This window comes from Vibrio scophthalmi LMG 19158, assembly GCF_000222585.1.
GTDB classification, from domain to species: Bacteria; Pseudomonadota; Gammaproteobacteria; order Enterobacterales; family Vibrionaceae; genus Vibrio; species Vibrio scophthalmi.
In genome coordinates this window covers 1-46292 of sequence record NZ_AFWE01000038.1, presented here as the reverse complement: position 1 = coordinate 46292, position 46292 = coordinate 1, and the positions used below count along the sequence as shown (strand labels likewise).

General features: G+C 45.8%; 41 protein-coding genes and 1 other RNA gene. 15 read left to right on the top strand and 27 right to left on the bottom strand.

What is annotated here, in order from left to right; genetic code table 11:
• Window positions 1–278: 278 nt before the first annotated feature.
• From eno to rlmD, 5 genes are all read right to left on the bottom strand, one after another.
• Window positions 279–1580, bottom strand: a complete 1302-nt coding sequence (eno, locus tag RH88_RS01850) for a phosphopyruvate hydratase (RefSeq protein ID WP_005593069.1) — start codon at window positions 1578–1580, stop codon at window positions 279–281.
• Between the two features lie 76 nt (window positions 1581–1656).
• Window positions 1657–3297, bottom strand: a complete 1641-nt coding sequence (locus tag RH88_RS01845) for a CTP synthase (protein WP_005593068.1) — start codon at window positions 3295–3297, stop codon at window positions 1657–1659.
• Window positions 3298–3502: 205 nt separating this feature from the next.
• Window positions 3503–4300, bottom strand: coding sequence for a nucleoside triphosphate pyrophosphohydrolase (mazG, locus tag RH88_RS01840; protein WP_005593067.1), 798 nt, complete (start codon window positions 4298–4300; stop codon window positions 3503–3505).
• Window positions 4301–4376: 76 nt separating this feature from the next.
• On the bottom strand, window positions 4377–6599 hold the full coding sequence (gene relA, locus RH88_RS01835) for a GTP diphosphokinase (protein WP_005593065.1): 2223 nt from the start codon (window positions 6597–6599) through the stop codon (window positions 4377–4379).
• Between the two features lie 75 nt (window positions 6600–6674).
• On the bottom strand, window positions 6675–8003 hold the full coding sequence (rlmD, locus tag RH88_RS01830; RefSeq protein ID WP_005593064.1) for a 23S rRNA (uracil(1939)-C(5))-methyltransferase RlmD: 1329 nt from the start codon (window positions 8001–8003) through the stop codon (window positions 6675–6677).
• A 158-nt stretch (window positions 8004–8161) separates the two neighbouring features.
• On the opposite strand from rlmD, the gene barA reads away from it, so the two are divergent.
• Window positions 8162–10951 (top strand): two-component sensor histidine kinase BarA, encoded by a 2790-nt coding sequence (gene barA / locus RH88_RS01825; RefSeq protein WP_005593063.1) that lies wholly within the window; start codon window positions 8162–8164, stop codon window positions 10949–10951.
• Window positions 10952–11024: 73 nt separating this feature from the next.
• Here barA and acpS read toward each other — a convergent pair whose 3' ends face one another.
• The 11 genes from acpS to rpoE all read right to left on the bottom strand — a co-directional run bounded on the left by acpS (window position 11025) and on the right by rpoE (window position 20182).
• On the bottom strand, window positions 11025–11408 hold the full coding sequence (acpS, locus tag RH88_RS01820; protein WP_005593062.1) for a holo-ACP synthase: 384 nt from the start codon (window positions 11406–11408) through the stop codon (window positions 11025–11027).
• A gap of 3 nt (window positions 11409–11411) precedes the next feature.
• On the bottom strand, window positions 11412–12143 hold the full coding sequence (gene pdxJ, locus RH88_RS01815; protein ID WP_005593061.1) for a pyridoxine 5'-phosphate synthase: 732 nt from the start codon (window positions 12141–12143) through the stop codon (window positions 11412–11414).
• Entirely contained in the window at window positions 12140–12865 is a 726-nt protein-coding gene (gene recO, locus RH88_RS01810) for a DNA repair protein RecO (RefSeq protein WP_005593059.1), read from the bottom strand. The genes pdxJ and recO overlap by 4 nt, the downstream gene beginning before the upstream one ends.
• Window positions 12866–12955: 90 nt before the next feature.
• Complete coding sequence (gene era, locus RH88_RS01805; protein WP_005593058.1) at window positions 12956–13936, bottom strand: GTPase Era; 981 nt, start codon at window positions 13934–13936, stop codon at window positions 12956–12958.
• Window positions 13929–14606 (bottom strand): ribonuclease III, encoded by a 678-nt coding sequence (gene rnc / locus RH88_RS01800; protein ID WP_005593057.1) that lies wholly within the window; start codon window positions 14604–14606, stop codon window positions 13929–13931. Before rnc ends, era begins: the two co-directional genes overlap by 8 nt.
• A 15-nt stretch (window positions 14607–14621) precedes the next feature.
• Window positions 14622–15518: a signal peptidase I gene (lepB, locus tag RH88_RS01795; RefSeq protein ID WP_005593056.1), complete on the bottom strand. Its 897-nt coding sequence runs from the start codon at window positions 15516–15518 to the stop codon at window positions 14622–14624.
• A 90-nt stretch (window positions 15519–15608) separates the two neighbouring features.
• Window positions 15609–17402, bottom strand: a complete 1794-nt coding sequence (gene lepA, locus RH88_RS01790; protein WP_005593055.1) for a translation elongation factor 4 — start codon at window positions 17400–17402, stop codon at window positions 15609–15611.
• Window positions 17403–17516: 114 nt separating this feature from the next.
• The gene (locus RH88_RS01785) at window positions 17517–17987 is read right to left on the bottom strand and encodes a SoxR reducing system RseC family protein (RefSeq protein ID WP_005593054.1); all 471 of its coding nucleotides are present in this window, start codon (window positions 17985–17987) and stop codon (window positions 17517–17519) included.
• The gene (rseB, locus tag RH88_RS01780; protein WP_005593053.1) at window positions 17984–18964 is read right to left on the bottom strand and encodes a sigma-E factor regulatory protein RseB; all 981 of its coding nucleotides are present in this window, start codon (window positions 18962–18964) and stop codon (window positions 17984–17986) included. Before rseB ends, RH88_RS01785 begins: the two co-directional genes overlap by 4 nt.
• Complete coding sequence (locus RH88_RS01775; RefSeq protein WP_241212153.1) at window positions 18961–19593, bottom strand: sigma-E factor negative regulatory protein; 633 nt, start codon at window positions 19591–19593, stop codon at window positions 18961–18963. Before RH88_RS01775 ends, rseB begins: the two co-directional genes overlap by 4 nt.
• Window positions 19594–19603: 10 nt before the next feature.
• Window positions 19604–20182 (bottom strand): RNA polymerase sigma factor RpoE, encoded by a 579-nt coding sequence (gene rpoE, locus RH88_RS01770; protein WP_005593048.1) that lies wholly within the window; start codon window positions 20180–20182, stop codon window positions 19604–19606.
• 314 nt (window positions 20183–20496) lie between these two features.
• Between rpoE and nadB the strand changes: the two genes are divergently transcribed.
• Window positions 20497–22113 (top strand): L-aspartate oxidase, encoded by a 1617-nt coding sequence (gene nadB / locus RH88_RS01765; RefSeq protein WP_005593047.1) that lies wholly within the window; start codon window positions 20497–20499, stop codon window positions 22111–22113.
• Window positions 22114–22149: 36 nt separating this feature from the next.
• Here nadB and RH88_RS01760 read toward each other — a convergent pair whose 3' ends face one another.
• Both RH88_RS01760 and RH88_RS01755 read right to left on the bottom strand, forming a co-directional pair.
• The gene (locus RH88_RS01760) at window positions 22150–22563 is read right to left on the bottom strand and encodes a protein YgfX (RefSeq protein ID WP_231893139.1); all 414 of its coding nucleotides are present in this window, start codon (window positions 22561–22563) and stop codon (window positions 22150–22152) included.
• Window positions 22532–22792, bottom strand: a complete 261-nt coding sequence (locus RH88_RS01755; RefSeq protein ID WP_005593045.1) for an FAD assembly factor SdhE — start codon at window positions 22790–22792, stop codon at window positions 22532–22534. The genes RH88_RS01760 and RH88_RS01755 overlap by 32 nt, the downstream gene beginning before the upstream one ends.
• Window positions 22793–23038: 246 nt before the next feature.
• On the opposite strand from RH88_RS01755, the gene ygfZ reads away from it, so the two are divergent.
• From ygfZ to RH88_RS01740, 3 genes are all read left to right on the top strand, one after another.
• Window positions 23039–24019: a tRNA-modifying protein YgfZ gene (gene ygfZ, locus RH88_RS01750; RefSeq protein ID WP_005593044.1), complete on the top strand. Its 981-nt coding sequence runs from the start codon at window positions 23039–23041 to the stop codon at window positions 24017–24019.
• Window positions 24009–24485 carry an aminoacyl-tRNA deacylase gene (locus RH88_RS01745; protein ID WP_005593043.1) on the top strand — a complete coding sequence of 159 codons (477 nt, stop codon included), beginning with the start codon at window positions 24009–24011 and terminating at the stop codon, window positions 24483–24485. Before ygfZ ends, RH88_RS01745 begins: the two co-directional genes overlap by 11 nt.
• Window positions 24486–25082: 597 nt before the next feature.
• On the top strand, window positions 25083–25289 hold the full coding sequence (locus RH88_RS01740; RefSeq protein ID WP_005593042.1) for a DUF1107 domain-containing protein: 207 nt from the start codon (window positions 25083–25085) through the stop codon (window positions 25287–25289).
• Between the two features lie 79 nt (window positions 25290–25368).
• Here RH88_RS01740 and RH88_RS01735 read toward each other — a convergent pair whose 3' ends face one another.
• From RH88_RS01735 to RH88_RS01725, 3 genes are read right to left on the bottom strand one after another with little or no spacing between them, the layout of a single operon-like run.
• Complete coding sequence (locus RH88_RS01735; RefSeq protein WP_005593040.1) at window positions 25369–26595, bottom strand: FAD-dependent 2-octaprenylphenol hydroxylase; 1227 nt, start codon at window positions 26593–26595, stop codon at window positions 25369–25371.
• 21 nt (window positions 26596–26616) lie between these two features.
• Window positions 26617–27795: a 2-octaprenyl-6-methoxyphenyl hydroxylase gene (ubiH, locus tag RH88_RS01730; RefSeq protein ID WP_005593038.1), complete on the bottom strand. Its 1179-nt coding sequence runs from the start codon at window positions 27793–27795 to the stop codon at window positions 26617–26619.
• 13 nt (window positions 27796–27808) lie between these two features.
• Complete coding sequence (locus RH88_RS01725) at window positions 27809–28387, bottom strand: YecA/YgfB family protein (RefSeq protein WP_005593037.1); 579 nt, start codon at window positions 28385–28387, stop codon at window positions 27809–27811.
• A gap of 236 nt (window positions 28388–28623) precedes the next feature.
• Here RH88_RS01725 and zapA point away from each other — a divergent pair, with 236 nt between their 5' ends.
• The 5 genes from zapA to serA all read left to right on the top strand — a co-directional run bounded on the left by zapA (window position 28624) and on the right by serA (window position 32090).
• On the top strand, window positions 28624–28947 hold the full coding sequence (gene zapA / locus RH88_RS01720; RefSeq protein WP_005593035.1) for a cell division protein ZapA: 324 nt from the start codon (window positions 28624–28626) through the stop codon (window positions 28945–28947).
• A 69-nt stretch (window positions 28948–29016) separates the two neighbouring features.
• Window positions 29017–29200: non-coding RNA, 6S RNA (gene ssrS / locus RH88_RS22830), on the top strand.
• A gap of 31 nt (window positions 29201–29231) precedes the next feature.
• Entirely contained in the window at window positions 29232–29825 is a 594-nt protein-coding gene (locus tag RH88_RS01715) for a 5-formyltetrahydrofolate cyclo-ligase (protein WP_005593034.1), read from the top strand.
• Between the two features lie 53 nt (window positions 29826–29878).
• Window positions 29879–30535 (top strand): ribose-5-phosphate isomerase RpiA, encoded by a 657-nt coding sequence (gene rpiA / locus RH88_RS01710; protein ID WP_005593032.1) that lies wholly within the window; start codon window positions 29879–29881, stop codon window positions 30533–30535.
• Between the two features lie 325 nt (window positions 30536–30860).
• Entirely contained in the window at window positions 30861–32090 is a 1230-nt protein-coding gene (gene serA, locus RH88_RS01705) for a phosphoglycerate dehydrogenase (RefSeq protein WP_005593031.1), read from the top strand.
• Between the two features lie 95 nt (window positions 32091–32185).
• On the opposite strand, the gene ilvN is transcribed toward serA, so the two are convergent.
• The 6 genes from ilvN to RH88_RS01675 form a co-directional block, all read right to left on the bottom strand.
• Window positions 32186–32680 (bottom strand): acetolactate synthase small subunit, encoded by a 495-nt coding sequence (gene ilvN / locus RH88_RS01700; protein WP_005593030.1) that lies wholly within the window; start codon window positions 32678–32680, stop codon window positions 32186–32188.
• A gap of 1 nt (window position 32681) precedes the next feature.
• Entirely contained in the window at window positions 32682–34406 is a 1725-nt protein-coding gene (locus RH88_RS01695) for an acetolactate synthase 3 large subunit (RefSeq protein ID WP_005593029.1), read from the bottom strand.
• A gap of 419 nt (window positions 34407–34825) precedes the next feature.
• Complete coding sequence (locus RH88_RS01690) at window positions 34826–36634, bottom strand: AMP-dependent synthetase/ligase (protein WP_005593028.1); 1809 nt, start codon at window positions 36632–36634, stop codon at window positions 34826–34828.
• Between the two features lie 205 nt (window positions 36635–36839).
• The gene (gene leuO, locus RH88_RS01685; protein WP_005593027.1) at window positions 36840–37808 is read right to left on the bottom strand and encodes a transcriptional regulator LeuO; all 969 of its coding nucleotides are present in this window, start codon (window positions 37806–37808) and stop codon (window positions 36840–36842) included.
• 410 nt (window positions 37809–38218) lie between these two features.
• Entirely contained in the window at window positions 38219–39265 is a 1047-nt protein-coding gene (locus RH88_RS01680) for an MJ1255/VC2487 family glycosyltransferase (protein ID WP_005593026.1), read from the bottom strand.
• Between the two features lie 4 nt (window positions 39266–39269).
• Window positions 39270–39797, bottom strand: a complete 528-nt coding sequence (locus tag RH88_RS01675; RefSeq protein ID WP_005593023.1) for a phosphatase PAP2 family protein — start codon at window positions 39795–39797, stop codon at window positions 39270–39272.
• A gap of 529 nt (window positions 39798–40326) precedes the next feature.
• On the opposite strand from RH88_RS01675, the gene leuA reads away from it, so the two are divergent.
• The 5 genes from leuA (at window position 40327) to RH88_RS01650 (ending at window position 46179) form a co-directional block, all read left to right on the top strand.
• The gene (gene leuA / locus RH88_RS01670; RefSeq protein WP_005593022.1) at window positions 40327–41874 is read left to right on the top strand and encodes a 2-isopropylmalate synthase; all 1548 of its coding nucleotides are present in this window, start codon (window positions 40327–40329) and stop codon (window positions 41872–41874) included.
• A 111-nt stretch (window positions 41875–41985) separates the two neighbouring features.
• Window positions 41986–43077, top strand: a complete 1092-nt coding sequence (gene leuB, locus RH88_RS01665) for a 3-isopropylmalate dehydrogenase (protein WP_005593021.1) — start codon at window positions 41986–41988, stop codon at window positions 43075–43077.
• A 159-nt stretch (window positions 43078–43236) separates the two neighbouring features.
• Entirely contained in the window at window positions 43237–44637 is a 1401-nt protein-coding gene (gene leuC, locus RH88_RS01660; protein WP_005593019.1) for a 3-isopropylmalate dehydratase large subunit, read from the top strand.
• An 11-nt stretch (window positions 44638–44648) separates the two neighbouring features.
• Window positions 44649–45251 carry a 3-isopropylmalate dehydratase small subunit gene (gene leuD, locus RH88_RS01655; protein WP_005593018.1) on the top strand — a complete coding sequence of 201 codons (603 nt, stop codon included), beginning with the start codon at window positions 44649–44651 and terminating at the stop codon, window positions 45249–45251.
• A gap of 133 nt (window positions 45252–45384) precedes the next feature.
• Window positions 45385–46179, top strand: a complete 795-nt coding sequence (locus RH88_RS01650; RefSeq protein ID WP_005593017.1) for a DUF547 domain-containing protein — start codon at window positions 45385–45387, stop codon at window positions 46177–46179.
• The last annotated feature ends 113 nt before the right edge of the window (window positions 46180–46292 follow it).

Sequence of the window (46292 nt, the reverse complement as noted above, 5' to 3'; positions counted from 1 at the left end):
AATAGAACACGTTGGGGATCGAGTCAAGCAGTTCGAAATCAAAGAAAGATTCCCTACTCCTTCCTTCGTCAGCCTATAGGGAATGACGAAACTAACACAGACAAGACGAGTGCCGTCATCCTCAAGAGTGAGGAACGAACGAGTTGGGGATCTCGCTTATCGGAGCGAAGCGTTCTCGGCTCTCAACCCTCGATTCTCATGTCTTCAGCCCAAAAAAAACGCCCCACCGAAGTGGAGCGTTTTAAAAAGCTATCTAGCTAAGTTAACTCAATTAAGAATTAAGCTTGACCTTTAACTTCTTTAAGACCGTTGAAAGGAGCGCGCTCACCTAGAGCTTCCTCGATACGGATAAGTTGGTTGTACTTAGCAACACGGTCAGAACGGCTCATAGAACCAGTTTTGATTTGACCTGCAGCTGTACCTACCGCTAGATCAGCGATAGTTGCATCTTCAGTTTCGCCTGAACGGTGAGAGATAACTGCTGTGAAACCAGCATCTTTAGCCATCTTGATTGCAGCTAGAGTCTCTGTTAGTGAACCGATTTGGTTGAACTTGATAAGGATTGAGTTAGTGATACCTTCTTCAATACCACGAGCAAGAATCTTAGTGTTAGTAACGAATAGATCGTCACCAACTAGTTGGATTTTGCCGCCTAGAAGTTCAGTTTGGTGTTTGAAACCAGTCCAATCAGACTCGTCAAGACCATCTTCGATAGAAACGATTGGGAATTGCTCAACTAGACCAGCTAGGTAGTGGTTGAACTCTTCAGCAGTGAACGTTTTGCCTTCGCCTTTCAGGTTGTAGATACCCGCTTCTTTGTCGAAGAACTCAGATGCAGCACAGTCCATAGCAAGAGTGATGTCTTTGCCTAGCTCGTAGCCAGCAGCTGCAACAGCTTCTGCGATAACTTCTAGCGCTTCAGCGTTAGATTTTAGGTTAGGAGCGAAACCACCTTCGTCGCCAACTGCAGTGTTGTAGCCTTTAGACTTCAATACTTTAGCTAGGTTGTGGAATACTTCAGCACCCATGCGAACTGCTTCTTTAAGAGTTTTAGCGCCAACTGGTTGGATCATGAACTCTTGGATGTCAACGTTGTTATCAGCGTGCTCACCACCGTTGATGATGTTCATCATTGGTAGAGGCATAGAGAACTGACCAGCAGTACCGTTTAGCTCAGCAATGTGCTCGTATAGAGGCATGCCTTTAGCAGCTGCAGCTGCTTTAGCGTTTGCTAGAGAAACCGCTAGGATAGCGTTCGCGCCGAATTTAGATTTGTTTTCAGTGCCGTCAAGCTCGATCATTACTGCGTCGATTGCAGCTTGATCTTTAGCATCTTTACCAACTAGTGCGTCAGCGATTGCGCCGTTAACAGCTTCAAGAGCTTTAAGAACGCCTTTACCTAGGAAACGTGATTTGTCACCGTCACGTAGCTCAAGAGCTTCGCGTGAACCAGTTGATGCGCCAGATGGAGCAGCAGCCATACCTACGAAACCGCCTTCTAGGTGTACTTCAGCTTCTACAGTTGGGTTACCACGTGAATCGATGATTTCACGACCTAGAACTTTAACGATCTTAGACATTGAATGTTTCCTTCTCGTTGAATATATAATGTCAAAATTAACGGCAGCAACATATAACTGCTACTGCCTGTATTCCTTACTTCTCTAATTCGCCGCGCTGGAACTGACCAGCTGCTTTTACGAAACCGGCAAACAGTGGGTGACCATCACGCGGTGTCGATGTGAACTCTGGGTGGAATTGAGCCGCAACAAACCATGGGTGGTTCGGGTTCTCAATCACTTCTACCAGTTTCTTGTCCGCTGAAAGACCAGACACTTTTAGGCCTGCTTTTTCAATTTGTGGACGAAGATTGTTGTTCACTTCGTAACGGTGACGGTGACGCTCATGAATGGTTGCGCTGCCGTACAGTTCGTGAGCTTTAGTGCCTTTTTCAAGGTGACATAGCTGTGAACCAAGACGCATAGTACCACCTAGATCTGAAGTTTCAGTACGTTCTTCAACTTTACCTTCACCATCAACCCATTCAGTGATCAAACCAACCACTGGGTACTTCGTCTCTTTATTAAATTCTGTTGAGTGTGCACCTTCCATACCCGCGACGTTGCGCGCGTATTCAATCAGTGCCACTTGCATACCTAGACAGATGCCTAAGTAAGGTACTTTGTTCTCACGAGCGTATTGCGCCGCAAGAATCTTACCTTCTACACCACGGTCGCCAAAGCCACCAGGTACTAGGATTGCATCAAGACCTTCTAGGATTTCAACACCTTTGCTCTCAACATCTTGAGAATCAACGTATTGAATCTTAACGCTTAGACGGTTCTTAAGACCAGCGTGTTTTAGCGCTTCGTTAACTGATTTGTATGCATCTGGTAGTTCAATGTACTTACCAACCATACCAATCGTAACTTCACCCGTTGGGTTCGCTTCTTCGTAGATTACTTGTTCCCACTCAGAAAGGTTTGCTGCTGGTGCAGTGATACCAAAACGAGTACATACAAGATCATCAAGGCCTTGAGCATGAATAAGTTGAGGGATTTTGTAGATAGAATCTACGTCCTTCATTGAGATTACTGCTTTTTCTTGTACGTTACAGAATAGAGCAATCTTCTTACGCTCGTTCGCTGGGATCGCACGATCACTACGACAAACTAGAATGTCAGGCTGGATACCGATTGAAAGAAGTTCTTTAACAGAGTGTTGAGTCGGTTTTGTTTTCACTTCACCTGCCGCAGCAAGGTAAGGAACCAATGTTAGGTGCATGAACATTGCACGTTCACGACCTAGCTCAACCGCTAACTGACGAATCGCTTCCATGAACGGTAGAGATTCGATATCACCAACAGTACCACCAACTTCAACGATCGCAACGTCGTGGCCTTGAGAGCCAGCGATTACACGGTCTTTGATCGCGTTAGTGATGTGAGGGATAACCTGAATGGTGGCGCCTAGGTAGTCACCGCGACGCTCTTTTGCTAGAACGTCTGAGTAAACACGACCTGCCGTAAAGTTATTGCGTTTAGTCATCTTGGTACGAATGAAACGTTCGTAGTGACCAAGATCAAGGTCTGTTTCTGCGCCATCTTCCGTGACGAACACTTCACCGTGTTGAGTTGGGCTCATTGTGCCTGGGTCAACGTTGATGTAAGGGTCAAGCTTCATCATGGTCACTTTAAGACCACGAGCTTCTAGAATAGCCGCAAGTGATGCAGCTGCAATACCTTTACCTAGAGAGGATACAACCCCGCCAGTAACAAAAATGTAATTTGTCGTCATGTTTAACCTGAAATTGGTTGAATGAGGGAAATAGATTTCTTCTGGACGGGATAAAAATATACCAGAAGCACCTAACCGCCACAACGTGAAATCTATCACACCACTATTTTTTATTTTTTGCTTCAAATCAAACTGGGTGAATACGACTGCCCCAACCACTTATTAGATGGGTCAATCTTGCCCCAATTTATCACTGAGCGAGAGTTCACCTACGCTCGTCTTGCTTCACTTCATCCCACCAGCCATCCAATTGTGCTAAATCACACTGCTCAATTTGCAAGCCATTTTGTGCGACTTTTTGTTCAACCAATTGAAAGCGTTTAACAAACTTCAAATTTGCTTTTGCAAGTGCGACCTCAGGGTTGACCTGCAGATGGCGGGCAAAATTAACCGTCGCAAACAGCAAATCGCCCAGCTCTAATTCCACTTTGTCTTGCGCAACATTAACTTGCAGCGCTTCTTCCATTACTTCATCAATTTCTTCACGAACTTTGTCGACCACCGGACCAAGCGAATCCCAGTCAAATCCAACGCTGGCGCACTTTTTTTGGATCTTTGTAGCACGCGAAAGAGCAGGTAGAGAATTTGGTATTGAGTCTAGAATACTTTGCTCAGATTTGCCCACTCTTGCTTTTTCTTTGGCTTTTTCGGCTTCCCAATTGGCATTAATTGCTTCATCAGAATCAAACTCAACCGCTGAAAAAACATGCGGATGACGACGGGTCAATTTTTCATTGACCGTTTCCACCACCTCAGAAAAATCGAACAAACCTTGTTCTTTGGCAATCTGGCTATAAAAGATCACTTGGAACAATAAATCCCCCAATTCTTCCTTGAGATTTGGCCAGTCTTGATTATGGATTGCATCCACCACTTCATAGGTTTCTTCAATCGTATGCGGAACAATTGTTTCAAATGTTTGCTTACGATCCCAGGGACAGCCCTTCTTGGGATCACGCAATGTGGCCATAATCTGTTCTAACTGTTCAATTGGGTGACTCATTTTCATTTTTCCTTAAACAAAAAGGTGAGCAGCATAACCACTCACCTTTCATTATTTATTTTAAATATTGTCGACGCTATCCCAATCTTTTGACTGACATTACATCTTTAATTTGCTCAACTCGCTTCGATACTCGCGCTAAAACTTCGACATTATTCACTTCTAAATCAAAGTCTAATATCGATAATTGCGTGCGGTAATCAACACGGCTCTTCATGCTGTTTACTTTGACTTTTTCGTTGGCAAACAAGGTGGTAATTTCTTTAAGCAAGCCACCACGTTCCATCGCTTCAACACGCAAAGTTAATAAGTAAGAGCCGGCAAAACCACTGCCCCACACAGTATCGATAATACGCTCTGGTGCGTGGTGACGTAGCTCTTCAAGCTGTTCACAATCAGCACGGTGTACTGAAATTCCACGACCTTGAGTAATGTAGCCACAGATTTGATCGCCTGGGATCGGTTGACAACAACGTGCCAAATGATTCATCAGGTTATCGACCCCTTCTACCACCACGGCATCTTTATTCGGACGTGTTGGGGTGGACGGTTTATTTTCCGCTTCGAGGAGTTTTTCAAGCGCCTGCTTGTCTTCTTCTTCCGCGGTTGGTTTGTTCACCAAGGCGTTGATGTGATTGATGATTTGATTAATACGTAAATCACCACTACCAACACCGACATACAATTCATCAGCAGAATTAACGTTAAAACGTTTCAACGCGTATTGCTCAGCGTGTTTTAACGTTGCGCCAATTTTACCCAGTTCATGCTCAAGGATTTCACGCCCCGCTTCGAGGTTCTTCTCACGGCTTTGTTTGCGGAACCAGGCATTGATTTTCGCGCGGGCGCGACCGGATGTAACAAACCCTAGCGATGGATTTAACCAGTCGCGAGAGGGATTTGGCTCTTTCTGGGTGATGATTTCAACTTGGTCGCCCATCGATAGCTTATGGGTGAACGGGACGATACGTCCGCCCACTTTGGCACCGATACAGCGGTGACCGACCATAGAGTGAATGTGATAAGCAAAATCGAGCGGTGTGGCCCCCATCGGCAAATCGACCACATCACCACGCGGAGTAAAGGCATAGACGCGATCATCAAACACTTGGCTACGCAGCTCATCGAGCATTTCACCAGAGTCTGACATCTCTTCTTGCCAATCAATCAGCTTACGCAGCCAAGTGATCTTCTCGTCGTAGCCGCTGCGACCAGAGCTAGCACCTTCTTTATATTTCCAGTGCGCAGCCACGCCCAATTCAGAATCTTCGTGCATGTCTTTAGTACGGATCTGAATCTCGATAGTTTTGCCTTCAGGCCCTAAAACAACAGTATGAATCGATTGATAACCGTTCGGTTTTGGGTTGGCAACGTAATCGTCAAACTCACTTGGTAAGTGTTTGTATTTCGTATGAACGATACCTAATGCTGCATAGCAGTCTTGCAGTTTGTCTGCGATGATACGCACTGCGCGCACATCAAACAGCTCGTCAAACTCCAAGCTCTTTTTCTGCATTTTGCGCCAGATGCTGTAGATGTGCTTAGGACGACCACTCACCTCAGCATTAATGCCAGTGGCTTGCATTTCTTCGGTTAGGTCATCGACAAAATCTTTGATGTATTGTTCACGTACAATACGTCGCTCAGAAAGCTGCTTAGCGATCTGTTTGTAGGTTTCTGGTTGCTGGTAACGAAAAGCGTAATCTTCGATCTCCCACTTTAACTGACCAATCCCAAGACGGTTCGCCAGTGGTGCATAGATGTTGGTACATTCTTGCGCGGCGGCTCGACGGACTTCATCCGGTGCTTTTTTAACTTCAATCAGATTACAAATACGCTCGGCCAACTTAATGACCACGCAGCGGAAATCATCCACCATAGCCAATAGCATACGGCGCACGTTATCGACTTGCGATGATGCCGCGCTGCCTTCAAGGGTGACGTTCAGTTGGCCAAGAGCGGCCATCTCTTCAACGCCATCAATCAGCTTGATAATTTCTTTATTGTATTCTTCTTCAAGTTTCTCACGCTGCAACGCTCCACTAGAGACCAATGGAAACAGCTGCGCTGCCACCAGCGTTGGCTTATCCATTGATAAGGTGATGAGAATTTCAATCATCTCACGACCACGCCACAACAACAGTTGTGCGTCATCGTTGCCTTGCAAATACGTTTCGCACTGACGATACACTTCAGTTAAGCGCTGAGCAGTTTTGGCGTCTTGCTTTAAGCTAGCGATCCACTTCTCTAGCTCAAACTGTTCATCTTGATTTAAATGCGCGCTTCTTACCGCAACCATCTTTTTTCGTCCTAGTTCTTATTTTTATACCGACTAACCCTGTCTAATAGGCTATTTTACCTAGTGTTAGTTCCTTTATTTATGCTTTTGCATAACAAATAGAGCCATCGACTCTAGATGAGCTGTATGTGGGAACATATCCAACATACCCAACTTTTCCAGCTGGTAGCCTTGTTTCAGCAAGCTTTGGCTATCTCTGGCAAGCGTAGCAGGATTACATGAAACGTAAACCACGCGTTGTGCACCCAGTCGCGATAACTGGTCTACTATACCACTTGCTCCCGCTCTAGCTGGATCGAGCAGTATCTTATCAAACTTTTCTCTAGCCCACGGCTGAGATGACAAATCTTGTTCTAAATTTGCTTGGTAGAACAGAGCATTGTCTAGGTGGTTTAGCGCTGCATTGCTTTGCGCCTTTTCTACCATCGCCTCAACACCTTCAACACCGACAACAGTTTTCACTTGTTTTGCCAGTGGTAAGCTGAAATTACCCAAACCACAGAACAGATCCAATACGCGGTCATTTTCACTCAATTCAAGCCAGTTAAGCGCCTGTTCAACCATCTGCTGGTTTACTTTCTGGTTCACTTGAATGAAGTTGTTGGGTGCAAAAGGAATGGTTACGCCCGCTTCTAAATAATGCGCTTCATCACCTAACACTAGGTCAAGTTGTTCAGCCTGCGGCATCAAATACAAACTGGTGTTGTGCGCAGCGGCAAACGCTTCAAGTTGCTGCTGTTCTTTGTTGGTCAGCGGTTTTAGATGACGCAAAACCATCACGTTGGTGTTATCCCCTTTCACCAATTCAATATGGCCAATGGACTCTTGGCGTGTAAACCCTTGCAATAATTGATAAAGCTCTGGCAACATCACATTCAATTCAGGCGCTAAAACAGGACAGTTCGTCACATCAACAATTTGCTTACTCTGCTTGCGGCGGAAACCAAACTGCAACTGACGTGTTTTTTTATCCACCATCACGCTAATACGCGCTCGACGACGATAGCCTAGACCATCCCCCGAGATTGGCGATTCTAGAGCTAAGGTTTGGCCAGAGAACTTACTCATCAATTCTGACAAAGTTTGCTGCTTATATTCCAGCTGTGACTCCAAACCAAGATGCTGCATATTACAGCCGCCACACTGCTCATAAACCGGACAAAATGGCTTAACTCGCAGCTCGCTGGCCTTTTGCACTTTGATTAAGTTCGCGCGAGAAAACTTACTTTTGTCTTCTGTTAGCTGCACCAAAACCTGCTCACCCGCGAGTGCACCATCGATAAACACAGGCTTACCGTTTTGGTAGCAAATGCCAGCACCTTGGTGATCCAATTTATCCACGGTCATGGATTGATGCTTGGTGTTGAGTTGTGTTTTCTTTTTCGGTTGGAAAAAACGCGCCATGCTTTGTGCCTGCTCTCTATTGCTGCAAATAGTCCAGGCGTCACCTTTTAGAGCCTGGATCATTGTGTGAGCCGAGTGAGTTGATTATGCTTAACTCTTCGACGGCTCATTTTATGATGGCTATTTTCCCATATCCACACCACGATGTTTAGACAATAATGACCAGATATGGCTTACGCGCCCGCGTTATTACTCTCACTCTAGCGCCAACCCTAATAATTGGTTTGCTTCTGAGCGCGATTTTCTCTTTCAACCGCTATCACGACTTAGAAAGACAAGTGATCAATTCTGGTCTAAGTATTATCGAACCACTGGCTATCGCCAGTGAAGATGGGCTAAAAAACAATAGCCGTGAATCAGTGCGACGCATTATTGGCTATGCGCACCGTAAAAATTCCAAATTTGTCCGCAGTATTGCGGTGTTTGATTACAACCACGACTTATTTGTTACCTCAAACTTCCATCCGAATTTTGAATCACTGACGTTTCCGCGCAATGAACCAATCCCTTTGTTAGTCACTTCTAACTTAAATGAGAATACATTGGTTTTAAGGGCGCCGATCATCAGTGAGTCCGGCATCATTTCTAGTCCACGAGGTCAACAAAACAACCCAGCAATGGGCTATATCGCGATTGAACTCGACCTATCTTCGCTGCGTTTGCAGCAGTACCAAGAAATTTTCTCCGCGTTTTTAGTGCTGCTTACCGGCTTAGGCCTATCCGGCTTTTTCGCGATGCGCTTAATGCACGATGTCACGCGCCCAATCTCACACATGAAAAACATGGTCGACCGGATTCGTCGCGGCCATCTTGATGTGCGAATTGAAGGAAAGATGCATGGTGAATTGGATCAGTTAAAAAACGGTATCAATGCGATGGCGGTATCACTGTCTGAATACCATGTTGAAATGCAACACAGCATTGATCAGGCCACCTCCGATTTACGTGAAACGCTAGAGCAGCTCGAAATCCAAAACGTCGAGTTAGACATTGCTAAAAAACGTGCTCAAGAAGCCGCGCGAGTAAAATCCGAATTCTTAGCCAACATGTCGCACGAGTTACGCACCCCACTTAACGGTGTCATTGGCTTTACTCGTCAAATGCTCAAAACCAAGCTTTCCAATAGCCAAACCGATTATTTGCAAACCATCGAAAAGTCGGCCAACAACTTATTAACCATTATTAATGACATTCTCGACTTCTCCAAACTGGAAGCGGGCAAACTGGCGCTAGAAAATATTCCATTTGAATTCCAAGAGACCTTAGAAGAGGTGGTTAGCTTGCAAGCCACCAGCGCACATGAAAAAGGCTTGGAAATCACCTTGAAGATTGATCCTAAAGTGCCGATTGGCCTGGTGGGCGATCCACTGCGTATTCAGCAAGTCCTCACCAACCTCGTTGGCAACTCGATCAAATTTACCGAGCGCGGCAACATCGACATCAGTGTTGAACTACGTTCGCAAAAAGAAGATGTGGTCGAACTGCAATTTATGGTTCGAGACACGGGCATCGGCATTTCAGAGCGCCAACAGGCACAGCTATTCCAAGCCTTTAGCCAAGCGGATGCGAGTATTTCGCGTCGTTACGGCGGTACAGGCTTGGGCTTGGTTATCACCCAGAAGTTGGTTAGTCAGATGGGCGGTGAAATTAGTCTCACTAGCCGCCTCCACCAAGGTTCAACCTTCTGGTTCACCTTACGCTTGCATGCTACCGACATGCCGATGAGTGAGCTGATTGAATCACAAGTGCTCAATCAGCGCTCACTGCTCTTGGTGGAGCCAAACATGCAGGCCGCTTCAATTACACGCCAAACTCTGGCACAGCAAGGGCTGGTTGTTACCTACCGCTCTTCCATGCCTGATGAAGTCGAGACGTTTGACTATGTACTGCTTAACCTTGCACCAAACCGTTCTAACGAGGTAGGCAAAGTCGAGAAGCAAGTTGAGCAAGCGCTACTCTGCGCGCCACACGTGGTGGTCGGTACACCAAGTACCGCATTGGCGCTCTCTGATCATTTGATTCAGAAATATCAGATCCACTGTGTTACCAAGCCGCTATCTCGTAAGAAGCTATTGCAAACCTTGGCCGCTAACCAAGAAAGCCTACCTGAGATTGAAATTGAAATACCGATCAATACAGAAACCTTGCCATTAACCGTGATGGCGGTGGATGACAATCCAGCCAACTTAAAACTGATCAGCGCGCTACTTGATGAACGTGTTGAACATGTCATCACTTGTACCAATGGTAAAGATGCGGTCAAACAAGCCGAACAACGCCATTTCGATATCATTTTGATGGATATTCAGATGCCGCATATGGATGGTGTCACCGCTTGTAATGCCATAAAGAAAACCACTCTCAATGGCAATACTCCCGTGATTGCGGTGACCGCTCATGCGATGAGTGGCGAGCGCGATCGCCTGTTGAAAGCGGGTATGGATGACTATCTGACTAAACCAATTGAAGAGCATGTGTTGCAGCAGGTATTGATGCATTGGAGTCCGCACACTAAAGAAGACGAACTGCAAAAGCTGACGATTCCCGCCCAGACAGAAGTGATTCAGCAGCATCTGATCAGTGAGCACAGCAATATGATCATTGATTGGCAAGCAGCATTAAAGCAGTCAGCCAACAAAGAGGATCTCGCTAAAGAGATGCTGCAAATGTTGCTCGACTATATGCCAGAAGTCAGCAGCATCGTCGAACAAGCATTGGAAAATGAAAACTTTAAGGTTGAACAGTTGATTCACCACGTGCACAAGCTGCATGGCAGCTGTTCTTATTGTGGTGTGCCGCGCTTGAAGAACGTCTGCGCCACGATCGAGAAAGCTCTGCGCTCTGGCAACACAATCGAAGATATTGAGCCAGAGTTATTTGAGCTGCAAGATGAAATGGAAAAAGTCACAGCCAGCGCACAGCCTTATCTGGTGGAAAGCGAGTGCTAAACGCTGACCGCTGAACTCAAGCGAACCAAAACAAAAAAGAGCGCGGAAGCGCTCTTTTCTTTAGCCACCATATCTATATCGTTTCGTAAATCACTGTCGCCATCGCGTAATGGCGTTCATCTGAGATAGAAAGGTGGATATGAGCAACCCCTTTGGTGGTCGCAATCTCAAGCGCTTTACCGCTCAATGTTAATATTGGCTTGCCCAGTTCATCATTTGCGATGGTGAAGTCTTGAAAACTCACGCCCATCGCAATGCCGGTACCTAGCGCTTTTGATGCCGCTTCTTTGGCAGCAAAACGCTTGGCCAAATAGCGCCCTTGCTGTTTCAGTGAATCAAACACTGCAAGTTCTTGCGCAGTTAAGATCCGCTGCGCAAATGCCATACCGCTACGAGCCAATGCTTTTTCTACCCGCTCAATTTCAGCGATGTCTGTGCCTAGACCAATAATCGCCATTGCTTATTTACGCGCTTCAACCATCAAGGCTTTCATATCCGCCACCGCTTTATTCAAACCGTCAAAAGCAGCACGACCAATAATTGAGTGACCAATATTCAACTCATAAATTTCTGGAATTGCCGCAATCGCAGCCACATTATGGTAAGTCAAACCGTGTCCAGCATTGACTGTGATGCCCAGATTGTCAGCATAGCTTGCACCTGCGGCAATTTTCTTCAGCTCATCCGCTTGATCGGTTTCACTTTGCGCATCCGCATAATGACCGGTGTGCAGCTCAATAAATGGTGCGCCACACTCTTTCGCCGCATCAATTTGCTCGCGATCGGCATCAATAAACAAAGAGACTTTGATCCCTGCAGCAGAGAGCTTTTGCGTCGCCGCTTTGACTTTTTCTAGCTGACCCGCAACGTTAAGCCCACCTTCAGTGGTTAACTCTTCACGCTTTTCTGGAACCAAACAAACGTATTCAGGTTGAGTTTGCAGTGCAATCTCAATCATCTCATCCGTGACAGCCATTTCTAGGTTCATTCGAGTTTGCAGCGTCTCACGCAGAATGCGTACATCACGGTCATTAATATGACGGCGATCTTCACGTAGGTGAATAGTAATGCCATCCGCACCGGCACGCTCTGCAATCTCAGCAGCATGAACAGGATCTGGGTACTTGGTACCACGGGCATTACGTAGCGTTGCAATATGGTCGATGTTAACACCTAGGTAGATTGAGCTCATTTTTCAATACTCCGTGCTCGGGGTACTCTTGAGATAAAGAGTTCCCTACTTTTTAGTGGTTTACCGCCAAGATAAGGCTTTAACGCTATACGTGTAAAGCGCTTTGCGGCGTGTAATTGTTGTTTGGTAACAAATCGGCGCTCACTGATCGCAATCAGTTCATCGCCTTTGAAGGTGAGATTATCAAAGCGTACCGAGGCAATAAACCCCTTCTGCTCGCGGTAGCGATAGGTCATGTTAGGATCAATCGGCTCACCGGTACCGGCGCAATGGAGAAAATCAACACCGTAACCCAATGCAGAGAGCATCGCTAACTCAAAACGTCGCAGTGCTGGCTCAGGGTTATCCGCTTGGGCTAATTCCGTCAACGCATGCAAGTAATCATGAAACAACCCTGGCATTGGCACTTCTGCCATCAACACTCGCCCAATCAACTCGTTTACATACATCGCTGAATAGAGAAAGATGCCCGAAAGTGGCAACCCCAAGCTGATCGGTTCGGCTTGGCGTAAGGTTTTCATTGAGCTATTGCCTGACCACTTGAGTAACAAAGGGGTAAACGGCTGTAATGCGCCTTTCAGGTTCGAACGCTTACTGCGTGCCCCTTTAGACATCAATGTGACACGACCATACTCCTCACTAAATACATCAAGGATCAAACTCGATTCACTGTAAGGGCGGCGGTGCAATACAAAGCAGCGCTGTAAGCCTTCTGAAGACATAGTTTTCTATACGTATTCCATAATAAAAAAGGAGCCATTAAGGCTCCCTTTAAATACGAACTCGGAGCGACACACTATCGCCTAAGCTCGTTATAAATCGTCGATATAACCAAGTGAACGCAGAGCACGTTCATCATCTGCCCAACCCGATTTCACTTTTACCCATGTTTCTAGGTAAACTTTACGGCCGAACAACTCTTCCATATCAAGACGTGCTTCGCGACCGATGGTTTTGATTTTCTCGCCACCTTTACCAATCACCATTTTCTTCTGACCGCTGCGTTCAACAAGAATCAATGCATTGATGTGGAAGCCATCGGTGTCAGGGTTGTAATCGAAACGTTCAATCTCAACCGTCACTGAGTAAGGTAGTTCCTCACCAGTAAAGCGCATCAATTTTTCACGAACGATTTCAGACGCCATAAAGCGCTGTGAACGGTCTGTCACATACTCTTCAGGGAAGTGGTGCGTCGCTTTTGGCAAGTGCGCACGTACGTGCTTACGCAGTACATCAACGTTCTTACCATGTTTCGCTGAAATAGGCACGATATCGACAAAGTCCATCAACTTCGACAAATCAGCCATGTGCATCATAACGTCGTTACGATCGTTTACTACATCAACTTTGTTGACACACAACACCACTGGGAAATTCGCGTTGCGTAGCTTGTTAAGCACCATCTCATCGTCGGCAGTCCAATGAGTACCATCGACAAGGAAGAACACCAAGTTCACATCGCTTAGCGATGAGTTAGCCGCACGGTTCATCAAACGGTTGATGGCGCGCTTTTCTTCAATGTGTAACCCCGGTGTATCAACGAAAATCGCTTGGTAATCGCCTTCGGTGTCAACACCCATAATGCGGTGACGGGTGGTTTGTGGCTTACGTGAAGTGATCGAAATCTTCTGACCAAGAATATTGTTCAGTAGCGTCGATTTACCTACGTTAGGACGGCCAACAATGGCGATAAAGCCACAGTGTTGGTTGGTTGGCGAGCTTGTTTTTTTCTCGCCGCCTGATGCGAAGTACGCATCGATATCAAATTCGTTGTTGTCTGTTGAATCAGCCATTGGTCAATTGCTCTAATGCCGTTTCCGCAGCCGCCTGTTCTGCCTTGCGACGACTGGTACCTTTACCAATTACAGGTGATCCAGTACCTGCAACCTCACACGACACAGTAAACTCTTGGTTGTGTGCCTCACCTTTAATATTAGTCACTGTGTAGACAGGCAGCGGTTTTCTGCGACCTTGCAAAAACTCTTGTAGGCGAGTTTTTGGATCTTTCTGTGACGCACCAGGCTTAATCTCATCAAGACGAGTTTGGTACCAGCTCAGCACAATACCGCGAACCACTTCGATGTCACTATCTAGATAGATAGCGCCAATGATAGCTTCGACAGCATCGGCCAGAATAGAATCACGACGGAAACCGCCACTTTTCAATTCACCTGGACCTAATTTTAAGTAATTTCCTAGAACAAATTCGCGTCCTAGTTCCGCCAATGTATTTCCGCGTACCAGCGTTGCACGCATACGGCTCATATCACCTTCGTTTACTTTCGGAAAGCGGTGATACAGTTCATCAGCAATGACAAAACTTAAAATTGAATCGCCCAGAAACTCAAGACGTTCATTGTGTTTCCCATTAGCGCTGCGGTGTGTCAGCGCTAAATTGATAAACTCGGCATCATTAAATGTGTAGCCGAGTTTTTTCTCTAAAATTGCGATTGGAGAATTCATACTCTCTCGATTTGGTTAGTTAATTCCACCGATGCGGTTGAAGCGCACACCAGTTGGGATCCAAGTAGGCAAAACACTATCCTGATCACGCTCAAATTCAAAGCTGATCCAAATAGCGACGGCTTTACCGACTAAGTTGGCTTCTGGAACAAAGCCCCAGTAGCGACTGTCAGCACTGTTGTCACGGTTATCACCCATCACAAAGTATTGACCTTCTGGTACCACCCACTCGGCAACACCGCTACGAGGCTCATACGCCTCAATGCGATCTTCACGAAGTGGATTGATAAGAATTTGATGATCATGCTCACCCAGTTGCTCGTTCATTTGAATCATGTGCACGCCGCTTTGCATTAGCTTGCTCTTTTCAACATTGAACAGTTTTACTGGCTTACACTCGCCTTCACCTGGCTTTTGAATACAAATCTGTTTATCGGTGCTGTAACGCACGATATCACCCGGTAAACCGACCACACGCTTAATGTAATCAACACTTGGCTGAGGTGGATATTTAAAGACGATTGAATCGCCACGCTCAGGTTTACCTGTTTCAACTAATTGAGTACGCCATACAGGATCTTTTAGACCGTAAGCGTATTTTTCAACCAAGATAAAATCCCCAACAAGCAATGTTGGCATCATGGAGCCTGAAGGGATTTGAAATGGTTCATAAACAAACGAACGCAGTATCAGAACGAAAGCAATTACAGGGAAAATCGACACACTATTTTCAATCCACCATGGCTGCGCGGAGACTTTTTCTCTCGCCGCTGCATCCAAGCCGTTAGTTTGCACTTCAACTTCAGCCAATTTCTGCTGACGTTTTTTTGCAAAGACCAACTTCTCTAGCACCCATACAATACCAGTAACTAAGGTTACTAGAACTAGGATCAGTGAAAACGTATTCGCCATTGACTTCCCTTACTTTCAAAAACACGAAAGTGAAAGAGCCGAAACCCTTTCACTTATTTTGATCATGATACTGAGCGGTTGCCCAATTTTTTAATCTTTACCAACATGCAGAATCGCTAGGAACGCTTCTTGAGGCAGTTCAACGTTACCGATCTGCTTCATACGTTTCTTACCTTCTTTCTGTTTCTTCAACAGTTTTTTCTTACGGCTGATATCGCCACCGTAACATTTTGCGATTACGTTTTTACGTAACTGCTTAACGGTAGAACGTGCGATGATGTGGTTACCAATCGCCGCTTGAATTGCGATATCAAACATTTGACGAGGGATGAACTCTTTCATCTTCTCAACCAATAGACGACCACGGCTTTGTGATTGATCTTTGTGAGTGATGATAGCCAATGCATCCACTTTGTCGCCGTTCAATAGTACGTCCACACGTACCATATTTGATGCTTCAAAGCGTTGGAAGTTGTAATCCAATGATGCGTAACCACGTGATGTTGACTTCAAACGGTCGAAGAAGTCGAGAACCACTTCTGCCATTGGAATGTCGTAAGTCACGGCCACTTGGTTACCATGGTAAACCATGTCGACTTGCATGCCGCGTTTTTCAACACACAAGGTAATGACGTTACCTAGGTAGTCGGCAGGTACTAAGATGTTACAACGAGCAATCGGCTCGCGCATCTCTTCAATGTCGTTGATTGCTGGCAGTTTAGCTGGGCTATCAACATACAAGGTTGTACCGTCAGTTTGAATCACTTCGTACACTACCGTTGGTGCGGTAGTGATAAGATCTAGATCGTATTCACGCTCTAAACGCTCTTGAATGATTTCCATGTGCAGCATACCAAGGAAACCACAACGGAAACCAAAGCCTAGTGCTGCTGAGCTCTCTGGCTCATAAAATAGTGACGCATCATTTAGGCTTAATTTGCCTAGTGCATCACGGAAGTTTTCGTAATCATCAGACGATACTGGGAATAGGCCAGCGTATACCTGAGGCTTCACTTTTTTAAAGCCTGGAAGTGCGCTTTCACAACCATTTTTTGCCAGTGTTAGCGTATCACCAACAGGCGCGCCCAAGATGTCTTTGATACCACAAACCACCCAACCTACTTCGCCAGTATTTAGCTCTGTGGTGTCGATTTGTTTTGGTGTGAAGATACCTAAGCGATCAACACCCCAAACTTGGCCAGTGCTCATCACTTTGATCTTGTCGTTTTTCTTGATTGAGCCGTTTTTAATACGAACCAATGAAACAACGCCAAGGTAGTTATCAAACCATGAGTCGATGATCAGCGCTTGTAGCGGTGCATCAGGATCACCTTCAGGTGCAGGGATTGCAGCAACGATGTTTTCTAGTACATCTTCCACACCCAAGCCCGTTTTTGCACTACAACGCGTTGCTTCCATCGCGTCGATGCCTACGATCTCTTCAATCTCTTCCGCTACGCGCTCTGGCTCTGCAGCTGGTAAGTCAATCTTGTTTAGGATTGGAACGACTTCTAGATCCATCTCAATAGCGGTGTAACAGTTTGCCAATGTTTGCGCTTCTACGCCTTGACCTGCATCCACTACCAATAGAGCACCTTCACACGCTGCAAGCGAACGAGATACTTCGTAAGAAAAGTCTACGTGCCCAGGAGTGTCGATGAAGTTTAGTTGGTATGTTTCACCATCTTTCGCCGTGTAATCAAGCGTTACACTTTGCGCTTTAATGGTAATACCGCGCTCACGTTCAAGGTCCATAGAATCAAGAACTTGGGCTGCCATTTCGCGATCGGATAAACCGCCACAAACTTGGATCAGACGGTCAGATAGGGTCGACTTACCGTGGTCGATGTGGGCGATAATCGAAAAGTTACGAATGTGCTTCATGGTTTGGTATGACTAAGCTCTTTTAAATAGGACATAAGAAAGCCGTCGTTTGACGGCATTTCAATCAAGTTGGAGGATTCTATCCAATTTTGTTACCCAAGTCACTTGAGTATTTCACTGGATAGGCTCGCCCAATACTCTTAATAATATGACTTGTTGCGAGGATTGTCGCTCGATGCGCAAAGCCAAACGCTTCGCAAGTATGATGCCAAGTGCGGTTGCAAGCATAGAACATAGTATAACAGCGCCCTCACCCAAGCCGAAGGCTGGGGCAATCCACCAATGCGCAACAAGCGCGCCAATGATGAGAGAAAACAGCGGTACTAAATAGACAATTGCTGCCGATTGCAGCAAGCTTTTTTCAGCCATACCGATCTCGACGACTTGGCCGACTTTCAGCAATTGCTGCGTGGCCAAATGCCAATGCAGCACTTTGCTGCCAATGGCTTTGGAGACAATACCGGTGCCACAATTCTTCTGCGAAGCGCAGCTTGAGCAACTGGTTTTTTGTTCACAGCTGAGTTCAACGTCATAGCCTGATGCACAAGGCGTGACGGCCGACACCGTCGCCAATGCCGTCATCATGGCTTAACTTTCTCTTGCGATTCAGCCGATGGCTTAGTGAAACTTACCGATTGAGCGATGCGCTTCGCCGTTGCTGGAGGGATATCCCCCACCACTGATATTTCCGCGTTATCACGCACAAAGGTATGTAGCGTACGACGCCCTTGACGAACTATCTGACCTTTCAGTGAATGATCGTCTCGCGGCGAAACGTAAATCGAAAAGTTAAACAAACCATCAGTGTACATTTGGCTTTCAACCATGCGTTCAGTGTTCGCCATACGGTAGCGATTCAGCTCTTTAGCTTCAAAGCCTTTCGGGATCCAACCGACCGTCCAGTAAGATTGTTTGACTTCACCTTTTGGCAACGACAACACTTGCGGTAGCTTGACGTCGTTCAAACCCGCGAGGATCTGAGCAATTTTATCATTGACGCTATATGAAATAGTTCGGTACTGCTCGAGCACTTCGCCATCGCGATCAACCAGATCGGCGCGCAGTGGCAATTTGCTCTTCTCATCGATCCATAGGATGTAGCTGTAGCGTAAGCCATCTTTTGGCACTACACGCAGCACTTGGCAAGCAACGCCTGCTTCACGCGCACGACCCACTTTAATAAAGTCGTACAATTCGCTGAGCTGTTCTACATCCGAATTAAGCAGTGGGATAGTCGGCGCGACCATATTGCTTGATTCAATCGTAAAAGGATCTGTACCAGGCTCGATATAGCTGATTTCGTCACCACGACGAATCACTTCTCGCACCGGACCACTTAAATAGACCAGGTGTGCGAGTTGTTGTTGCTCATCAATCGCATGACGATACAACAAAGGTTCAATACTGTTTTTCTTAATCAGGATATAAGAGATTTCATAATTGAGTTGCTGACTGGCTTGGTTCATTTGAAGCAACAAAGCCTCTGCAGGTTTTTCATCTGCAAAGGCTAATGGAGTATTCAAACTGAACAGCGCCAGCGCACTGATCAGAATTTTTTTCATTCAACTACCGTATCTGGATGATCGTTACGATCCATTGAGCTTTCACTATTAAGTCTAAGCTGTAGTTCGTAATCTTGCAGCATCGCATTAATGCGGCGACGTTGCTCTTGTACGTTGACGCCATTTTTTGGCGCTTGCTCAACCGAATCACGGGTCAAGCTTACTGGCTCAACACTGCCACTAAATGGAATCGTTTGCAGCACGGGAAGTGGATCTGTACCACTGTCTACGTCCCCACCCGTTTGTTGAACCCCCAGAATCACCGCAAGGGAAACGCACGCAGCAATACCTACCTGGCCAAATTGCGTGATCCACGCTGGTAGGTTGCGTTTCGCCTGATGCGGTGCTGGTTGAGATTCAATACGCGCCTCGTCAATGCTTGTCACATTATGTGCGTCAAGCTGACGGTGAGCCGGTTCATTTTCTAGCGCTAAAGCAACGCTTTCAGCAATGTTCCACTCTGGCTTGAGCGGTGCATCTCCACGTAGTACATCACCAATTAAATGGTAATTTTTCCACGCGTCTAAGCCTGCTTGGTCATTTTCCAACTCTGCAATCAGAGCCTTATCAACCAATTCTCCATCCATGAGTGCTGAAAGTTTTTCTTTGTCAGCCATTATTTTCACCATTAAGTTGCGACTAGCGTTGCAAAAGAGGTTGGATTTTTTTCTCAACCGCTTCGCGTGCACGGAAGATACGCGAGCGTACCGTTCCAACAGGGCAATCCATCACTACGGCAATCTCTTCATAGCTTAAGCCATCCAGCTCTCGCAGAGTCATCGCAGTTTTTAAATCGTCAGGTAGTGCTTCTATCGCACTGAAAACCACACGTTTCAATTCATTGGACAACGTTAAGTTCTCAGGGTTCGATATTTCTTTTAATGCACTGCCTGTTTCGTAATATTCGGCGTCTTCAGTGTCCACATCTTGCGCAGGTGGCCTACGGCTTTGGGCTACTATGTGGTTTTTCGCAGTATTAACAGCGATACGATATAACCAAGTATAAAATGCGCTTTCGCCACGGAAACTAGGTATTGCTCGATAAGCTTTAATAAATGCTTCTTGCGCTACGTCAGGCACATCGCCAGGATTATTAACGTAACGGGAAATAAGATTGCAGACTTTGTTTTGATATCTCAAAACTAATAAATTGAATGCTTGCTTATCGCCACTCTGAACTCGCTCAATTAATACTTGATCGGTCAGCTGCTCGTTCATTCGAGCGGGTACTCCTATCGTTTTACACCCCTATCCAAGCAGATATGAGTATTTATTATGCATAATGTAGTATTGACACCACTGCTTACTTGAGCACTATTGTGACCAAGCAAAAAAAAGAAAGTTCAAACAAATTTCATTTTTTTGGTGATTAAGTAATGGGCTACTTCGTCTTTTGCTAGATTGTGAGGACGACAGGCATGAAAAGCAATGACAATAAAACACTATTCCGATGTACAGAGTGTTATTATTGGCATTAATCGTTTTGGGTAGAGTGCTTCCACTCTACGATAACTCAGGATTTTAAAACTTTTATGAACGCAAACCGTGAACATCAGTGTGATGTGTTAGTGATAGGTAGTGGTGCTGCCGGTCTATCGTTAGCGTTGCGTGTTGCCGAACATGGCAAAGTCATTGTGTTAAGTAAAGGACCACGCAGTGAAGGTGCAACATTTTACGCCCAAGGCGGTATCGCCGCGGTGTTTGATGAGTCTGACAGCATAGATTCACACGTTGAAGATACGCTGATCGCAGGCGGAGGCATCTGTGAGAAAGAAACCGTTAAATTTATCGCTGAAAACGCCAAAGAGTGCGTGCAGTGGTTAATTGATGGTGGCGTTCCCTTTGACCGTGTTGAAAATGACAGCGATGAAGCGCCTCGTTATCACCTAACCCGCGAAGGTGGCCACAGCCATCGCCGCATTCTGCATGCCGCAGACGCGACCGGGATGGCGATGCAAACATCACTGCAAGATAACGTTCATAATCACCCAAATATTACGGTTCTCGAACGCCACAACGCCCTTGACCTGATCACCGCAGATAAAATCGGCGGTGACAGCGATACCGTCGTTGGCGCTTACATTTGGAACCGTAACGATGAACACGTGGAAACCGTGCGTGCAAAATTTGTCGTGCTGGCAACCGGCGGAGCTTCGAAAGTGTATCAATACACCTCGAATCCAGATGTGTCATCTGGCGATGGCATCGCGATGGCATGGCGTGCGGGTTGTCGCGTAGCAAACCTTGAGTTCAACCAGTTCCACCCGACCTGCTTGTACCATCCTGAATCACGTAACTTCTTGCTGACGGAAGCCTTACGTGGTGAAGGCGCATTCCTACGCCGTCCAGACGGCACTCGCTTTATGCCTGATTTCGATGAGCGCGCCGAGCTTGCGCCTCGTGATGTGGTTGCTCGCGCTATCGACTTTGAAATGAAGCGCCTTGGCGCAGACTGCATGTATGTGGATATCAGCCATAAGCCCGCAGATTTCATTGAAAAACACTTCCCAACCATTCACGCAAAATTAATGGAACTCGGGATTGATATGACCAAAGAGCCCATTCCAATTGTGCCTGCGGCCCACTATACCTGTGGCGGCGTGATGGTCGACCAACGTGGTCAAACCGATTTATCGCACCTGTATGCGATTGGTGAAGTGAGCTATACCGGCCTGCATGGTGCTAACCGTATGGCATCAAACTCGCTATTAGAATGTGTGGTGTACGCTTGGTCAGCAGCACAGAACATCATCGACAATATTAATAGCGTCGAGCTACCCTCAAGCTTACCTTGCTGGGATGAAAGCCAAGTCACTAACAGTGATGAAGAAGTGATCATCCAACACAACTGGCATGAACTACGTCTGTTTATGTGGGACTACATGGGTATCGTTCGCACTGACAAACGTCTTGAACGAGCACTACGTCGCATCCAACTATTGCAACAAGAAACCCACGAGTATTACAGCACATTCCGCGTATCAAACAACCTACTTGAGCTGCGTAACTTACTGCAAGTTGCCGAGTTAATGGTGCGTTGTGCGATGGAACGTAAAGAGAGTCGTGGTTTGCATTACACACTTGACTACCCAGAACCAGCGGAAGAGAGTGGCCCAACGATTTTGGTGCCAAACAAGCTGAGCGAGTAATCGCATAGCTCGCGCAGTGAGATTGTCTAAGGGAGCCTAGTGCTCCCTTTTTAATTGTAAGATCAATTGGCGATACGCCTGCGGATCGACACTATCACGCCATAACACATGCCAATGTTTATCAATGCGAAGCAATAGTGCCCATTCGAGCAATGCAAACACCACGACCCCAATCTTCGCTTGCGAACCCGCCCATTGGATACGCCCGTCAGCATAAACCGTCACCGAGCCATACAGCGGCTTACGCAGCAAGCCATATTGCCTATTCGCTTCAATCAACAGCACAAGCAGAGACAGACTTGGCACTAAAGGAATGGCGCTAACGCTAATAAAACAACAGGCCAATACCATTAAGATGGTATTGGCCTGTAAGTAATAATGACTGAACTGAACGTTGAAATTAACGTTCGTTGTCGAGTTAACGTACTTTGCTGAGGTTGTGGGCAACAATTTTATCAACCATCGAGGCATGGCTTAAGTTTTCACTACGTGCATGGCCCATAATCCAAGTAAACAAATCTGGATCATCACACTCAAGTAGAGAGACAAAATCACGTTGCTCTGTTTCTGTTAATGCGTCAAAACACTCTTCAAAAAACGGCATCACAACAACATCTAGTTCTAGCATGCCACGACGACATGCCCATTTAATACGCGCTTTTTCTTCCGTGGTGTACATTCTACTTCCTCACCTAAATCGGTTATTTGCCCCGAGTGTAGCAAGCTAGACCTGCAACAACTACTATCTCAGTCACACAACCGTCACACTTTTGCTTGTCTGGAGCATTGTCGCAAAATTGCAAAACCTCTCAAATGTGCAATTCCTCGATCGGACGAGTACTGATTTCAACAGTTGCGCAAAGGCAACAACAAGACTTAACATTAGTGATATCAAATTTTGCAGCGCATCTTCAAGGTACTCATCATGGATTGGCTTAACGACTTCCCCCCACATTCTGTCTCAGAAAACGACGACTTACCGGCTTTGATGCTGACCCATCTTAAATCTTGGGGCATCATTTCTCTGATTGGTAACGATGCTAAATCTTACCTGCAAGGACAAGTGACTTGTGATGTGGTACAGCTTCCTACCGACCAATCAACCTTTGGTGCGCATTGCGATGCGAAAGGTAAGGTCTGGGCTGCATTTCGCCTGTTTCACCATAATGAAGGCTACGCTTTGTTTGAGCCAAAATCAGCGGTAGAAAAGCAGTTGGCTGAATTAAAAAAATACGCCATTTTTTCTAAAGTTGAGATCAGCGCAAGTGAAGATGTTTTATTTGGCCTATTTGGTGAGCAAGCGCAAACCACCATTGATAGCCTAACCACTGATCGTGGCGATGTTCGCCAACTCAATACGCTAGCGGGCATCAACGGCAGTGCCGTTAAAGTAGATCAACAACGCTGGCTATTAGTGCTTGAACCACAAGGAGCAGAAACGTTGATTAATCACATCGATGCTCTCAAGGTGGAAGAAAGCCTATGGCGACGTTTTGATATTGAAGCAGCCTTACCGATCGTCGGACAAGCGGAACAAAACGAGCACATCCCACAAGCAATTAACCTACAAGCGCTCAATGGCATTAGCTTCAAAAAAGGCTGCTATACCGGCCAAGAAACGGTGGCTCGAGCAAAATACCGCGGTATCAACAAGCGTGCTATGTATATCGTTAAAGGTTATAGCGAGGCTGAGATCGGAACAGAAACAGCCCTAGAGCGTGCGGTGGGTGATAACTGGCGTAGTGCGGGGCACCTGATGGCACACTACCGCTTTAATGACGGTGAAACTATTGGATTAGTTGTATTACCTAATACTCTTGAAGCAGACACTCAACTGCGTCTTAGCGCACAGCCTCAAGCTCAGTGGAGCCTACAACCACTGCCTTATTCACTCGATGACGAATAATTTCCAACCAACTCCGCTAACGCGCTATTTGGATCAACAGCAGGTGGCCTACCGCCTGCTGATGCATAAAGCCCCCTCGGTAAGTATTGAAGATGCGGCCCAGCAACGCGGTATACGTCCCTCACAAATGGTTAAAGCCATCTTGCTACGTGATATGGCCGATCATTACGCTCTGGCTTGTGTGCCAGGTGATCAATCTGTTGATCCAAAGAAAGTCCGCGCACTATTGCAATGTCGCCGAATGACTTGCGTGGATTTAGGGCGGGTTTATGACATTACCGGCTATCAGATTGGCACGGTAACACCACTACTGCTCAAAACGGCCATGCCGATCATCTTTGATCCATTACTCACGGAAGAACAAGAAGTCACTATTAGCAGTGGATCGAATATGGCTGGAATCGCATTACAATTGCACGATCTTATTAAGCTTTGCCAGCCTCAACTCGCCTCCATCTGCCGATGATCGCCATACAACCGTCATGTAACGACTGGTTTTCTAACATTTAAATTCGACACTGATCGCAAACATTTATGTTGCAGATGTTAATTATTATTCACATAACAAGCATAACTAGTCGAGTGGCGTTTTTTTCTCTATTCTGAAAACACTGGTAGATCGAAGTTGTACACAATCGCGCTAGGTATTCCCTAATACGATTCACTCAGCCTTCTCTGCCAGTAAAAAGTGAATCCATAGCTATTTTGGATACCCACTTTTTGTGTAATGCATCTGTGACTATTTGCCCGCCCCAAGCGGGCTTTTTTTTACCTTAAAATTTACATTCCCTTAGCAAAGCCAACATTTTTTCAGCTATTCTTAATTCTGTCATACACCAATGGTCAAATAGTCACCCGTTGGACAGGATGTCTCAGTTCCAACAACAGAAGATTAGTGAGGTTATCGTCACACGAATTTGGATTTTGGCTGGCAGTTTTGCTCACAACAGCACAATTATCCAAATCGAACTACAACAACTGATTATTCCCCCAACAAAGTCACACATTTTAAAGTGGGGAATCTCTATAATTGCCAGTGCTTGATAAACATAAGGATAATGCTATGAGACTGTTTAAGCGCTATACACCCGGTATGATTGCTAAACACGTTAGTCGGCTGTTTAAAGGAAGAATCTACATCTATGGTGTCGGAAAGTTTGAATTCGACAATGGCAAATTGATCTTGCCAGATAGAGCAGAACAGAAGCATTTTCAAGCAGTAAAAGAAGTCAACAAAGAGATCATGCGTTTACGCTGTGCCTACGCGTAATCTGTTGCTGTGAATAGCGATGAATATAAAAAGGGTTGGCCTAGAGCCAACCCTTTTGCTTTATGACTTAACGCAATATTTATTGCAGCGATGATTGTGGGTATTTCGCCAAATTAGGTAAATCCCCCTTGAGCCCCAAAGCGCGCTTTAGAAGCTCATCTTTTGCACCCGGCAGTTGACCAACTAATTGCATGCCGATACCACGAACTAATTTTTTCGCCGGATTATCACCTGCAAATAGGTCTCGGAAGCCTTGCATCGCAGCGATCATTTTCGCCGCTTCCGCTTTACGCCAGCGCTCATAACTACGCAAATTACGCTTACTGCCGATGTCTTGCCCTTGCTGCCAAAGCTGCAAGACTTCTTGCGCCAAACAAGCCGCATCCAGCAGGCCTAAATTCACCCCCTGACCAGCCAAAGGATGAATGGTATGCGCCGCATCACCAATCAAGGCGACTCGTTCACACACAAAATCTCGCGCATAACGCATTTTCAATGGGAAAGAGAAACGCTCACCAATCACTTCACACATGCCAAGACGAGCATCAAACTCTGCCGTTAGTGCTTTATTAAACGCTTCTTTATCCATCGCGACCAATTGCTCTGCGCGACTAGGATCAGTTGACCATACAATCGAGCTCATCTGGCTACCGCCCATCGGCAAAAATGCCAACGGCCCTTGCGGAGTAAAAATCTGACGAGCGACTTTATCATGCGGCTCTTGTGTCCACACATTTGCCACAATCGCACTATGGCCGTAATCCCAATGCGTCAGCGGGATATCTTGCTGGCGACGAACCCAAGAATTAGCACCATCAGCACCGACGACAAGCTTCGCCGTGAGAGATTGACCATTCGCAAGCGTTAGCCAGGCTTCGCTTTCCCCCATCGCCATTGACTGACATTGCGCAGGCATAAATAGCGTCACGTTGGCCTGCTTCTTCACTTGCTCTAACAAAGCAAGTTGAATCACGCGGTTTTCAACAATATGACCGAGATCGGGCTGGGCAATTTTCTTCGCATCAAATTCTATGCGCGCAAAACTATCTTGCTCCCAAACTTCCATCGCACTGTATGCCGCTGCTCGACGATCAATAATGCCTTGCCATGCGCCAAGGTTACGCAGGATACTTTCACTAGAGCGGCTCAATGCCGATACGCGAACATCAGAAAGTTCTTGCAGTTCGCTATCCGGAATATGACTCTCAATCAGTGCAATTCTCAAATCACTGTCTTTCATTGCCGCGGCGAAAGCGAGGCCGACCATGCCTCCACCAACAATCGCAATATCAACGCTTTGCATCATCTATTTGCATCCTTCTTGGCACTATCGTGCCACCAAACCTAAAGTTCTTTGTAATAGAGGGGTTTTGAGTGACGGAACGTTATCCATCATGGCTAAACCGAGATTACGACCAATACGCAATGATAGGTAATCATTAGAAAAAATATGGACTAATGCGCTCGTCATCGCAATAGTCGTATCACGATCCGCTTGGCGACGACGACTAAAGGCATTCAATACCTGATAACGACCAACATCGGTCAATGATTGCACTACTTCTTCAGCTAAACTCGCCACATCACGAATACCTAGATTAAACCCTTGCCCCGCAATCGGATGAAGCGTCTGTGCAGCATTACCCACGATGGCAAAACGATGCGAGATGTTTTGTGCACGATAGCGCAATAACAACGGGTAACTAGCACGCAGGCCGACTTGCGTCATTTGGCCTAAACGCCAGCCAAAAGCTTGCTGTAATTCAGCAAGAAACGCCGCATCATCCAATTGCAATACACGCTCGGCAACCTCAGGACGCAGACACCATACCAACGACATGCGATCATCGCTCATCGGCAATAATGCGACAGGGCCTTGCTCGGTAAAACGTTCAAAAGCGCGCCCTTGATGCGCTTGCTGACAGCGAATATTGGCAATCAGAGCGACTTGGTCAAAATCATGCTGTTTAAGCTCAAAACCAAGCGCTTGGCAGCAAGACGAAATCGCGCCATCCGCCGCCACCAGCAATCGGCACTCTAGCTGCTCACCGCTTTGTAACGTCACCACATTGTGGCTAGCGGTACGTTCGATTTCATGCACAGAGTCAGGGCAAAGTAGCGAGATAGAGGGACGCTGTTCCAGTTGTGTTTGATAGATACGTCCAACGTCTGCCAGCTCTACCACATAACCAAGGGCCGCCACAGAAATATCGCTATGATCAATATTGGTCATGCCGGCATGGCTGCGATCTGAAACGTGAATGTGTTTTATTGCTGTCGCTACAGGGGCGATCTGCTCCCATAAACCCAAACTTTTTAGAATTTCTACCGTACCAAAAGAGAGGGCGATCGAGCGCGAGTCAAATCCGGGATGCGCTTGATGATCGACCGTAAAAGGCTCAACCACCGCAATGCGAAGTTGGCTTCGCGAGAGAGTATCTAACGCTAAGGCAAGCGTCATACCTGCCATTGCTCCACCGGCAATCACCACATCAAACTGCTTCATCAAACTAACCTAATTAATGAATGGTTGGCGCTGCAGCTGGCTCAGCAGGTTTTTGGCCAAACTCAGCATGAATAGTCAACACACAGACTTTGACGTGCTCTAATACTTGCTCAAGCAGCATTGCTTGCTCTTGTTGATCTTCATCTTCATCGATACCCAGTTTGGAAATTTCTTCCAAATCTGCCAAGGCTTCTTTGACATTGCTTGAGGCTTTTTTCAAATCCACCGCAACAAGACCTAAGCCAGATATAAAATGGTTTACCCACTCAGCAAGACCATCGGCGATATCAAACAAGCTCGCGCTCGCGTCTTCATCTGGCATCAACATAGATAACTCCATATCGCTGCCTGTTAACTCTTGAGTGGTCACATCGAGGGTTTGCTGTGCCAATTTCAATGTTCTGTCAGGCCACCCCATCCCTTCGTTGGTGTAATCAAAAATTAGCGGCTGCCAACTTTTATCCGTTAAGCTTAAACCGCCGCTTAGCATACCGGTTAGCAAACCGTGTATTTCAGCCGGATTAACCGCGAGACCTGCTGATTGCAGCTCAGTGGCGAAGGTTAAGTAATCTGGAAGGGTGATGTCACTCATGGATAGACCTAATTTTACAAAAATAATACTTAATCGTACCACTTTGCTGGTTTTGCGAAAATGAACAAGGCAGCAATAATGAGCGGGATTTACACAATTTGCCCAATTACTGTGTTATTTCCCTTTGTTTTGCCCATGTTGCACGGGAAAGACTTGAATCTTAACTGGGCTTTTTCTATAGTTTCCACCTCGGTGATGGTCTGCATTATCACCTTAATACTAAGTGTAGAGTGGATATGAGTAACCAAGCGGTAGACGTTGAAATTTTAGGGAAGTTAACGCGAGTAAACTGCCCACCCGGTCAGGAAGAAGCTTTGCTTCAAGCTGCCAAACGACTTAGTGATCGTTTGAAAGACATGACCGATAAAACTAAAGTGACCAATGAAGTGCATTTATTGACGATTGCGGCACTCAACTTCTGCTACGAATTAGAGACTCGTGATTCCTCTTCACAAGCGCAAGAGCAGCAGCAAATTCAATTTGCTGAGCGTATGGAAAAGCTCACAGCATCACTTGATGATGCACTAAGTAAAGTACAGCAGGGAAAGCAGTCATCTTAACTTAAAAAATTCTCTGTGCTTGTTGATAGACTAGTAAAGACTAGGTTATCTAACGAGTGTGGAAACCAGTTTACCCTGGAGTGTGCGTTAGTGGGATTAAGTCCCTGAGCCGATAAGCAATCCCAAAGGGTTAGTATTTGAGGGCTATTGAGCAAGCTCGGCTCGTACCGAGAAGCCTACGGTCATCATTGCTGATCCGCCTTGAACCAGCTGGTTCAAGGGTCCAAATCTCCAACGGCACTCTGGGGTATCTCCTTGATACCCCATTATTCGGGTAAATCATCATGCTTTCACGACAGCAGTTTCGGCAACAAATCCGTCAAACCAGACAGCAGCTTAGCGCCTCATTCCAACAACAGGCCAGTTTAAAACTGATCGAGCAATTTTCCCGTCTGCCCGAAATCATGTCAGCACGCCATATCGCCTTATACCTTACCGCCGATGGTGAAGTTGATACTAAGCCACTGATTGATTGGCTGTGGCAACAAGGCAAACACGTCTACCTGCCCGTTATCCATCCTTTTTCCAAAGGTCATCTGCTTTTTCTACACTATCAAAGCGATACGCCAATGGTGCTCAATCAATATCGGATTGCCGAACCCAAACTCAACCAGCTGTTGATCCGCCCTGTCGCTCAACTCGACATTATCTGTACGCCTTTGGTGGGATTTGACTCAACCGGTCATCGCCTTGGAATGGGAGGGGGTTACTATGACCGAACTCTTGCGCCTTGGTTTAAAGATCATCGTGGGCCAAAACCGATTGGCCTTGCCCATGATTGTCAGCATGTTGAGAAACTGCCAATCGAAGCTTGGGATGTGCCACTACCTAAAATAGTGACGCCGAGCAAAATATGGCAATGGGAATGTCACGGCTGACGTTATATAATCCGCCGCGCAAACGATAACGAACTTCCACCTAGGAGATGAGCATGACTCAAGATGAGATGAAAAAAGAAGCCGGTTGGGCTGCGCTTAAGTATGTTGAGAAAGACAGTATTGTTGGCGTCGGTACTGGCTCTACTGTGAATCACTTCATCGATGCTCTGGCGACTATCAAAGATGATATCAAGGGCGCAGTATCAAGCTCTGAAGCCTCAACAGCGAAACTTAAAGAGTTGGGTATTGAAGTATTTGATTGTAATGAAGTTGCTCGTCTTGATGTTTACGTTGATGGCGCTGATGAAATCAACTCATACCGCGACATGATTAAAGGCGGTGGCGCAGCGCTAACTCGTGAAAAAATCGTTGCGGCGATCTCAGACAAGTTCATCTGTATTGTTGACGATACCAAAGCAGTCGACATTCTTGGCCAATTCCCACTGCCTGTTGAAGTGATTCCTATGGCACGCTCATACGTAGCACGCGAACTGGTGAAGCTGGGTGGCGATCCGGCTTATCGTGAAGGTGTCGTGACTGATAACGGTAATGTGATCCTTGATGTACACAACATGCAAATCAGCAATCCTAAAGAGATGGAACGTTCAATCAATGCTATCGCAGGTGTTGTGACTGTCGGTCTATTTGCTGCTCGTGGTGCTGATGTGGTGATCACGGGTACGCCAAACGGCGCAAAAATCGAAGAATAAAAACTAATAGAAACGCCCACTGAATTGAACAAGCTGCGAGCGGACTCCGTATTACGCACAGCCTCAGTCACAACGGCGCGATTCTGTTATTTCATTACAAGCGGCTCTCTTTTGGGCCGCTTTTTGTTTTTTATCGCTTAAAAATTATTCTTTATTCCGTAATTTTCTTACCCAAACTTTATTTTTTTTGTTAAGTTAGTGAGCAGAAGACGCACAAGGAAAACGTTTGCGCTCCAATAAAGAGGTTAGAAAGCTTCTTTTTTAGCCCGCTTTAATGCGATGTGCGCCAGTTTTGCCCCCTTTCCCCACTTTAAGGATGAAGACAATGGCCAAAGTTTCACTGGATAAAGAAAAAATTAAGATACTTCTTTTGGAAGGCTTACACCCATCATCAGTAGAAGTTTTACAAGCAGCGGGTTACACCAATATCGAATATCACAAAGGCTCTTTGTCAGAAGCTGAGTTGATGGAAGCGGTAAAAGATGCCCACTTTATTGGTATTCGTTCTCGTACCAACCTGACCAAACAAGTCATTGATGCTGCTGAAAAATTAGTTGCGGTTGGCTGTTTTTGTATTGGTACTAACCAAGTTGATCTTCACGCCACTGCAGTGCGCGGGATTCCGGTGTTCAATGCCCCATTCTCTAACACGCGTAGTGTTGCCGAGCTGGTACTTGGTCAGATCCTACTATTATTGCGCGGTATCCCAGAAAAGAATGCACTTGCGCATCGTGGTATTTGGAAGAAAAGTGCCGATAACTCTTACGAAGCACGTGGTAAACGCCTAGGTATTATTGGTTACGGCCATATTGGTACTCAGCTCGGCATTATTGCTGAAAATTTGGGTATGCGTGTTTACTACTACGATATTGAAAACAAACTGTCACTGGGTAATGCCACACAAGTGTTCACCATGAGTGAGCTACTGAATAAATGTGATGTTATCTCTCTGCACGTACCAGAAACACCAGAAACCAAAAACATGATGGGTGCTGATGAATTTGCTCGCATGAAGCCAGGCGCAATCTTCATTAATGCCGCTCGCGGTACTGTGGTGGATATTGAGGCACTTTGCCACTCTCTCGAAGCTGGCCACATCTCAGGTGCAGCTGTGGATGTATTCCCAACGGAACCAGCCACCAATGCGGAAGCATTCGAATCACCGCTGCAAAAATACGACAACGTTATCTTGACCCCACACGTTGGTGGCTCAACGCAAGAAGCACAAGAGAACATTGGTGTTGAAGTTGCAGGTAAATTGGCAAAATATTCAGACAACGGTTCAACGCTTTCAAGTGTTAACTTCCCTGAAGTATCGCTACCAGAGCACCGTGATTGCTCACGTCTACTGCATATCCATAAAAACCGTCCAGGCATTTTGACGCAAATTAACACCATCTTCGCTGAAGAAGGGATCAACATTGCTGGGCAGTATCTGCAAACGGCTGCTGAGATCGGCTATGTGGTTATCGATGTCGAAACTGAACGTTCAGAAGAAGCACTGGCGAAACTGAAAACCATCGAAGGGACAATTCGCGCACGTATTCTGCACTAATTGTTAGCATGAGTTCGTAAACGAAACGCGTAACATAAAAAAACCACCGAATTGTCGGTGGTTTTTTGTTATCTATATTGTTTAGGTACGCATGATTAGGCTTTGAGTGCTCGCTCACCACGCGCAATGCCAACCACACCACTTCGCGCCACTTCAATCACTTCTGTCACCTCTGATAACGCTTGGATAAAGGCATCAAGTTTTTCGCTATCACCTGTCAATTGCACTGTATATTGCGATGCCGTGACATCCACGATCTGCCCACGGAAAATATCCGCAGTACGTTTGACTTCAGCACGAGCAAAGCCACTGGCTTTCACCTTAACCAACATCAACTCACGCTCAATATGCTCAAGCTCAGAGACTTCCTGAACTTTCAATACATCAATCAGTTTGTGCAGCTGTTTTTGAATTTGCTCTAGCACCAAATCGTCTGAGATTGTGGTGATATTCAAACGTGACAAGGTTTCATCGTCAGTTGGTGAAACGGTCAATGATTCAATGTTGTAGCCACGCTGTGAAAACAGGCCGACAACTCGTGATAGCGCACCCGGTTGGTTTTCCATCAATAGTGAAATGATATGTCTCATCTTAGGTACGCTCCGTCTTGCTTAACCACATCTTATCCATACCCTCGCCCTTAATCTGCATTGGGTACACGTGCTCTGTTTCGTCAACATTGATATCAACAAACACCAAACGATCTTTCAGTTCAAGTGCCCGTTGTAAACCCGCTTCGAGTTCATCTGGGGTTTCAATGCGAATACCAACATGGCCATAAGCTTCTGCGATCGCCGCAAAATCAGGCACCGAGCTCATGTAAGAATTAGAGTGACGGCCTTGATAAATAATATCTTGCCACTGTTTCACCATGCCTAAGAAACGGTTGTTCAAGTTAATAATCTTCACTGGGATGTCATATTGCATTGCCGTCGACAGCTCTTGGATATTCATCTGAATACTGCCGTCACCCGTCACCACAACAACTTCTTCATCCGGTTTGGCAAATTTAACGCCCATCCCCGCCGGGAGTCCAAAGCCCATCGTGCCTAAACCGCCAGAGTTAATCCAACGGCGTGGCTTATTGAATGGGTAATACAAGGCGGCAAACATTTGGTGCTGGCCAACATCTGATGCGACATAAGCATCACCATTAGTCAGTTTATGCAATGTCTCAATCACTTGTTGTGGCTTAATACGCTCAGGTGATTTGTCATACTTCAAACACTCTTTATTACGCCATGTTTGAATTTCATCCCACCATAGGTTCAATGCTTGTTCATCGTTACTACCACCTTGCTCCACCAGCAGGCTCATCATTGAAGCAAGGACTTTATCGGCAGAGCCTACGATAGGCAGATCCGCTTTGACGTTCTTTGAGATCGACGAAGGATCGATATCAATGTGCATAATTTTGGCATCTGGACAGTACTTTTCTAGGTTATTGGTGGTGCGATCATCAAAGCGCACGCCAACACCAAAGATCAGATCCGCGCCATGCATCGCCATATTGGCCTCATAGGTACCGTGCATACCAAGCATACCGAGCGAGTTTTTATGAGTACCAGGGAATGCCCCGAGCCCCATTAAGGTGCTCACGACTGGCAAGTTCAGTGTTTCAGCCAGCTTCAATAGTGGCTCATCCGCTTCGGAAATCACAGCACCACCACCGACGTACAACACAGGCTTTTTCGCCTCTAATAAGGCTTTAAGTGCTTTTTTTATCTGACCTTTATGGCCTGTGGTGGTTGGTTTATACGAGCGCATCGAGATCGTTGCAGGATACTCGTATGGCAATTTGATTTGTGGATTAAGAATATCTTTAGGTAAGTCGATAACCACAGGACCAGGACGGCCTGTCGTCGCAATGTAGAAGGCTTTTTTAACAGTTTCAGGGATATCTTCGGCTTTCTTTACCAAGAAGCTGTGTTTTACCACTGGACGTGACACACCGACAATATCGCACTCTTGGAACGCATCATTACCAATCAGGTTATTCGGCACATTACCGGAAATGACGATCATGGGAATCGAATCCATATAGGCGGTTGCAATCCCCGTAATGGTGTTCGTTGCGCCAGGGCCTGAACAAACCAACACTACGCCAGGGTTTCCCGTTGCACGTGCGTAGCCATCAGCCATGTGCGTTGCCGCTTGTTCATGGCGAACCAGAACGTGTTTGATTTGTTCGGTTTTCGCATGCAGCGCATCATAGATATCCAATACAGAACCGCCTGGATAACCGAAAATCTGTTCAACTCCTTCTTCGATGAGAGATTGAACAACCATCTCTGCACCGGACAACATTGCTGTCATATCTTTCTCCTTACCTGCACCAATCAATAGGGTTCATTGCTTGGCCGGTTGCACATAGTTAGGGCTTATTTTTAGCCTAATTGAAATACTTCCACTCTTTCTCTATGCCTTGCGCATGTCATAACAACACGCAAGCAATAGCAACAAATGTAACGTTTTCTTTTCAAAGAATCTATTGCGACTTTTCTCTCATTCCTCACACAATTCTATGAATTCCGAGAATGACGATAAAAAGTGGATAAATACCGTCTAAAAATCAGCATCTTTCCACGAAACCGCGATAAATAAAGCTGAATATTTTTTGTGCAAACTTTCTGAGAGTGCCCTGCTAGCTAGTGTAAAAATAAAAAAAATCCCCCATAGCCAAGTGATGACTGTGGGGGATTTTTAATCAACCTAAATATTTAGATTGAGAAAAACTACTTCTTAGACGGTTTATCGTCGTACATTTCTTCGATTTCGTCTTGGTATTTATCGTTAATCACTTTACGACGCAGTTTCTGCGTTGGTGTTAACTCACCATCATCCATCGAGAATGCTTTAGGCAGTAATTTGAATTTCTTCACCTGCTCGAACTTAGCCAGCTCTTTTTGCAAGTCGTTCACACGTGATTCAAGCATCTCAACAATTTGGTGATGCTTAATCAGCTCTACGCGATCGTGGTATTTGATATTGAGCTCTTTAGCATACTCTTCCAAGCTATCAAAACACGGTACGATCAACGCAGAAACGAATTTACGCGTATCCGCAATCACCGCAATTTGTTCAATGAAATGATCTTTACCGATTGCACCTTCAACCACTTGTGGTGCGATGTACTTACCATTCGATGTTTTCATCAGCTCTTTGATACGATCGGTAATAAATAAGTTACCGTTCTCATCAATATGACCTGCATCACCGGTTTTTAGGAAGCCATGTTCATCAAACGTTTGAGCGGTCTCTTCTGGCATTTTGTAGTAGCCACGCATCACCATAGGACCACGCACTAAGATCTCGTTGTTTTCACCGATCTTCACTTGCGCGCCCGGCATCGACATGCCGATCGAAGCAGGATCAAAACACTTATCATCCCAACAAGAAACGGTCGCCGTGGTTTCGGTCATGCCGTAACCCAACTTAACGTTGATGCCAATGGCATGGAAAAAGCGACCAATGGTCTCATCCAATTTCGCGCCGCCACATGGCATAAAGTTGATTCGACCACCCAGCAGAGCACGCAATTTCGACAACACTAACTTGTCAGCAAGCTTGTACGATTTTTTCAGCATCAACGATGGCTTACGACCATCTTGATGGCATACCGCCATTTTCGCACCCATATTAACCGCCCAAGTGAACAACACTTTGCGGATAAATGGCGCTTTAGCGACCTTCTCGTGAATCGCAGAAAAAATCTTCTCGTAGAAGCGCGGCACAGCACTCATCACGGTTGGACGAATTTCGCTTAGTGCATCACGTACTTGCATCGTATCTTGCAGGTAGCAGTTCGTTGCTCCACGGTACAATACATAGAAAGTCCACGCACGTTCAAACACGTGAGACAGCGGCAAGAAGCACAGTGACACATCTTGATCAGTCAAACTTAAGCGCTGATCGTGACCTTGTAGCTGCGCACCAATGTTGGCGTAATCCAGCATTACGCCTTTTGGCTGGCCAGTTGTACCAGAGGTATAGATTAGTGTTAATAGATCGTCGAGGTTTGCATCATCAAGGCGTTGTTGTAGTTCTGCTTGATGTGCTTCATCGCCACGAGCGATAAAATCTTGCCAGCTGCTCGCAAACGAATGACCTTGTAGATCAATGTCGTCCGACATCGCTACGATCAATTCAAGTTGCTCACACTGTTCAAAGATAGAGACAGCCATATCAAATTGAGGCTGCTCACCAACAAACAACACTTTTACGTCTGCATTTTGCAGAATATACGCTGATTGTGCAGCGGTGCTTGTTGGGTAAATAGGCACAATCACACCACGCGTTTGTAACGTAGCGATATCCGCAACGGTCCATTGCGGCATGTTGTTTGAGAAGATCCCTATCTTATCTTGTACTCGTAATCCTTGAGCCAATAACGCCAGTGAAATTGCATCCACTTGCTGACCAAATTGCTGCCAGCTAATACCTTGCCATAAGCCATCTACTTTGTGCTTAAGCGCAGTGCGTTCGCCGCCTTGTGCAATTTGTTCACGAATTCTTTTAACGATATGAAAATCTAAATTGGCCATCTTTTCTACCTTTAGGCTTACACCTGTAAGCCTTTTGCGCGCACAGTGTACATTTCAAGCTAAAAAAGGCAACTGACACGCATCAAACTTATAAGAAAAAGCCTCGGAGACTTTCGCCATCCGAGGCTTTAAATAGAACTATTTCAACCAATTATATTTATACAAATATCATAATAGTTATATTTAAATGATATTTATCATAAGCTTATGAATTATTTTCAGTTGCAACAACTTCTCCACACACTTGCATAAGCTGATCTCGTAACCAAATATGTCCTTTATCTTTTTCACTCGATTCATGCCAGCTAAGATAGCCATTAATCACTGTATTCTCAAAGGGTGAGACAATGATTTGTAACTGTTGTTGATTGGCCGCGTTCTCAACCATCCAGCGTGGTGCTATCGTCACAAGCTCTGACTGGCCAACAACATAGAGCACATTGCTCAAACTGGTACCTTCGTAGTAAGCGCAAACATCCAACTCTCTATACGCCTGCTCAGAAAAACTGCGCTGACCATGTACACGAGACAATTTCGCATGGCGCTCTGAACGCAATCCATCCACACTGATTGAACCTTGAATGCGTGGATGCGCTTTCGATGCAACGATCACTAACTCATCTTGGAAAATTTCAGTACTCGAGAAGCCCTGCTCGTCAAAGCGAGCATAGTCGATGACAAAATCAATTTCTTGGTAGCGCATACGCTCAGCCAGTTGACGATCAAACTCAGCATCAAGATGCAATTGTACGTATGGCGCACGCTGATGAATCGTATCCATCACTTTGGGTGCAAAACGCATATCACACGGACTACACATCGCTAACTTAAACAGACGAGTTGAGCTCTCTGGAGAAAATACTGAGCTTGGCAGCTCATTGCGGATCAATTGCAGAGCCTGACGAACCGGACCAAACAACTGACGAGCACGTTGAGTTGGTTGAATACCCCGCCCTTGACGCATGAACAGCTCATCATTAAACATCACTTTTAAACGCGCAACCGCATTACTCACTGCAGGTTGAGACATACTTAAATTGTGTGCGGCACGTGTAATATTTTGCTCTTGCATCACGGCATCGAACACCGTGAGTAAGTTCAGGTCAACACCACGTAGTGTGCTTTCCATTCGGTAGCTGGCAATTGCGCTCATTGGTTCTTTAGCTTCAGTCATCGGTCTCTTCTCTAAAAATGGAATCATGGGGCAAAACACAATCTCGCTGTGCTATACCGATTTAATCGCGGCTTTTTATAGGCTGCTTATTTATTTGCGATTTAGATGAGTAGTAACGAAAAGAGACTATCGACTAATCAATCAATCGAGCGCAACTGGATTGATAATTAATCAGTATTTTTTAGCCATTAACAATTAAAGTCATTAAAAAAACAGGCGGATAACGACATCATAAAAAAAGCTAAATTGGTTTTTTTTAGCTGATTGATAAACAATTCACTCTAGCTATGAATCATTAACATCATTAATTGACCGGATAAATAAGCAGCAGAAGATGTTTTGTTATCTGTGAATAAAAACAATCACTTCATACACTGAGCAACAAACAACCACGCATACTTTCAATTACACTACTCATTAAAAGCATAATTAGGGAAGTCAACTTGGCTCCATAGCTGACTGGTAAGCTGCTCGGTATCATCCCAATTACCTTCTAGAAGCCACTTCACGATCGCGCTGGCTACATCCGGATAGACTACCCTCTCACCCGCTTCCTCATCGAGCCAATTGCGCACAATCGCGGCATCCAACATTTCCATGCTACTCGCCAAACCTAAGCTCTCCAGCGTGGCGACATTGGAGAGTTGCTCAAACTGCCCAGCAAGTGGTTTCAACAATAACTTTTTGCCAAGAGCAAGGGCCTCGGAGGGCAGTTCAAAACCACCGTTAGCGATAATGCCCGCGCAGCGTTGCAAATAATAATGAAACTCAGACAAACTCAACGGGAAGAATTGAATATTGTCGATCTGGCTTACGCTGATGATCTGCGGATGGAAGCAGACGAAAGTTTGGCTGGTAAAACGCAACAATAAGTCGGTGATATCGTCCAAACTCTCGAAAGGAAGATAAACCAAAACATAGTCTTGATTGTCCACCTTCTCTTTTGTCATATGGACAATTGGCGGCAAAATTGGTTGATTAAAATGATGCCAATGCAAACCAAGGTAGTGCGAACTGGGTGCAAAATAGCGAATCACTTGTTTATCTAACCAATCCGCACCTTTGAGCGGCACTGAGTAACGAAAAGCATTTTGATGACTAATACTGATCAACGGGACATTCTGCTTTTTCGCCGCCCATGCAGTGACCGGTTCAAAGTCGTTTAGCACCAAATCATAGCCCGACAGATCTAACTCCGCGACGTCACGCGCAAACTCAGTAAGGCTATTCTTAAACAAGGTTTTACGATAATTAACCTGCCCTTTCTCACAAATAAAAGTAAGGCCGCGACGAGTTTGATAATCACCAAAACACTCCATCGAAAAGTATTTATCAACTTCTCGACCCGAAAACAAAAAATCAACCTCAACCTGATGCGCCTTTAAGGCATGACACATCGCTCTCGAACGTGCGATATGGCCATTACCGGTACCTTGTACCCCATAGAGAATTTTCATCGCCTTATCCTCCAAACCACTGCAAGGCAAACGTAGCGCAGGCAATACCAAGACAAGCGCCCAGCAACACATCGGTAAGAAAATGCACACCAAGCAGTATGCGCGACAATGCAATAGCAGCCGCCCATATAAGAGCAAGCAAGGCATAATCCAAATAGTAATGCGCTAGCACAGTGGCAATAAGAAAGGCGGCCGCCGTATGCCCTGAAGGTAGACTGTAGCGGTCAGATGGAGTAATAAAGGAGGGAATGAGCGGGCTAAACTCCGCAGGGCGACGCCGCTTAAAGAGGTTTTTAGCCATCCAGTAAATCGGTAACTCCACAGCAAATGCCAGCAAACCAGCGGCTAGAAACTGTTTTCCATTTTCACCATCTAAATGCCAAGCTAGGCAACCAAGCAGCACATACAAATGGCCATCCCCCGAATGAGAAACAACTCGGCTGATTTTAGATAACGGTAAGCAGAATCTATGTTGTAAGCAAAATAACGAAAACGCGAGGTCAAACTTAGCAATTGGGGCAATAGTACGCATGGCACTCTCCAGTAATTCGCACAGTGTGGTAGTGTGCTTATATTCAAATTAGAGGGCCGATATGACAGTGAGTTGACGTTTTTTTGTTGAGTTAGTGACAGCATGATCGTGTGACTTTTAGGAGCAATAAACGATCTTTCATGGTTCAAATAGAGTGATACGTTTTCAAACTTGCAAAAAAACTTATCGAGTGAAAATCGTTTCTTATGGCTAAAATTCCTTCCAATTGAATAAAAAAACAACTTTATGGTTGACGTTCCGAGCTGAGTACGGTACTAATCTATTAACTTATTTATGTGGTTTCATTAACTCTCTTAGGAAGTAGTTAACAATGACAAGAACATTTTCTCGCCAACTGAACCTCCTCCTGATCGTGAATCAATCGCGCGGGTAGGCTGTGGAAGAGAAATAACCACACAGATTTACAACAAACCCGCACCGAGATGCGGGTTTTTTTATGATCAAATACTGGAAGTAATCGTTTAAATCCCCTCTCTAAGCGGATAAACGGATCAAAAAGGAAGCACTTATGAACGATCAAGTCATTATTTTCGACACCACCTTGCGTGATGGCGAACAAGCGTTGTCAGCCAGTTTGACAGTAAAAGAAAAACTGCAAATTGCGTATGCACTTGAACGTCTCGGAGTGGATGTGATTGAAGCGGGTTTCCCGGTTTCTTCTCCAGGCGATTTTGAATCGGTGCAAACCATTGCTCGTCACATTAAAAACAGTCGCATCTGCGCTCTTTCTCGCGCAGTACCACAAGATATCGATGCCGCAGCCGAAGCGCTAAAAGTAGCAGAAGCATTTCGTATCCATACCTTCATTTCAACCTCAACGGTGCACGTGCAAGATAAGTTGCGCCGCAGCTATGACGATGTCGTCGAAATGGGTGTAAGAGCAGTAAAACACGCACGCCAATATACCGATGATGTTGAGTTTTCTTGTGAAGATGCAGGCCGAACGCCGATTGATAACCTTTGCCGCATGGTCGAAGCCGCGATTAACGCTGGCGCGACGACAGTAAATATTCCCGATACCGTTGGCTACACAGTACCAAATGAATTTGGTGGCATTATCGAAACGCTGTTTAACCGTGTTCCTAACATCGATAAAGCGATCATTTCCGTTCACTGCCACGATGATTTGGGCATGTCAGTGGCGAACTCCATTGCCGCCGTCCAATCGGGAGCACGCCAGATTGAAGGAACCATCAACGGCATCGGCGAACGTGCGGGGAACTGTGCGCTAGAAGAGATCGCGATGATAATCAAGACTCGCCAAGAGCTGCTTGGCGTTCATACCGGTCTAAAGCATGAAGAAATTCATCGCACCAGTAAGCTTGTTAGCCAGTTGTGTAACATGCCAATCCAAAGCAACAAAGCAATTGTCGGAGCGAATGCCTTTAGCCACTCTTCCGGTATTCACCAAGATGGCATGCTAAAGAATAAAAACACCTACGAAATCATGACTCCTGAATCGATTGGGTTGAAAAATCAATCACTCAATCTAACCAGTCGTAGCGGTCGTGCCGCGGTTAAGAGCCATATGGACTCAATGGGTTATAAAGAAGAAGAGTACAACTTGAACGCCTTGTATGACGCCTTCTTGAAACTTGCTGACCGCAAAGGCCAAGTGTTCGATTACGACCTAGAAGCGTTGATGCACTTCTCTAACTTGCGTGATGAAGATGACTTCTACAAATTGAATTACCTTAGTGTGCAATCAGGCAGCGTAATGGCGACGACCAGTATTCAATTGCAGTGCGGCGATGAAGAAAAGTGTGAAGCGGCTGTCGGCAATGGACCGGTAGATGCACTTTATCAGTGTATTTATCGTGTAACCGGGTACGATATTGTATTGGATAAATTCGATCTTACCGCCAAAGGCGAAGGTGAAGATGGTTTAGGTCAGGCCGATATCATTGCCAACTATAAAGGGCGTAAATATCACGGAACGGGAATTTCCACTGATATTGTCGAAGCGTCAGGACAAGCACTACTGCACGTAATCAATAGCATTCATCGCGCCGATAAAATTGCTGAGATTAAGCAGAAGAAAATCGCCACCGTATAGGATAACCATCAAACGCGATCTTCGCGTTTGATAAATGAATACAGCAAAACAACGCTAAGCCCATCAATGCAGTCGTGTGTTCTCGATGGGCACAAAAATTAAAGGACTAACATGACAGACAAAACCTACAAGATCGCAGTTTTAGCCGGTGATGGCATTGGCCCAGAAGTAATGGCTCAAGCGAACAAAGTATTGGACGCCATAGAAACCAAACGTGGTATTGCTTTCCAACGTGAAGCACACGATGTCGGTGGTATCGCGATCGATAACCACGGTACTCCGCTGCCTCAATCGACCATCACAGCTTGTGAACAATCCGACGCGGTTCTATTTGGCTCGGTTGGCGGGCCAAAATGGGAACATCTGCCACCGAATGACCAGCCAGAGCGTGGCGCTCTACTGCCGTTGCGTAAACACTTCCAGCTATTTTGTAATCTTCGACCAGCACAGATTCATGCCGGCTTAGAAGCGTTCTCACCGCTACGCGCGGATATCTCTGAACGTGGTTTTGATATTGTCGTTGTGCGTGAACTTACTGGTGGCATCTACTTCGGCCAACCAAAAGGTCGTGAAGGTGAAGGTCCAAATGAGAAAGCCTTCGATACTGAGATTTACCACCGTTTTGAGATCGAGCGCATTGCAAAGATTGCCTTTGAATCCGCTCGCCTGCGCGATAAAAAAGTATGCTCGGTCGATAAAGCAAATGTACTGCAAAGTTCGATTCTATGGCGTGAAGTCGTTGAAGAGATTGCTAAAGATTACCCTGATGTTGAGCTTTCACACATCTACATCGACAACGCAACCATGCAGCTAATCAAAGATCCGTCTCAGTTTGATGTCATGTTGTGCTCCAATATTTTTGGCGACATTATTTCTGATGAGTGTGCCATGATCACCGGTTCAATGGGCATGCTACCTTCTGCCAGCCTTAACGAGAGTAAGTTTGGTCTGTATGAACCAGCTGGAGGCAGCGCTCCAGATATTGCAGGAAAAAATATCGCCAACCCAGTCGCTCAAATCCTGTCAGCGGCATTAATGTTGCGCTACAGCCTGGGCGAAGAAGAAGCCGCGTTAGATATTGAAAATGCCGTTTCTAAAGCGCTTTCTGCCGGTGAACTGACTGGCGATCTTGCCGGTGACAAACCAGCACTCTCAACATCTGAGATGGGCGATAAGATCGCTGAGTACATTTTGAACTCTTAACAATATTGAATTTATAACAATTAGAGACAGTCGTCTCACAACAGTCGCCGTTGCGCCAAAGAGTCGGAGTGATTTCTGAAACCTTGGTGCGACGCAACAGGCGAGTAACGCCTATGTCATCACTGTTGAAATAGCGAAAGACGACGAGGAAAGGAAGCAATGGGCAAAACACTGTATGAAAAGGTCTACGACGCACACGTAGCCGTCGCCGCTGAAGGTGAAACACCGATTTTGTATATCGATCGCCATTTAGTGCATGAAGTGACCTCTCCACAAGCTTTTGATGGCTTACGAGAAAAAGGTCGCAAAGTTCGCCAAGTGAATAAAACCTTCGCCACAATGGATCATAACGTTTCCACCACGACGAAAGACATCAATGCTTCGGGTGAAATGGCTCGTATCCAAATGGAAACGTTATCAAAAAACTGTGAAGAGTTTGGCGTTACCTTATATGACATCAACCATAAATATCAGGGTATCGTACACGTTATGGGCCCTGAACTAGGAATTACCTTACCGGGCATGACCATTGTTTGTGGTGATTCACACACCGCAACTCATGGCGCTTTTGGTTCCCTGGCCTTTGGTATAGGCACTTCGGAAGTCGAGCACGTTTTAGCCACACAAACGCTAAAGCAAGCCCGTGCCAAAACGATGAAGATCGAAGTGAAAGGCAAGGTTGCTGAGGGCATTACCGCCAAAGATATTGTACTGGCAATCATTGGTAAAACGACTGCCGCTGGCGGTACTGGCTATGTGGTTGAATTCTGTGGAGAGGCGATTACCGATCTTTCAATGGAAGGCCGCATGACGGTATGTAATATGGCGATTGAACTGGGTGCTAAAGCAGGCCTTATCGCGCCTGATTCAACAACGTTCGATTACATTAAGGATCGTAAGTTTTCACCAAAAGGTGACGACTTCAACGCCGCCGTTGAATATTGGTCGACGCTAAAATCTGATGATGACGCGCAATTTGATGCGGTTGTGACGCTTAATGCCGCAGACATCAAACCACAAGTGACTTGGGGGACTAACCCAGGCCAAGTTATAGCGGTTGATGCTCCAATCCCATCACCAGCCAGCTTTGCCGATCCCGTCGAAAAGGCTTCAGCAGAAAAAGCACTGGCATACATGGGACTAGAAGCAGGTAAAACACTATCAGATTACACCGTGGACAAAGTATTTGTCGGCTCTTGTACTAACTCTCGCATTGAAGACATGCGCGCTGCAGCTGAAATCGCCAAAGGCCGTAAAGTCGCTTCCCACGTGCAAGCACTGATCGTTCCAGGTTCTGAGCAAGTGAAAGCGCAAGCAGAAGCTGAAGGATTAGATACGATTTTCAAAAATGCCGGTTTCGAATGGCGCTTACCTGGTTGCTCAATGTGCCTAGCGATGAACAATGACCGTTTAGGGCCACATGAGCGCTGTGCATCAACCTCAAACCGTAACTTTGAAGGTCGCCAAGGTCGTGATGGTCGAACCCATCTAGTCAGCCCTGCGATGGCTGCAGCTGCTGCGATAGCGGGCCGCTTTGTTGATATTCGTGAATTGGATTAAGGAGTAACAAGATGTCGGGTTTTAAACAACATACAGGCTTGGTTGTTCCTCTTGATGCTGCCAATGTCGATACAGATGCGATTATCCCAAAACAGTTTCTACAAAAAGTCTCTCGTTTAGGTTTTGGCAAACACCTATTCCATGACTGGCGTTTTCTTGATGATGCCGGTCAACAAACGAATCCTGAGTTTGTGATGAACGCCCATCGCTATCAAGGTGCTTCAATCCTACTTGCACGAGAAAATTTTGGTTGTGGTTCATCCCGCGAGCACGCCCCTTGGGCACTGGCTGATTACGGCATTAAAGCGATGATCGCTCCGAGTTTTGCTGATATTTTTTATGGCAACTCCATCAACAACCAAATGGTTCCAGTGCGCTTAACAGAGCAGGAAGTGGATGAGATTTTCCAATTCGTTGAAGCTAATGAGGGAGCACAGATAGAGGTCGATCTAGAAGCAATGCGTGTTCGTGCTAACGGCAAAGAGTACGCTTTTGAGATCGACTCATTCCGTCGCCATTGCTTGCTCAACGGCTTAGACAATATTGGTCTAACCTTGCAACATGAAGCGAAAATCACCGAATACGAAAGTAAAATACCTCGCTTTCTCGCTTAACAGATAATACAAAGGTTGGCTTAATCGCCAACCTTTTTTATTCCCGTTGAATGAGGACTTCATTCGTGGATTGGGAAAGTTTTATTTAGCTGACACGGTCTTATCATTAAGTTCTATCCGCTTGAGTCTAAACATGAAAACAAGATTTGTTTTATACGCCACCTTAGCGAGTCTACCTTTTGCCACTTTTTCTACGGTAGCAGCACCAAAATCTGATCTTTGGGCCTATTGGCAGCAAAGCAATGAAACCAATCAAGCCACAATTAATCATCAAACTTGGCAAGATATACTCGAACAATATGTCGTGGTTTCTGGGCAGAATCATCTATTCGCCTATCAAGCTGTGACGCCTATCGATAAGCAGAGACTGGATAGCTACATCGAACAGTTGAGCCAACTTGATCCAAAAGAGTATTCACAAGCGGTCCAATACGCTTATTGGGTTAACCTTTACAACGCCGTCACCGTTGATCTTATTCTCGATGCTTATCCGGTTAAATCAATTACCAAATTGGGCGGATTTTTCAGCTTCGGCCCTTGGGATGAAGAGGTTGTGACGATCGAGGGCAAAGCCCTAACGCTGAATGATATTGAACATCGGATACTGCGCCCAATTTGGAATGATCCTCGAACTCATTACGCGGTTAACTGTGCCAGCCTTGGCTGTCCCAATTTACAAACTCAAGCCTTCACCGCGCAAAACACAGACCAATTATTAGAGCAGGCAGCAAAAGCTTTTATTAACAGCCCTAAAGGCGTAGAACTCAACGAGAAAGGCTTAAAGCTCTCTTCCATTTATGATTGGTTTGCCAGTGATTTTGCCGTTGATGGCGGCGTAATAAACCATATTAAGCGCTATCGCCCAAACCTGAGCGCTACTTTAGATAACGTCCAGTATGATTATGATTGGACGCTGAACCAACAGTAAACACTGTTGGCTTACCGAACATAGATAATAAAACGCCCCGAGCAGATAGCCTGCTCAGGGCGATTGTTTTTTTGCTGATACGAAAAAGCCCCGACCAAATGGTCAGGGCTTTC

Bases quoted from the DNA above. Each gene is read 5' to 3' on its own strand.
- eno (WP_005593069.1), bottom strand. From the start codon at position 1,580: ATGTCTAAGATCGTTAAAGTTCTAGGTCGTGAAATCATCGATTCACGT.
- RH88_RS01845 (WP_005593068.1), bottom strand. From the start codon at position 3,297: ATGACGACAAATTACATTTTTGTTACTGGCGGGGTTGTATCCTCTCTA.
- mazG (WP_005593067.1), bottom strand. From the start codon at position 4,300: ATGAGTCACCCAATTGAACAGTTAGAACAGATTATGGCCACATTGCGT.
- relA (WP_005593065.1), bottom strand. From the start codon at position 6,599: ATGGTTGCGGTAAGAAGCGCGCATTTAAATCAAGATGAACAGTTTGAG.
- rlmD (WP_005593064.1), bottom strand. From the start codon at position 8,003: ATGGCGCGTTTTTTCCAACCGAAAAAGAAAACACAACTCAACACCAAG.
- barA (WP_005593063.1), top strand. From the start codon at position 8,162: ATGACCAGATATGGCTTACGCGCCCGCGTTATTACTCTCACTCTAGCG.
- acpS (WP_005593062.1), bottom strand. From the start codon at position 11,408: ATGGCGATTATTGGTCTAGGCACAGACATCGCTGAAATTGAGCGGGTA.
- pdxJ (WP_005593061.1), bottom strand. From the start codon at position 12,143: ATGAGCTCAATCTACCTAGGTGTTAACATCGACCATATTGCAACGCTA.
- recO (WP_005593059.1), bottom strand. From the start codon at position 12,865: ATGTCTTCAGAAGGCTTACAGCGCTGCTTTGTATTGCACCGCCGCCCT.
- era (WP_005593058.1), bottom strand. From the start codon at position 13,936: ATGGCTGATTCAACAGACAACAACGAATTTGATATCGATGCGTACTTC.
- rnc (WP_005593057.1), bottom strand. From the start codon at position 14,606: ATGAATTCTCCAATCGCAATTTTAGAGAAAAAACTCGGCTACACATTT.
- lepB (WP_005593056.1), bottom strand. From the start codon at position 15,518: ATGGCGAATACGTTTTCACTGATCCTAGTTCTAGTAACCTTAGTTACT.
- lepA (WP_005593055.1), bottom strand. From the start codon at position 17,402: ATGAAGCACATTCGTAACTTTTCGATTATCGCCCACATCGACCACGGT.
- RH88_RS01785 (WP_005593054.1), bottom strand. From the start codon at position 17,987: ATGATGACGGCATTGGCGACGGTGTCGGCCGTCACGCCTTGTGCATCA.
- rseB (WP_005593053.1), bottom strand. From the start codon at position 18,964: ATGAAAAAAATTCTGATCAGTGCGCTGGCGCTGTTCAGTTTGAATACT.
- RH88_RS01775 (WP_241212153.1), bottom strand. From the start codon at position 19,593: ATGGTGAAAATAATGGCTGACAAAGAAAAACTTTCAGCACTCATGGAT.
- rpoE (WP_005593048.1), bottom strand. From the start codon at position 20,182: ATGAACGAGCAGCTGACCGATCAAGTATTAATTGAGCGAGTTCAGAGT.
- nadB (WP_005593047.1), top strand. From the start codon at position 20,497: ATGAACGCAAACCGTGAACATCAGTGTGATGTGTTAGTGATAGGTAGT.
- RH88_RS01755 (WP_005593045.1), bottom strand. From the start codon at position 22,792: ATGTACACCACGGAAGAAAAAGCGCGTATTAAATGGGCATGTCGTCGT.
- ygfZ (WP_005593044.1), top strand. From the start codon at position 23,039: ATGGATTGGCTTAACGACTTCCCCCCACATTCTGTCTCAGAAAACGAC.
- RH88_RS01745 (WP_005593043.1), top strand. From the start codon at position 24,009: ATGACGAATAATTTCCAACCAACTCCGCTAACGCGCTATTTGGATCAA.
- RH88_RS01740 (WP_005593042.1), top strand. From the start codon at position 25,083: ATGAGACTGTTTAAGCGCTATACACCCGGTATGATTGCTAAACACGTT.
- RH88_RS01735 (WP_005593040.1), bottom strand. From the start codon at position 26,595: ATGATGCAAAGCGTTGATATTGCGATTGTTGGTGGAGGCATGGTCGGC.
- ubiH (WP_005593038.1), bottom strand. From the start codon at position 27,795: ATGAAGCAGTTTGATGTGGTGATTGCCGGTGGAGCAATGGCAGGTATG.
- RH88_RS01725 (WP_005593037.1), bottom strand. From the start codon at position 28,387: ATGAGTGACATCACCCTTCCAGATTACTTAACCTTCGCCACTGAGCTG.
- zapA (WP_005593035.1), top strand. From the start codon at position 28,624: ATGAGTAACCAAGCGGTAGACGTTGAAATTTTAGGGAAGTTAACGCGA.
- RH88_RS01715 (WP_005593034.1), top strand. From the start codon at position 29,232: ATGCTTTCACGACAGCAGTTTCGGCAACAAATCCGTCAAACCAGACAG.
- rpiA (WP_005593032.1), top strand. From the start codon at position 29,879: ATGACTCAAGATGAGATGAAAAAAGAAGCCGGTTGGGCTGCGCTTAAG.
- serA (WP_005593031.1), top strand. From the start codon at position 30,861: ATGGCCAAAGTTTCACTGGATAAAGAAAAAATTAAGATACTTCTTTTG.
- ilvN (WP_005593030.1), bottom strand. From the start codon at position 32,680: ATGAGACATATCATTTCACTATTGATGGAAAACCAACCGGGTGCGCTA.
- RH88_RS01695 (WP_005593029.1), bottom strand. From the start codon at position 34,406: ATGACAGCAATGTTGTCCGGTGCAGAGATGGTTGTTCAATCTCTCATC.
- RH88_RS01690 (WP_005593028.1), bottom strand. From the start codon at position 36,634: ATGGCCAATTTAGATTTTCATATCGTTAAAAGAATTCGTGAACAAATT.
- leuO (WP_005593027.1), bottom strand. From the start codon at position 37,808: ATGACTGAAGCTAAAGAACCAATGAGCGCAATTGCCAGCTACCGAATG.
- RH88_RS01680 (WP_005593026.1), bottom strand. From the start codon at position 39,265: ATGAAAATTCTCTATGGGGTACAAGGTACCGGTAATGGCCATATCGCA.
- RH88_RS01675 (WP_005593023.1), bottom strand. From the start codon at position 39,797: ATGCGTACTATTGCCCCAATTGCTAAGTTTGACCTCGCGTTTTCGTTA.
- leuA (WP_005593022.1), top strand. From the start codon at position 40,327: ATGAACGATCAAGTCATTATTTTCGACACCACCTTGCGTGATGGCGAA.
- leuB (WP_005593021.1), top strand. From the start codon at position 41,986: ATGACAGACAAAACCTACAAGATCGCAGTTTTAGCCGGTGATGGCATT.
- leuC (WP_005593019.1), top strand. From the start codon at position 43,237: ATGGGCAAAACACTGTATGAAAAGGTCTACGACGCACACGTAGCCGTC.
- leuD (WP_005593018.1), top strand. From the start codon at position 44,649: ATGTCGGGTTTTAAACAACATACAGGCTTGGTTGTTCCTCTTGATGCT.
- RH88_RS01650 (WP_005593017.1), top strand. From the start codon at position 45,385: ATGAAAACAAGATTTGTTTTATACGCCACCTTAGCGAGTCTACCTTTT.